Source organism: Planctomycetota bacterium, assembly GCA_039819165.1.
Classification (GTDB): domain Bacteria; phylum Planctomycetota; class Phycisphaerae; order Phycisphaerales; family UBA1924; genus JAHCJI01.
On record JBCBSM010000002.1, the window covers coordinates 343693 to 401363 of the forward strand.

Consider the following 57671-nt stretch of genomic DNA (forward strand, 5'->3'; position numbering starts at 1 on the left):
GTCGGGGAAGATGATGTGCGACACCTCGCGGTGCAGCCGCGCGTGGCGGATGGCCAGGCCCATCAACTCGCCGTGGTCGCTACCGGGCAGGCACAGGTGGCTGAAGCCGGCGACGGCGCTGAATGCGTCCTTCAGCGGCAGCTCCTGGAAGGCGCCGGGCCCGAAGACCTGCTGGCGGACCTGGCCCGTGAGCGCCAGCAGCGGGGCTCGATCGACCTTCGCGTCCCAGCAGCCGGTGAGCAGATTGGTGGCACCGGGACCCGCGATGGTCAGGCAGCCCGCCGGCCGGTTGGTGAGCTTGCCGAAGGCGCTGGCGGCGAAGGCGGCCGCCCCCTCGTGGCGGATGGCGACGTAGCCCATCTCGCCCGCTTCGCACCGCCGCCGCAGCGCGTCGGCCAGCCCGAGGTTGCTGTGCCCCACCATGCCGAAGACGTGCGTAACGCCCCAGCGGACCATGGTCTCGGCCATGACGTCGGTCACGGTGCGATCGTGCTCGGGCGGCGCCTCGAGGCCGACGTAGACGCCGTCGTCGCGCTCGTCGACCGGGTGGGTCGGGATGCCGTCGTCGAAGCCGCCGGGCGACTTGCCGGTCAGCGGATCGAAGTCCCACCCGTGCCAGGGGCAGCGGAGATAGCACTCGCCGTCCTCGCCGCACTCGATCGAGCCCTCGCCGAGCGGACCGCCCTGGTGCGGACATGCGTTGTCGAGTGCGGCGTAGCGCCCGTCGTGGTGCGTGATGCAGAGCTGCACCACGCGATCGCCCTGCGTGACGTAGGCCGCCTTGACCCGGCCCTCGGGCAGCTCGTCGGGCTCGGCCACCTTGTGCCACGAGAGCCGCGCGGCGGCGTCGGCTTCTGGCGTGCCGCCGGCGGCGCGATCCTCCGGCGTCATGGCTTCAGCATCTCGTTGCAGGCGACGAGCGAGTGCGCCAAGAACCCACGGATCGCCTCGCCACGATCGTTCGCGTTGCGGATGTCGGCGACCGAGAGCAACGCCATCGGCGGCGCATCCTTGCCACGGTCGTGCCAGCGACCGTCGGGCGGGTCGTCCGGCTTGGCGTTCTCGACGCCCGCCTTGGACCACGGGCTGACGTACCAGTAGCCCGAGTCGTCGAGGCCATCGGGCGGCGTCACGCCGACACCGATGGTCTTCGTCATATCGCCTCCCTCGTCGCGATCGAGCACGAAGAGGCCGGCGATGTCGAAGTGGTGCGGCCAGCACAGAACGCCGCCCTCGGCCGAGGCCTCGGTTGCGCGGGACACCGCCGCAATCGCTCGGGCCGCGTCGACGTAGATGCCGTCGAGCGCTGGCAGCACGTTGGCGTTGGCGTCGAAGGCCGCACCGTCGGCGACCGGGTGGTCCGGCAGATCGGGCGCGGGCGAGGGCTCGTTGCGGGGTCCCTCCCCCGTCAGCCGCCGGGCGGACTCGCGAACGAAGCGGTACGCGTCCTCGAGGGTGAGGCCCGCGAGGGGCGCGGCGGAGGCATCGGGGCCATCGGGCGAGCCGACGGTGATCTCCATGCCGCCGGCACCGAAGCCCAGACTCGCGTAGACGTCCTTGGCGCTGCTGCGCCACCAGTTGCCGCCGGACTCCCGCTCGCCGGGCTTCATGGCCATGGCGCTGTGGCTGTCGTCGGGCTGGGGATCGCCCCACCGCTTGCCGGCCTCGACGACGGCCTGGGCCGCGTGGTGGGCCTGACGCCACGCATCCGTGAGCGCGTCCTGCGCCACGTCGTAGGCCGCGGCATGCTCGATGATGCCCGCGGGGAGGTTCTGGAGCAGGTTGGTCGCCATGGCGGAGGCTACGCGGGCGAGCGGGCGTGGTCCGGCTGGTGGGGTCCGCCGCCCGTGATCGCCGCATCGTCCGCCACATGGCCGGCCCGAACGCGGCGCTTGCGCCGGCGTGCCGCGCCGCCGAGCTGGCCGCTCTCGCGGAGCCGCTCGATCACCCGCCGGCCGTCGAGCAGCTTGACCGAGCCATCGAAGTCCTCGACCAGCGCGGTGCAGCTCTCCACCCAGTCGCCGCAGTTGTAGTAGTTGAAGTCCTCGCGACGGATCTCGGCCTTGTGGATGTGGCCGCACACCACGCCGTCGAAGCCCTTGCGCTTCGCCTCGTCGACCAGGGCGTCCTCGAACTTGCTGATGTAGGTGCAGGCGCTCTTGACCTGCAGCTTGAGGAACTGGCTGAGCGACCAGTAGTTCAGGCCCAGCAGCTTGCGGACGCGGTTGTAGTGGCGGTTGACCTTGAGCAGGATTTCATAGGCCCACGAACCCAGCGCCGACAGCACCCGGGCATGCTTGACGACCATATCGAATTGGTCGCCATGGGTGATGTACAGCCGCTCGCCGCGGGTGGTCGTGTGCTCGGCATCCAGCATGAGCTCCACGCCGCCGAAGCTCAGGCCGGCGTACTGCCTGGCGTGCTCGTCGTGGTTGCCCGGCACGTAGATAACCCGCGTGCCCTTGCGAGCCATCTTGAGGATGCGGCTGATGACGCGGTTGTGCTTGCCGGGCCAGTACCACTTGCTCTTGAGCCGCCACATGTCGATGACGTCGCCCACGAGGAAGAGCGTGTCGCACTGCACGCACTTGAGGAAGGCGCTCAACTCCGCGGCCCGGCAGCCGCTGCTGCCCAGGTGCAGGTCGCTCAGGAAAACCGTCCGGTAGCGCAGGTCGATCCGCTCGCGGCCGGTCTGATCATCGCGGATGATCGGGGGCTCGGTCCACATAGGCAGCTCCCGCCCGGTGGCTGTGCGGCGCTCCGATCGCCACACCCAATAGGATAGTCGGCTCGGCCTCGGGCACGCCATGATTGGCCCCGTTAGCCCATAAAGATCGTGCTAAGAACGCACGCGGAGCAGCGTGCCGAGCCGCTCGATCATCGCCGTCCAGGCCTCGGGATCCTCGGGCCCGCGATGTTCGAGGATGGAGTCGCGTTCCTGCAACACCTTGTAGAACGCATTCTGCGGCGCCTCGAGCCGGGCGCGGTACGGCTCGCCACCCGCCAGCTCGACGAGGTCGGCCAGCGACGCCAGCACGCCCGGGTCGGCCGGCCGCTGCAGCATTGCCTCGCTCAGCCGCATGAGCGCCGCGCCCGCGACGAAGCCGATGGTGACCGTGTCCAGCTCGACGCCCGCGCGATCGGCCCGCTCCAGGATGCCGCGGGCGGCCTCGATGTCGGGCGGGTCGGCCGACAGCGCCCGCACCGCGTCGGCGTTCAGCACGAGCTCCACAGGGAAGTACAACGCACGCGGCGCCGGCACGTGCAGCGCGTGCAGGAAGTGCAGCAGCGGCGCCTGGTCGTCGTGCATCCGCCGGTACGCGGTCTCGGCCTGCTCGAGCGAGGCCTGCAGCACCTGCTCGGCCACGCGGCGCTGTTCGTCCTTGAACAGCGAGGCCAGCGAGAAGGTCGACGTGCCGAAGTCCCGCTCGATCAGCCGCAGCAGCTTGCCGTACTGGCCCCGATCGAAGGCGCCCTGCGCCTCGTCGAGGAAGGCCTGCAGGTCCACGCCCGACGATCCCAGCGAGGCACCGCCCGTGATGATGTGGTCGGCCAGGTGCAGCACGGCGAAGCAGACGCTCTCGGCGTTGAGCGTGAGCCGCGAGGACAGCGCCGCCCGGCCGACGCGAAGCCGGGTCTTGCCCGCCGTCAGCTCGCGGCAGGCCTCGCTCCGCACGTCGTAGCAGTACACCTCGGTCTGCTCGCCGGGATCCTCGAAGAGCGAGACGACCGCGTAATGCTCGGCGACCTTCACCAGATCGACCTTGGCGGGCCGCACCATGTGCTGGTACACACGGCGGCCGTCGCCGTGCTGGGCGAGGTTGCTGCGAGCCTTCTCCAGCCGCTGCAGGAAGGGCTCCTCGAACGGCTCGCCGAACAAGCCCTCGGCAAGCTGGATAACACGGCCGGCGTACTGCAGGATCTGCACCGTCTCGATGCCCGTCAGCTCGTCGAAGAACCAGCCGCAGCTGGTATACATGAGCATCGCGTTGCGCTGCAGCTCGAGCAGACGCAGGATGCGGGTGTAGTCCAGCGGCCCCTCGTGGGCGCCGGCGTGCCGTTCGATGAACTCGATCGAGTGCTCGCGGGACCGCCGCAGGATGGCGTCGATGTAGCCATCCCGCGCCGCCCAGGGGTCGACGAGGTGATCGCCCGCCCCACGCTCGTACCTCGATGCGAGCTCGTCGCGGAGCCAGTCGAGCGCTTCGCGGAGCGGTCTCCGCCAGCCCTGGTCCCAGTCGGGGTGCCCGCCGCTGTGGCAGCCGCAATCGCTACGCCACCGCTCGATGCCGTGCACGCAGCTCCACGACGAACCATCGATGACCTCGGCCTCCCACTCGGGCGGATGCATCTCGAGGTATTGACCGTAGTTGGTCAGCGTCGCCTCGTCGCCCAGCTGGATGCGGCGGACGGCGTAGGCCAGCGCCATGTCGCCGTGGGCGTGGTGGTGGCCGTAGCTCTCGCCGTCGGTGGCGATGTGCACGAGCTGCGGGCCGTGCTCGCCGGGATCGAATCCGCCGAGCAGCCGGTTGGCGAAGTGCTCGCCGTCGTGCAGCAGCCGCTCGAAGGCGACCGCCTGCGACAGCCCGCCGTCATAGAAGAACAGCGCAATGCTCCGCCCCTCGGGCAGCCGGCAGACGTAGGGCCGCCGCGGATCGATGCCGTGGTGCCGCGCGTCGATCCACTGCTCGGTGCCGATGCGGCGGTACCGCAGCGCCTGCCGAGGCGCCAGGATCGTGTAGGCGATCCGCTGCCGTGCCAGCTCGTCCAGCGTCGCGACGTCAACGGCGGTCTCGGGCAGCCACATGCCCTCGGGGTGGCGGCCGAAGCGATGCTCAAAATCGCGGATGCCCCAGGCGACCTGCGTGCGGCGGTCCCGCTCGTTGGCCAGTGGCATGATCAGGTGGTTGTACGCCTGGGCGATCGCCGAGCCGTGCCCGCCGAATTCGGCCATGCTCAGCCGGTCGGCGTCGAGCACGGCCTGATACGCATCGGGGGCGTAGGCCTGCATCCACGAGAGCAGCGTGGGCCCGAAGTTGAAGCTGATGTGCGCATAGTTGTTGTTGATCCGCTCGATCCAGCCCTGCTCGTCGAGGATCCGCGCGTGCGCGTTGGGCCCGTAGCACTCGGCGGTGATCCGCTCGTTCCAGTCGTGGTACGGGTAGGCCGAATCCTGCACCTCGACCCGCTCGAGCCAGGGGTTCTCGCGGGGCGGCTGGTAGAAGTGGCCGTGGATGCAGACGTAGCGGCTCATCGCGTGGCGATCCCCCCGCCGTTGCCGATTGCGGCCCGCGTACGGGCGGCCACCATGTCGCGCAGCGCCGAGGCTAGGCGTTCGTCGTGTGTGAGTTCATCGATCGATCGTGCGACGCGACGCCGCCAGCACGGATAGCCATCGGTCACGCCCGGGATGTTCTGCGGCTCGGTCTCGCCCAGGAGGTCGTCGAGCGCCGCGACGACCATCGGCGCGTCCGACCCGCACAGCCGCAGCATCAGCCGCCGGTACAGCCCCGCCGCGTCGTCGACGCCCAGTTCGATGCGGATCCGCTCGATCGCGGCCCGTCGCGATTCGTGCTCGCGCCGCGAGGCATCGCGATCGAGCAACCCCAGTTCCTCGCGCCATTCGATGTCCCGTCCCGAGAGATAGCCCGCGAAGGTCGGCATGTCGTGGGTGTTGGCCGCCGCGATGACCGCCGGCTTGCCTTCGTCGGGCTCGAGTGCCGAACGTCCCGCGTCGTACTGCGCGACCGCCATGCCCAGCAGCCCTCGCTCCCGCATGGCCGCGTCCACCTCCGGCGGCACCGTACCGAGGTTCTCGCCGATTAGCACCGCCTCGCGCTCGTGGCTGAGCACCGCGAGCGCGTCGAGTTGTGCATCCGCCGGGTATCGCACGTACACGCCCCGATCGGGCGGAAAGCCCTCGGGGATCCAGTACAGCCGCCAGAAGCCCATGACGTGATCGAGCCGCAGCGTCGCCGCGTACCGCAGATGCCGATCCGCCGCCGCGATCAATTCCGCGTGGCCGCGTCCGGTCGCCGCGTCCGGCAGGATCGGCGGGAAGCTCCAGTCCTGGCCCTCGGGGAAGTAGGCATCCGGCGGCGCGCCGACCGTGACGCCCCGGGCGTACAGCCCCGGATCGCGCGCCACGTCGAAGCCATCCGGCCGCACGCCCACCGGGAGGTCGAGGTACAGCCGATCGCGGCCGAACGCGGTTAGCTGCTCGTGCACCATCCACTGCGCGAACTGGTAGAGCCACTCGGCGTTCGGATCGCCGTCCTCCTGCGCCCGGAAGCGGGCGTACTCGGCGACGAGCGGGTCGCCCTCGACGAGCTGCCGAACGCGCACGACGTCGTCCGCCGAGGCGTGCTCGGCCAGCCGCGCGAGCACGCGCCGCTTCAGCGTCCACGCGGCGGCATAGTCGATGAGCTCGGCCCCGGCGAGGCGATCGGCCTCGATTCGCTCGCCGTCGCTCATGTCATCCGACAGATCGAGGAACAGCTCGCCGAAGACGCTGCGGCTGGTTGGCGCATAGGGGCAGCCATCGACGGGTGTCCGGTAGCGGCCCGCGACAAGGGGCAGCGTCGAGACGATCGGCGCGCCACAGCCATGGGCCCAATCGGCGAGGCGTCGCAGGCCGCCGAGATCGCCGACGCCCGCGTCGCCCGCGCGCCGCAGCGCGTACGCGGGTGCGAACACCGCCAGATCGCGTCGCGGCCCCCGCGGAGTCCAGAACGCCGCGGGAGCCCCGCCGGCGAGCCTCAGCGGGGCGGCCGGCGGCTCGATCGCCTCGGCGTCCCCGGCCCGCTCGATGTCGACGCCGAGCGCCCGCAGCACGGCGAGCAGCGCCGCCTCGCTGGGGAGGCGCCGCGCCCCCGTACCGTCCTCGTGCTCGGTGAGCATGCCGTGGGCGCGGGCCAGCCGCAGCAGCGCGGGGTGGCGATCGTCGTCCGGTCGAGGGCTCACGGCGCGGCGTCGGGCTTCAAGGCGAGGACCGCCAGCGGCGGCAGCGTGAGCGGCAGGCTGTGCGAGCGGCCGTGGCTCGGGACAGACTCGCTCTGGAGCCCGCCGAGGTTGCCCACGCCGCTGCCGCCGAAGGGCTCGGCGTCCGTGTTGAGGATCTCCCGCCAGAAGCCCGCCGCGGGCACGCCCACGCGGTAGCCCTCGCGGACGACGGGCGTGAAGTTGGCAACGACCAGCACGGCGTCGGCCTCGCACCGGCCTCGACGCAGGAACGCGAGCGTCGTGTTCTCGGCGTCGGAGCAGTCGACCCACTCGAAGCCCGCGGGCTCGCAGTCCTGTTCGTGGAGCGCCGATTCGTCCGCGTACAGGCGATTGAGCGAGGCGACCAGATCGCAGATGGCGGCGTGGCTGGGCACGTTCTCGAGGTGCCACTCGATGCTCGAGTCGTGGTCCCACTCGGGCACCTGGGCCAGCTCACCGCCCATGAACAGCAGCTTCTTGCCGGGCTGGAGCCACTGCATCGCGAACAGCAGCCGCAGGTTGGCGAAGCGTTGCCAGTCATCGCCCGGCATGCGGCCCAGCAGGCTGCCCTTGCCGTGCACGACCTCGTCGTGGCTCAGCGGCAGCACGTAGTTCTCGGTGAACTGGTACACGCCGCGGAAGCTGATCTCGTTGTGGTGGTGCTTGCGGTGCACGGGCTCGCGCTGCAAGAAGTGCAGCGTGTCGTGCATCCAGCCCATGTCCCACTTGTAGCCGAAGCCGAGCCCTCCCGCATGCACGGGCCGGGACACGCCAGACCAGGCCGTTGACTCTTCGGCGATCATGACCACGTCGGGGTGCTCGCGGTACACGGTCGCGTTGAGCTGCCGCAGGAAGTTGATCGCCTCGAGGTTCTCTCGGCCGCCGAATACGTTGGGCACCCACTCGCCCTCTTCGCGGGAGTAGTCGCGGTAGAGCATCGATGCCACCGCATCGACCCGCAGCCCGTCGGCGTGGAAGACGTCGAGCCAGAACATCGCGCTGCTCAGCAGGAAGCTGCGGACCTCGTGCCGCCCGTAGTTGAAGATCTGGCTCTTCCAGTCCGGGTGGAAGCCCTCCCGAGGATCGGCGTGCTCGAAGAGCGGCGTGCCGTCGAAGTACGCCAGGCCGTGGTCGTCGGCCGGGAAGTGGCTGGGCACCCAGTCCAGGATCACGCCGATGCCGGCCTGGTGCAGCGTATCGACGAGGAACATGAAGTCCTGCGGCGTGCCGTAGCGGCTCGTCGGCGCGAAGTAGCCGGTCGTCTGGTAGCCCCAGCTCTTGTAGAGTGGGTGCTCCATCACGGGCATCAGCTCGACGTGCGTGAAGTCCATCCGCCGGCAGTGCTCGGCCAGCTTCGGCGCCATCTCGCGGTAGTTCAGCGACCGGAAGCCGTCCTCGGGCACCCGCCGCCACGATCCGAGGTGCAGCTCGTAGATGCTCATCGGCCTGTCGACGCCGTGCCGCTCGTGCCGCGTACGCATCCACTCGGCGTCGCCCCACTGGTGCCACAGCGGCCGGACGATCGACGCGGTCTTGGGCGGCTGCTCGTGGAAGAAGCCGAACGGATCGGTCTTCTCGATGGGCTTGTCGGTGTAGTGCGAATCGATGGCGAACTTGTACCGGTGGCCCTCGGCGGCGTGTAGCGCGACCCCGGCCCACAGCCCCGAGCTGCCCACGGGGTGCAGGCCGTCGACGCCGCGGGACCAGTGGTTCCAATCGCCCACGACCGAGACCGCCCGGGCGTTGGGCGCCCAGACCGCGAAGTGCACGCCCGGGCCGGCGGGCACGGGGTGGGCGCCGAGCTTCTGGTATAGCCGCGCGTGCGTGCCCTCGTTGAACCAGTGCTGGTCGTCGGCGGTGATCCAGGGCGCGGGTTCGTGCGGGGCGGCGATGGCGTTCCCCTCGGCGGGCATCCGCGGATCGTTGGATGGGTCGAGTCCGCGGATCTGGCTGCTGGGCTGGTTGAGCGTGGGCACGCGATCGCTCCGGCTCGAATACACGGGCTCTGCGGATGCGCCCGCGCCGCATGCGGGCCGACGACCACCCGGATCCAGCATCGGCCACGCGGGGAGCGGCGTGCAGGGGTTTTCGGGCCCGAGCCCGCTCAGGAGGCGTCGGTGGCGTCCCGCTCGGCCCGCAGTTCGGCTTCGGCCTGCAGCCAGTCCCGCACGGGGTCGCCCGGGGCGTAGGCCTGGCGACCCCGGTAGATCTCGTAGGCCCGCCGGCGGATGGCGTCCTCGCTGATGGGCCGGCCGGGTCCAACCGACTGGGACCCAGAGCCGCCCGGCTCGGTCTCGGGCCGGTCCGGCCGCTGCTTGGGACGGGCGATTTCGCCCGCCAGGCGGCCCGGCAGCCCGATCGAATCGGTGACGCCCGGGGTGCCGGCCAGCCCCGCGCTCTTGGGCTCGGCCATGCTCGATCGCGGGGCAGACCACGGCGGCGCCAGGGCACCGATGGAGCTGGAGTGCGGGCGGGCGAGCACGGACGACGAACCCTCGCGACGCGACGCCGTGAACACCGAGTAGGCGTGCTGGCGGAGGGCGGTGCTGTTCGAGCCGTTCACGGCGATGCTCCCAACGTCCCCGGGGCGTGCGAATCGGTTCGCACGGGCTGCTCGCCGCCGGCGGCTCCGCGGAGCCGCGGGCACGGGGCCGCTGCCTTGTACATCGTCCGGCGTCGGCCGCGCAACCACACCAACGGCTATGAAGTTCTATCCGTTCGGACGCCCGGAGCAATCCCGAACATCTTGCGCACGGGCGTCACCGGCGTCTCGGCGGCCCGCCGGGCACACGATCCGCCGCCGAGCGACCGATACTGCCCTTGCGGCGGCCGCGGGACGCGAAGGATCCATGTCGATACGACCCACACGAGACGAGGAACCCGTGGCACGCTGGGATGTCGAGGATGAGCCCGCGGTTGGCACGCCGGTGCGAGGCCGGCCGGGCGTGCTGCTGGTGGAGCTCGGCTGGGAGGTGTGCAACCCCATCGGGGGCATCTACCAGGTGCTCAAGTCCAAGGCGGCCACGATGGTCGACCAATGGGACGACCGGTACCTGCTCGTGGGCCCCTACGTCCCGGACAACGCCGCTCTGGAGATGGAGCCCCGCCGGCCCACGGGCTGGCTGGCGCGGGCCGTCGCCGCCGCCAACGAGGCCGGCATCGAGGTCCACACGGGCCGCTGGCTCGTGCCGGGGCGGCCCCGCGTCGCGCTGGTCGATTGCCGGCTGCCGCCGGACCGCATCAACAGCGAGAAGTACTTCCTCTGGGAGCACGAGCGGGTGGGCTCGCCCACCGACGACGAGCTGGTCGACGGCGTCATCGGCTTCGCCGACGCGTCGCGGCACCTGCTCCAGGCCATCAACGCCGCGTGGCAGGACTACCGCCCGCAGCGCCGCCGCCCCCGCCGGGTGCTCGCCCACTTCCACGAGTGGATGGGCGGGCTGGCCATCCCGCTGCTGAAGCGCGAGAAGTCGCCGATCACTACGGTGTTCACGACGCACGCGACGCTGCTCGGCCGCTACCTCGCCTCGGGCGAGAACCCGCCCGAGACCCTCGAGGGCATCGACCACGCCGCCGAGGCCGACCGCTTCGGCATCCGCGCGCGGCACGACTACGAGCGGCTCGCGGCCCGCGACTGCGACGCGATGACGACCATCAGCCCGCTGACCGGCGTGGAGTGCGAGCACCTGCTGGGCCGCAAGCCCGACGCCATCCTGCCCAACGGCCTCGACATCGGGCGGCTGAGCGTGGGCCACGAATTCCAGACGCTGCACGCGGTCTTCAAGGAGAAGATCCACCACTTCACGATGGGCCACTTCTTCGCCACCCAGCCCATCGAGCTGCCGCAGACGCTCTACTTCTTCACGAGCGGCCGCTACGAGCCCCGCAACAAGGGCTTCGACCTGTTCGTCCGCGCGTGCGCGCGGCTGAATGAGCTCCTTCTGGACGCCCAGAACCCCCACACGGTCGTGGCGTTCATCGTGACGCGGCGGGACGTCCGCTCGATCGACCCCAACGTGCTGCAGGGCCGCGCCGTGCTCGACGAGCTCGAGGACGTGTGCGAGCACATCGCCACCGATCTGCGGGAACGGCTGTTCCGCGTGGCGGCGAGCGACCAGCGGGTCTCGCTGGACGCGCTGGCCGAGGAATACTGGATGCTGCGGCTGAAGCGCACGCAGGCGGCCTTCCGCACGCAGCGCTGGCCCAGCGTCATCACCCACCAGCTCGACGGCGATCCGCGGGACGAGGTGCTCAGCGAGATCAACATCGCGGGGCTCCGCAACGACCCGCGGGACCGCGTCAAGATCGTGTACCACCCGCAGTTCATCAGCCCCACCAATCCACTGTGGGGCATGGAGTACGACCAGTTCGTCCGCGGGTGCCACCTGGGCATCTTCCCGAGCTGCTACGAGCCCTGGGGCTACACGCCCCTCGAGTGCCTGGCGCTGGGCGTGCCGGCCATCACCACCGATATGTCGGGTTTCGGCGACTTCGTCCGCGAGCGGCACGCCCAGCCCGCCGGCTGGGCGCCCTGGGTGCTGGAGCGCAGGAACAAGCCGGCGGCGCAGGTCGTCGAGGAGATGGCCCGGCGGATGTTCGAGTTCTGCCAGCTCTCGCAGCGGGAGCGGGTCCGCGTCCGCAACGCCGCCGAGCAGCGCTCCTGGCTCTTCGACTGGACCGAGATGATCGATTCGTACGGCCGCGCCCACGACCTGGCGCTCCACCGGGGCCCCAGGCCGACCGAAGCAACGGACGGGCCCTCGCCCGGCCCGCACCCCGGGGCGTCCGCGACGCCATGAGCAGCGACGGAGGAATGGCATGACGACCGCACGCACGGACGCGGGCACGCTGGGCTTCCAGCCCCGGGTGGCCTACTTCACGATGGAGATCGGCCTGAGCGACGCCCTGCCGACGTACTCTGGCGGGCTGGGCGTGCTGGCGGGCGACACCCTCCGCAGCGCCGCCGACCTGCGGGTGCCGATGGTCGCCGTCACGCTGCTGCACCGCGGCGGCTACTTCACGCAGACCCTCGACGCCGACGGCACGCAGCACGACGCGCCCATCCAGTGGAACCCCGGCGACCTGCTGACCGAGCTGGCGCCGCGGACGAGCATCACCCTCGGCGGCGACGAGGTACATGTCCGGGCATGGATGTGCCGCGTGCGGGGCCGCGACGGCTTCGAGGCGCCGGTGCTGTTTCTCGATACCGACCTGCCCGAGAACGACGCCGCCCACCGCGGCATCACCAATCGCCTGTACGGCGGCGGCGACGAGCTGCGGCTGCAGCAAGAAGCCGTCTTGGGCATCGGCGGCGTGCGGATGCTCGCAGCGATGGGCTGCGATCGGCTGGCCCGCTACCACATGAACGAGGGGCACGCGAGCCTGCTGGTGCCCGAGCTGGCCCGCCGACTCGCCGCCGAGATGGACGCCGAGCCGACCGACGATCGCGTCCGCGAGGCCGTCCGCGACCTGTGCGTGTTCACGACCCACACACCCGTGCCGGCGGGGCACGACCGCTTCCCGATGCCGCTGGCCGAGACGATGCTCGAGCCCGCCATCGCGGCATTGCTGGCCCCCGAGCCCGAGGGCGGCACGCCCACGGCCCCGGTCGAGGCGACGCCCGCGGCCCGCCGTGGCGCGGCGGCCATGTCCACCTCCGCGGTGGCCGACGCCGCCCGCGCCGGCACGCTCAACATGACGCTCACGGGCTTCGAGCTGAGCGGGCACATCAACGCCGTCGCGCGGCGGCACGGTGCCGTCTCGCGGCGGATGTTCGGCCGCGCCGACATCAAGGCCATCACGAACGGGGTACATGCCGGGACGTGGGCGTGCCCCGCGATGGCCCGTGTGTTCGACGAGCACCTGCCGGCGTGGCGGGACGACAACAGCGAACTGCGGGCGGCCGTGGGGATCCCCGCCGACGCGCTGCTGGCCGCCCACGCCGAAGCCAAGCGGGCCCTGGTCGATCGCGTGAATGGCGAGACCAAGGCCGGCTTCGACGCCGACGCGTTCACCATCGGCTTCGGCCGCCGCGCAACGGCGTACAAGCGGCTGACGCTGCTGCTCAGCGACGTGGAGCGGCTGGAGTCGATCGCCGGGACGCACGGCACGATCCAGGTCGTGCTGGCGGGCAAGGCCCATCCCAAGGACGAGCCAGGCCGCGAGCTGATCGCCGAGGTGCACCGCATCGCGCGCGCCCTGGCCGGACCCGTCCGCGTGGTGTACCTCCCAGGCTACGACATGGAGCTGTGCGGGCGGATGGTCGCCGGCAGCGACATCTGGCTCAACACGCCCCGCCCGCCGCTGGAGGCCAGCGGCACCAGCGGCATGAAGGCGGCGCTCAACGGCGTCCCGAACCTGAGCACGCTCGACGGCTGGTGGCTCGAGGGCTGCGTCGAGGGTGTGACCGGCTGGGCCATCGGCGGCGACGACTTCGCCGACCCCGACGCCACCCCGCCGACGCCCAAGCGACAGGACGAGCGGCACGCCGCCGACCTGTACAGCGCCCTGGACGAGGCAGTGCTGCCGGCCTTCGCCGAGCCGGCGGCGCGCTGGGCCCCGATCATGGCGCACTCCATCGCGCTCAACGGGGCGCACTTCACGACGCAGCGGATGGTCCGCGAGTACGCCGGTGGGCTGTACTTCTGATCCGCGACGACCGTGGGCTCGCTCAACCCTCCGGCAGACCCGATGGATCGAACTCTCCGTCGAGCGCGAAGCCCACGTCGGGCCGGTACAGCCCCGCCTCGAACAGCGCCTCGACGAAGATGCCCGGCAGCGTGTAGCCCAGCTCGCCGCGGAGGCGGTACCGCATCGGGCCGCCGGCGAGGTCGGCCCGCTTGACGGGCACGGGCAGCACGATCCGCTGCTCGCCCTGACGCGACAGCGTCGCCTCGGCGCTGCGGCGGCCCTGGAAGACCCGCCGACCATCGAGTTCGAGGGAGTAGTCCACCGACCGCAGGGGCAGTTCGGTCTCGCCCGTGTTCGTGGCGATCAGCGCGAACCGCAGCACGACGGCCTCGGGCGAGGCTTCGGCGGTCTGCAGCGGCTCGACGCGGGTCTGTGGCCGGGCGGCGCAGCCGGCGAGCCAGCACCCCAGCAGCACGACGCCAGCGAGCGCCAAGATCCCGGGACGGCTCATCGCGACAGGTCCGCCAGGATCGGCAGCACCCAGATGATGCCGACGTACGCCGCCACGCCCAGGCCGATCATGCCACCCACCACCAGCACCGACATCACGCCCACGTGCCGCGGAAGCGTGCGCAGATCGTGAACGCGGACGGCCTTCCACGCCAGGCTGACCAGCAGCGCGATGGGCAGCAGAAGCAGGAACCACACCGAGTGCGCGTCGATGGGATCGATGAACGGCCGCCATGCGAGCACCGCGCTCATGCCGACGCACCCCCGGCCGTCGCCCGCCGCAGCGCCTCGCGGACCTCGCGCTCGGGCCGCCGGCGGTTGAAGAGCGCATCGAGGATGGCCACGAGATTCATCATGCCCGCCAGCGTGGTGGCGAGCAGCGCGATCTCGTTGATCTTGCCGACCGACTTGGTCGCTCCCCGCGGGCCGTCGTACCGGTCGGCCTCGCCCCACTGCGGCCGCTGGGCCACGGAGGGGTAGGGCATCGCGCCGCCCGGCGGCGGCTCGGACACGCGCACCTCGCCCTCGTAGGCCGACCGCAGCACGGGCTCCCTGCGTCCGCCCTGCGCGGGAGCCTCGATGGCCCAGGCCTTGAACCTGTTCTGGTGCACCCAGTTGACGCCGAAGGCCAGCGGACCCGTGAGCGACTGGCCGATGAACCACAGCCGGTCCTCGCGGCTGTCGACCGCATCGATGCCGCCCAGCAGCAGCCCGCCGAAGAAGAGCCCGAGCACGCCGCACGCGATGGCCAGGCCCCGGCGGGGCTGGCCGAGCACGACGTGGCCCAGCCCGGGGAAGACGAAGGCGGCGATGCCCGCGACGGCCTCGAAACGCTCCGGGCCCGGGCCGAAGACCGCCTTGGCGGCGTCGTTCGGCGCGTCGGGCGATGTCGGCGTGCCGGCCATGGCTCCGATGGTAGCCGGCGCGGCGTGCGCGGTTGCACGCCAAACCCGGGGGCGGCCGCGGGCCGGGGTTGACACCCGCCCGAGCCGGTGTAGCCTTGCGGCGCTCGGTCGGCCCGACGCTCGGTGATCGGTGGAGGAGAGCCTCCCCGGCGGCGGATCGATCCTGGCGTATCGACCCAGACGATGCTTGCCCCTGGCACCCAGCCCCCGGCGGGCCGACCCGGACCACACGCATGCCCACGCTTTCGCCCACGATCCCGTCGTCCGTGCCCGCCCCGTGGTCCGCTCCCGGAACCACCACCGACCCCGCGAATGGCCCCGCCGTCGTGCGGGAGCTTGGGACGCCGCGGTGGGCGCACGCCGACGCGCCCTGGGGTCCGGGCGTCCGAGAGCTTCTGGCCTACGACGACGAGGAAGAGGACGACGACTTCGCGGACCTCGACTACGACGACGACGAGGACGAAGATGAGGACTATGACGCCGACTTCCTCGACGATGACGAGGACGAGGACGACACCGTCGAGGACGACGACGCCGCGGAGGACGATGAAGACCTCTGAGCCGGCGACCAGCCGGGGGGCCTGATCCCCCAACCGCACCCCGCCGGCGTATCGGGATGGAGCCGGCGCCATGCACGACGACCTCGAGTACGACCGGGACGGCGACCACCTCGACGACGGCGAGCGGCCGATCGAGGACGCCTTCGAGGATGCCGATCTCGACGGCGACCTGGACGACAACGAGTCCGCCGCGCTCGAGGAGGCCATCGCCTCGGTGCCGGCCGACGACGACGATGATCAGCCGGCGCCCCGCTCGGGCGTCGTTGACCGCCGCCTCGGCCTGGATCGTCGAGCGCTCGCCGACGGCACGCCCACGGGCCTGGAACGCCGGCGGGGACGGGGACGCCGGCTGAGCGACTTCCATCGCTCGGCCGAAGAGGGCGAGATGACCAAGGAGCAGTTCATGTTCCTGGTGGCCATCGACGCCTTCAAGAAGGGCAACGACGTGGCCTTTCCCGCCTGGAGCGACGTGCTCGAGGTCATCCGGCTGCTGGGCTACCGCAAGGTACAGAAGTCGGCCGTCGACCTCGGCCGCGCCGAGGATTGGACCGAGCCCGTTGCGGCGCCCCACGGCGTGCGGACGGACCGCCAGTTGCAGCGGCACGCCGCCGCCAAGGCCGCCTTCAAGAAGGGCAAGGCCGCGTAGGACCTAGCCCCGCTCGATCGATCGCCGGGCACGCTTCGCGATGCGCGTCGTCGCCGGGTTGCCCGGCTCGGCGCGGAGCCACGCGTCGGTCGTCTCTACCACCCAATCCGGCCTCGTTTTCGACGCGTCGTTGAGCCAGTTGGCGACGCTGTCCTGCACGTACTTGCTCGCATCCGCCCTCAGCGGCTCGAGGAGCGGCAGCCCGATCTCGGGCTCGCCCTTCAGTTCGGGCAGGTGGACGCACCACACCCCGCGCGGCCGGGTCGCCTCGCTGGCAAAGCGGCGGATGTTCGCACTCGAATCGCCCGCCCAGGGCGCGAGCAGGGCGATCGCGGCGCCCACGGATCGTGCGATCTCGTCGCGGACGGCGAGCCAGGCCCACTCGCGGACGCCGAAGTGGTGGTCGTCGGCGAGGGGCTGAAGCCGGCCCAGGATCCCGGCCAGATCTCCACGGGCGTGCGCCGCGATCGCATAGCACGCCCAGCTCCGGACGGTGTCGGATGGGTGCCCCGCGAAGCGATCCAGCGACGATGCGCCGGCATGGTCGAGCAGAAGCTCGCCGGCCAACCGGACCCGCCTGGTCACGCCCTCGCCCGAGGCGTCGCGCAATGCGCTCCCGATGGCCGCGGGCAAGCCGGCCGCGTCGGCGAGGGCCGCGAAGTCGACCGCGAGCGCCTCGGCGAGATTCGCGGTCTCGCGTGTGCCCGCGTCGAGCTCGGCGCGAACAGCGGTCGGTACTTCGCTCGGTCGCCGGGCCATCGCGGTCGGCTATTGGTCCTTGTAGAAGTCCAGGTTGATCTGCACGTACTTGGACCACTGCTCGGGCAGGTCCTCCTCGGGGAAGATCGCCTGCACGGGGCACTCGTCCACGCATAGGCCGCAGTCGATGCAGGTATCGGGGTCGATGTAGAGCTGCGTGGCGGCCTCGAAGTCGCCCTCGTCCTTGCCGGGGTGGATGCAATCCACCGGGCAGACTTCCACGCAGGACGTGTCCTTGGTGCCGATGCACGGCTCGGCGATGATGTGGGGCATGGCGAACTCCGAGAAACGGGCGACGCGACGAGTGATGCGAACATCGCCCGACTAGGGATTGAACAGGCCGGATTCTAGAACGCCCTCGCTAGACTCTGGCCGTGGTTAGGCCCTTCCAGATCCAGAGCCCCTTCCGGCCCATGGGCGACCAGCCGGCCGCCATCGAGGCCCTCGTGCGGCGGCTGGCCACCGGCACCGATTCGGCCACCCTGCTGGGCGCCACGGGCACGGGCAAGACCTTCACGATGGCCAACGTCATCGAGCGGCTCGGTAAGCCCGCGCTGATCATCAGCCACAACAAGACGCTGGCCGCCCAGCTGTACGAGGAGCTCCGCGAGTTCTTCCCGGACAACAGCGTCAACTACTTCGTCAGCTACTACGACTACTACCAGCCCGAGGCCTACATCCCCCAGCGGGACATCTACATCGAAAAGGACGCCAGCCGCAACGACGACCTCGACCAGCTCCGCCTGGCAGCCACGAGCAACATCCTCAGCCGCCGCGACACCGTGGTGGTCGCCAGCGTGTCGTGCATCTTCGGCCTGGGATCGCCCGAGGCCTACGGCGACAAGGTGCTCACCCTCGCCAAGGGCCAGCGGGTCGATCGCCGGCAGCTGTTCGCCAGCATGACGGCGATGCAGTACCAGCGCAGCGACTACGAGTTCAGCCGAGGCCGCTTCCGCGCGCGGGGCGACGTCATCGAGGTGTGGCCCGCGTACGAGCGCTTCGCCGTGCGGCTCGACCTCTTCGGCGACGAGCTGGACCGCTTGGAGCTCATCAACCCGACCAGCGGCGAGGTGCTGGCCGACGAGGGCATCTTCCACCTCTTCCCGGCGGTGCACTACGTGCTGCCCGAGGAGCAGCTCGAGGCCATCTGCGACGACATCCGCCGCGAGCTGGACAGCCGCGTCACCGACCTGCGAAGCCAGGGCAAGCTGCTGGAGGCCCAGCGGCTGCTGGCCCGCACGAAGTACGACCTGGATCTGCTGCAGGAGACCGGCAGCTGCCCTGGCGTCGAGAACTACAGCCGCTTCTTCGACGGCCGGATGCCCGGCGAGCGGCCCTTCACGCTGCTGGACTACTTCGACTATGCGCCCCGGCCAGAGGACAACGGCAAGGGCGATGACGAGGCCACGATGCTGCCGCGCCCGCCGACGGACGACCAGCTCGTAGCCCGCGACGACGAACGCCGGATCAAGCGGCCCAACATCGACGACTGGCTAGTCATCATCGACGAGAGCCACGTGACCATCCCGCAGGTGCGGGCGATGTACAACGGCGACCGCATGCGGAAGGAGACGCTCGTCGAGCACGGCTTCCGCCTCACCAGCGCCCTCGACAACCGGCCGCTGCGCTTCGAGGAGTTCGAGCGGGTCGTCCCGCAGCTGCTGTTCGTCAGCGCCACGCCCGGCGACTACGAGCTGACCCGCACGGAGGGCGAGATCGCCGAGCAGGTCATCCGCCCCACGGGTCTGCTGGACCCCGAGGTGGAGGTCAAGCCCGCCGACGGCCAGGTGCCCGACCTGCTCGAGGAGTGCAGGGCCGTCGTGGCGCGCGGCGAGAGGGTGCTCGTCACCGCGCTGACCAAGCGGCTGTGCGAGGATCTGGCGGCCTACCTCGACCAGCAGGGCATCAAGTCGAGGTACCTGCACAGCGACATCGAGACGCTCGACCGCCTCGAGCTGCTGACCGAGCTGCGGGAGGGCGGCTTCGACGTGCTCGTGGGCGTCAACCTGCTGCGCGAGGGCCTGGACCTGCCCGAGGTATCGCTCGTCGCCATCCTCGACGCCGACAAGGAGGGCTTCCTCCGCAGCGAGACGAGCCTGATCCAGCTCATGGGCCGGGCGGCGCGGAACGTGAACGGCCGCGTGGTGATGTACGCCGACGAGGTCACGCCGGGCATGAAGGACGCGATGGACGAGACCGAGCGCCGCCGCGCCAAGCAGCTGGCGTACAACGAGGCCCACGGCATTACCCCCGAGACCGTGCAGAAGGAGATCCGCCGGGGCATCGAAGTCCAGCTCCGCGCGCGGCGGACCGCCCGCGAGGCCGCGGGATCGGCGGAGGAGGCCTTCGACATCGCCGAGTTGATGCGGGAGCTGGAGGCCGAGATGCTCGAGGCGGCGCAGTCGCTCGAGTTCGAGAAGGCCGCCCGGCTGCGCGATCAGGTGAAGCAACTTAAGGAGCGGGTGGCGCAGGGCGACACCGCCAAGGTCCGCAAGAGCGAGCTGGAGCCCGGCAAGAAGTCCCGCCGCAAGCGGGCCAAGGCGGGCACGCCCGGCACCAAGCCCAAGCGGCGGAAGCGGTCGGGCTAGGCCATGCGGACCAAGGAGAAGCTGCGGACGTACTTCATCGGCTTCGGCATCGGGCTGGTGCTGAGCGGGCTGATGCTGTACGCCCGCTGGCGGTGGCAGCAGGCCAATCCCCAGCCGCAGCCCGCGCCGTCTCCGGCGGGGCTCACTTCGCCGCCCGCTCCATAGCCTCGATCGACTGCGACACGTGCTCCTCGAAGCCCTCCCGCGGCATCAGCACGACCTGCCAGTTGCCCAGCACGCATGGCACGACTGGGATCGTGCCCGACGGCGTCGGATACTCGGCGCCGAGATCGAGCGGTGCGTGGAATAGGACCTGCAGCCGCTCCCTGGGAATGTCGCCCACCGCGACATCGCCGCGGCCGAGGTAGGCGTACGAGCCGTTGCGCCGCACCCAGTCGGCATCGGGCAGCGCATGGATTCGGGCCGGCGTCTCCTTCGATCGCGTCAGGAACACGCGCGCTGGCTCGTCCTGGTACATGCCCCAGAATCCGTCGAGGTAGGCCGCAACGTCGCCGGCCGTCGCGGGGAGCCGCTGCCCGTTGTCGCGTGCGTACGAGCGTGCCGCTCGTGCGAGCAGGGCGAGATCGTGCATCGCGTCGTCGACGACCGGCAACGGGCCGCCCGCGCGGATGGCGTCGAGCGTCTGCCGCGAGCCCTCTACGCGGCTGCGCACGTACGCGCGCTCGCCGGCGTCGACCTGGCCGTTGGCCCGTGCAAACGCGAGCATCCGGACCATCTCCCAGGTCCCGGTCTTGGGTGCCTCGACGAAGGCCTCCGGCGATGCGTGCACCAGGAGCGTCAGCTGCGCGGCGGGGATGCGGTCAAGCTGCACGCCGGCACCCTCGTAGCGCCACATCGACTGCGCGAGGATCCACTCGGCATCGGCATCCTCGGGGATGAACGTCGTGTCGCGGGCCCTGGGCGCCAGGAACATCTTCGCACGGTCACGCGGCGTCTCGCCTCGCCCCTCGCGGAGCGGCAGGTAGCGGTCATGGATGATGGCCCCGAGATCGGGCGGCAGCGTGCCGCCGTTCTCGTTGGCGTACGCGATGACTGCCTGGATGATCCGCTGTAGGTCGAGCTTGACCTGCCGGTGCGCCGGCAGCGGACCCCCATCGCGGATTGCGAGCATGGTCTTGCGCGAGTCCTCGGCGATCCGGGCCGCATCCTCCGGCGCGAGCATCTCGACGTGCCCATCGAGGAACGCGACGGGCACGACCGCGCCGCCGGCCAGATCGGGGAGCGCGTCCTCGAGATTGAGATGGGCGATGGCGATCTGCGGCCAGTCGGGCACGTCATCCAGATTGAGGCCCTCGAGCCCGAGGTAGGCGTAGGGCATGTGCTCGCGGAGGTCCTCGTCGTCGAAGGACTCGGGCAGGGGCTCGTCCTCGGGCGGGGGGATGAGCCCCTCGCGGACCATCGTGCTCAGGTCGGCGGGCATGCCGCCGTGCGTCTGGGCGTACACGTGCACGCCCATGGCGACGACGCGCGCCCGGGTCGACGCCTTCATCTGCTGGGCCTGCAGTCGAATGGCGGCGAGCTCTTCGAGGTCGGGGTCCACGTCCTGGGCGTGGGTGGTGCAGCACAGCACCGTGAGCGCAACAACGAGCATCGATCGCATCGGGATCTCCTCAGCGCGACGAATCGCCGGCGTCGTCCTGTTCGCCCAGTCGCGCCGCGCGGATGCCCAGATGGCTGCCGACCACGCGCTCGGTGCCGCCGCTGGGGCTGTTGACCAACTGGGGTGCCTCGTCCTCGGTCTGGATGACCATGGTGGTCGAGCCGCCGCCGTCGACGTTGATCGCCGTCACGCAGCCGAGGCGCCGCATGATCTCGGCGAGTTCCCGCAGGCTGGCGCCGAGGCTGAACCCCGGCTGGCGACCGTCGACGGCGACCAGGACGATCTCCTGCTCGCTCGTCAATCCGATGGCAGTCCGGGGATGGCGATCCGTCGAGAACGCCTCGTTGGCGGTCGCGATACCGGCCGGCTCGCCGTCCCACAGCACCAGCCGACCACCGATGCCAATGGCCACCTCGCCGCCCGTGGCCGCGAGCGGACCCGCGCCGGCGGCGTCGGGCGCGACGAAGATCGACGCGTGCTCCTCGCCATCGCGAGCATGCACCAGGAACGCGTCCTGCTGGCGATCCGGTTCGTGCGGACTCACCAGCTCCCCTTGGGCCACCGACAGCGAGATCAGGTCCTTCGGCTCGCCCGGCCGAGAGGCGCAGCACGGCCCGAAGAAGTGGGTGTTGATGGCGGCCTGGAGATCGAACTCACGGAGAAAGGCGCTCGCCATCCGGCCGTCGGTTTCCTGCGGCGCGTCGCCGTTGCCCGGCGTGGCGAACAGCGACAGCCCCGGGGCGTGCAGATCGACGCGCAGGACCTGGACGATGAGCGGCCGCGGTCGGTCGGTCGCCAGCTCGGCGTGCTCGACGCCCACGAAGACGGGTCGCCAGCGCGGCTCGGGCAGGCCGAGATCGGCCTCGGGCGGCGGCTCCGTAGAGCCTTGCTGCGCCCACGCCGCACAAGCCAAGAGGCACGCGAGCACGCACAGGACTGTCCGCATGGATCGACCTCCCCGGCAAGGGTACCGGGAGCGCGGGGAGGGGATGCGTTGTCCGAGCCAGAGGTATCGCTAGAGTCGCCGAAGGAGGTGCGCCATCGCCATGCAGACCCTGATCCCGCCCGCGAGCAGGCGGGATCGCCCTAGTCGTTGCTCAGGCCCCGGACGCCGGATCGCTGCGGCCACGGCCCGACGGGGCCTGGCGCTCGGACTGCTCCCCTGCCCGATGCTCGTGTTGGTCGGCTGCGCCGCGATGCCGGACCCCGACCATGCATCGGGCGCCTCGGCACGCCACGACGACGAACAAGAGTTAAGGGCGGCCCTTGCGCAGTGGATCGACGGTTGGAGCCCGGGGACGGACACCTGGACGGGCGAGCAACTCCGGCCGCTGTACGCCGCGGGACCCCGCGCCATCCGCGTCTTCGACAACGTCGAGGGCGACGTCGTCGATCTCCGCAGCTTTGCCGCATATCAGGCCGAATGGACGGCGATGATGGCACCGATGCGGGACTGGGAGATCGCGCTCGTCGAGCCCGCCGAGGTACGCGTGGCGGGTGACATGGCCTACGCCACGTTTATTTTCGAGGGCGGAGAGGATCCGTCGCACGGCGACGCGGTGCGGATACGCCAGTACGGCACGCTCGTCTGGGAGCGGCAGGGCTCGGACTGGGTGATCACGCACGAGCACCTGACCGCCGGCACGGTGCGGTAGCCGCGGCACTTCGGGGCGGGATCGGGTATCCGGCACCCGGATCCGGCGGATGCACGATGGCCGGATCATTCGTGTTTCGTTTGGGTCGTCGTCGCGCTACTGTGATCGTCCACGATGACACCGCCGCCCCGCACGGAAGCCCCGCCCATGCCCGCACGCCGCACCGCCGAGAGCGGCGCCATCGAGCCCAAGCCCGCGAAGCGCACGAAGCGGTCTAAGGTCGGTTCGTCTCCGGTGGCCGAGGATGGCAGACTCATCCGCGTCAAGGGCGCCCGCGAGCACAACCTCAAGTCGATCGACGTCGACCTGCCGCGCGACAAGCTGGTGGTGATCACCGGCATGAGCGGCAGCGGCAAGAGCAGCCTGGCCTTCGACACGCTCTTCGCCGAGGGCCAGCGGAAGTACATGGAGAGCCTGTCGGCGTATGCGCGGCAGTTCCTCGACCAGCTCAAGAAGCCCGACATCGACGAGATCGAGGGCATCCCCCCCACGATCGCCATCGAGCAGCGGACGGCGGCGCACAACCCGCGGTCGACGGTCGCCACGACCACCGAGATCTACGATTATCTCCGCCTCCTGTTTGCGCGCACGGGCACGCCGTACTCGTGGCGGCCGACCAAGACCAAACGCGACGGCACGGTTAGTGCGCGCAGCGGCAAGCCCATCAGCGCCACGAGCGCCACGCAGATCGTCGACGCCGTGCTCCGCTTCGGCGAGGACACCCGCCTGATGGTGCTGGCGCCGGTGCTCCGCGGCAAGAAGGGCTTCCACCGTGACGTGCTCGAACGGCTGCAGGGCCAGGGCTGGCAGCGGGCGCGGGTCGACGGCACCGTCGTCGATCTCCGGGACGTCCTGAAGGAGCCCGGCGAGAACCCCCTCGAGCTGGGCCGCTACGTCAAGCACGACATCGACGCCGTGGTCGATCGCATCGTGATCCGCGACGACGTGCGGCAGCGGCTGGCCGAGTCGATCGAGGCGGCGCTGCAGCTGGGTAGCGGCTCGGTGGTCGTCAGCGTCGACGAGAACGGCGCCTGGGCCGACCACGGCTTCAGCGCCCGGCTGGCCGACCCGGACGATCCGACGTTCGCGCTCGACGAGCTGGAGCCCCGGCTGTTCAGCTTCAACTCCCCCTTCGGTGCCTGCCCGACGTGCCACGGGCTGGGCAGCATCCTGGAGTTCGACGAGGAGCTGGTGGTGCCCGACCCCGAGCGGGGGCTGCTCAGCGGCGGCATCGCGCCGTGGAAGAAGAACGGCCCGGGCGGCATGGTGTACCCGCGGCGGCTGCGGTGGTTCTGCCGCAAGTTCGGCGTGCAGGGCTCGACGCCGATGGGCGCCCTCGACGACGACCTCTACGCCATCCTGATGTACGGCACCAACGAGGAACAGGAGCAGGATTACGGCGCCCACTGGGCGGGCGTCATGACGATGCTCGACGCCTGGTTCGAGAAGACCGAGAGCGCCTGGGCCAAGGACCACCTGCACCTGTTCCAGAGCGAGCGGCAGTGCCCGGCGTGCCAGGGCAACCGCCTGCGGATCGAAGCGCTGCACGTGTGCATCGAGAGTTCGCACGCCGCCGATGCCGCACGGCTGACCTCCGACCTGGTGATCGGCCGGCCCAAGAACGACGGCACGATGCTGAACATCAGCGAGCTGAGCCGGCTGACGATCGGCGACGCCCTCGCCTTCGTCGAGGGGCTGCGGCTCAGCGAGGAGGGCCGCGCGATCGCCGAGCCCATCGTCCGCGAGGTGGGCAACCGGCTGCGGTTCCTGCAGAGCGTCGGGCTGGACTACCTCTCGCTGGATCGCCGAACGGCGACGCTGTCGGGCGGCGAGGCCCAGCGCATCCGCCTGGCGACGCAGGTGGGCAGCGGGCTGGTGGGCGCGTGCTACGTGCTCGATGAGCCGACCATCGGCCTGCACCAGCGCGACAACGACCGGCTGATCCGCACGCTCCGGCACCTGACGGACATCGGCAACACGGTGCTCGTCGTCGAGCACGACGAGGACATGATCCGCGCCGCCGACCACGTGCTGGACATCGGCCCCGGCCCGGGCGTGCACGGCGGCCGCGTGGTGGCGCAGGGCAGCGTCGAAGACGTATGCACGACCAAGGGCTCGATCACCGGCGACTACCTGGCGGGGCGCAAGAAGATCGAGGTGCCGGCCGAACGCCGCGCGATGGACCCCAAGAAGGCCATCGTGGTGAAGGGCGCCCGCCAGAACAACCTCAAGAAGATCGACGTGGCCTTCCCGCTCGGGGGCATCGTCTGCGTCACGGGCGTCTCGGGTTCGGGCAAGAGCACGCTGGTCAACGACATCCTGATGAAGTCGGCCCGCCGCGAGATCACCGGCTCGCGGGTCAAGCCCGGCGCCCACACGCGGGTGAACGGACTCTCCAAGATCGATCGCGTGATCGAGGTCGACCAGTCGCCCATAGGCCGGACCCCGCGATCGAACCCGGCCACGTACACCGGCGTGTTCGACGACATCCGCAAGGTCTTCGCGCAGACGCGGGAGAGCAAGCTGCGGGGCTACCAGCCGGGGCGGTTCAGCTTCAACGTGTCGGCCGAGCGCACGGGCAAGGCCGGCGCGGGCGGACGCTGCGAGGCCTGCCAGGGGCAGGGCGTCAAGAAGATCGAGATGCACTTCCTGCCCGACGTGTTCGTCGAGTGCGAGGTCTGCCGCGGCAAGCGGTACAACCGCGAAACGCTCGAGGTGCTCTACAAGGGCAAGAGCATCGCCGACGTGCTCGCGATGACCATCGAGGACGCGTGCGGCTTCTTCGACGCGCAGGGGAAGATACTCAGGTTCGTCGAATGCCTGCGGGACGTCGGCCTGGGCTACCTCACGCTGGGCCAGCCCAGCACGACGCTCTCGGGCGGCGAGGCGCAGCGGGTAAAGCTAGCGACCGAGCTGGGCAAGGGCATCCGCTACGACGGCACGCCCAGCACCGAGCACACGCTCTACATCCTCGACGAGCCCACCACCGGCCTGCACTTCGAGGACATCAACCGCCTGGTGGGCGTGTTCGATCGGCTGGCCGACACGGGCAACACCCTCGTGGTGATCGAGCACAACCTCGACGTCATCAAGCGGGCCGACTGGATCATCGACCTCGGCCCCGAGGGCGGCGACGGTGGCGGCACGGTGGTGGCGGAGGGCGCGCCCGAGGACGTCGTGAAGATCAGGGCGAGCCACACCGGGCGGTACCTGAAGGGGATGCTCGGGTAGCCACCCTCACACCCCCGGCAGCATCGCCCCGCCCCGCGCCGAGGCGTGCCGCAGCAGGTCGTCGAGGCCGGGCAGCCAGCGGCGGGCCGTGGTGCAGTCGAAGGCGGTCGGGAGGGTGCCCGGCGCGTCGGCGTCGCCCAGGTGATCGAGCACCAGGGCCAGCAGCCGCTCGACCAGCCGCGAGGGCGGCCAGGCGCCGCCGCACCAGAAGTCGTGGTCCTGGTGGCAGAGCGTGACGGTGTGGTCGCTGGCCTCGCCGTCCCGCGTGACGACGACGCCGTACCGCCAGCCCCGGCCCGTGGCCGTCTCGGTCTGGACGTCGATGCTCGGGGTGGCCTGGGTCGGCATGGTCGTCTCGCGGCGTGGTCCATCGTCCGGGGGCAACGCCCGCGGCCGCCGCCCGTACCATACAGCAACGGGGCACGCCGCGGGGCTATTCGGACCCGCGTGACGCACGGCTCCGCGGCCTTGTATCGGGTGATTCCCAGTGGCATTCCTGCTCGAGACCATCCAGCTGGGCCTGGCCAACCTGCGGCTGCACAAGCTCCGCAGCTTCCTGACGGCGCTGGGCATCATCCTGGGCGTGGCGGCCGTCATCTGCATGGTGTCCATCGGCGAGGGCAGCAAGCAGGAGGCCCTCCGCCAGATCGAGCAACTGGGCGCCCGCAACATCATCGTGCGGAGCGAGCGGCCGCCCGAGGCCCAGCAGCAGGGCGAACAGCGGTCGGGCGTGGTCCGCTACGGCCTGAGCTGGACCGACCTGCGGAACATCCAGGACAACTTCTCGGACGAAGCCTCGATCATCGCCCTCAAGGAGATCGGCGCCGAGATCATCCGCGGGGCCGAGAAGCGGGGCAGCCAAGCCTTCGGCGTCGACCCGCAGCTGGCCGAGGTCGCCAACCTCCGCATCGCCCGCGGGCGGTACCTGACCGACGAGGACGACGACGAGCGGGCGATGGTGTGCGTCATCGGCTCGGACATCGCACGCCGATTCTTCCCCTTCGACGACCCGCTGCGGAACACCATCCGCGTCGACGACAAGGCGCTCATCGTCGTGGGCATCCTCCAGCCCGTGGGCCTCGCGGGCGGCGCGGGCACGGCGCTGGTCGGTCGCGACCTGAACCAGGACATCCACGTGCCGCTCGAGACGGCGCGGTACGTGTTCGGCGACACCGTCGTCCGCCGCTCCAGCGGATCCTTCAACGCTTCGGAGGTGCACGTCTCGGAGCTGTACATCACCACGCGATCGCGGCAGGAAGTCGTGGGCGTGGCCCAGCGGCTGGAGCGGCTGCTCGAGACCCGGCGGGACGGCCTGAGCGACGTGGCGATGATCGTGCCCTTCGAGCTGCTCGAGAACGCCGAGCGGGCGGCCCTCCGCGGCACGCTGATGCTCATGGCCATCGCCGGCATCAGCCTGCTGGTGGGCGGCATCGGCATCATGAACATCATGCTGGCGACCGTCACCGAGCGGACCCGCGAGATCGGCATCCGCCGGGCGCTGGGCGCCACCCGAAAGCACATCGTCAGCCAGTTCCTCGTCGAGACGAGCGTGCTGAGCCTCATCGGCGGGCTCATCGGCGTGGCGCTAGGCGTGGGACTCAGCCTGCTGCTGGGCTGGCTGGTGCCCCGGCTGCCCGACGTGCCGGTGCTGGGCCGGTTCGTGCCCGCCGACGCGAGCCTACCGACGCAGCTGGCGTGGTGGTCTGTCGTCGTGGCAATGGTCGTGGCGGTGCTGACCGGGCTGGTCTTCGGGCTCTACCCCGCCCGCAAGGCGGCGCGGCAGGACCCGATCGTGGCGCTGCGGCACGACTAGTTTCGAAGATCTTCGCCGCACTCGGGGCAGACGGGGTCGCGCAGCCCGCGGAGGTCGTAGCCGCATCGGGGGCAGATCTCTTTCTCGAGCCGCGTGCGTGCCCGATCGCGCGCCATCTGCAGCGCCATGGACCGCAGCACGAGGACGGCAATCCAGGCCGGGGCACCGACGATGACGAGGTCGAGCGGGAGTTCGCGTCCCCCGCCCGTGCGTTCCCATCGCACGTACGCGACGCGCGCCGGATGTCCCGATGGAGCACCAAGCGTCGACCACGAACGAGCGCGGGGCGTGAAGCCGGTCGCACGCTCGATTGCCCGCGTGATCGATTCAATATCTGCGACGTCGTCCGACGCGATGCGGAGATGGGCGTGGCCGTGCCGCGCAGCGACGCCGACCGGAAACGACGCGTCGCCATAGCCCTCGCGCAGGACGATGCGGCCGTAGGCGACGACGCCGGCACGATCCCGCAGCTCGGCGGCCGCATCTCGCAAGGTCGCGTTGCGCAGCCGACGAGCGCGGAACCCCCCGAACGGCGAACGCTCGACGAGCACGCGCATGTCCTGACGCGTCCTGGATGCCTCCAAGACGCGATAGGACAACGCCATGGCCAGCAGGATGCCGAGCAGCACCACCAACGCGGCCCGTTGGTGGTCACCACGGCGGTGCTGGGCGTGCCGGCGCCGGTGGGCATCGGTCATTCACCCAGCAATGCGCTGATCTCGTCCTCCACGGGGTTGGAGACCTTCCGCGTGGGCTTCTTGTCCTTGTCGGAGGCGTCGGCCGCCTGGGTCTCCGTGGCCTCGACGTCCTCGTCGTCGTCGGCCTCGCTGGCGTCGGCCTCGTCGAGCTTGGCGATCTGGGCGTCCAGCTCGGCGTCGGCCTTGGCCTCCGCGTCGGCCTCCTGCTGCTTCTTGCGCTTGGCCAGCTCGACCTTGTTCTTGTCGGGCGCGAGCACGATGCTGGCCTGCCGCATCACCCAGCGGGGCGCCATCTCGACCTTGGAGATGTCGCCGAGCTGCTCGACGATCTCGCTGAGCCGCTCGAGGCCCAGCTCCTTGTGGATCATCTCGCGGCCGCGGAAGCGCTGGGTGATCTGGACCTTGTGGCCCTGCATCAGGAAGCGGCGGGCCTGGTTGACGCGGATCTGCACGTCGTGGGGGTCGATCTTCACCGACCGGCCCAGGCGGACCTCCTTGATCTCCTGCTGGTTGGCCGACTTGTTGTCCTTGCGTTTGGACTGATCGTACTTGAACTTGCCATAGTCCATGATCTTGCACACGGGCGGGCGGGTGTCGGCCACGACCTCGACGAGATCGAGTCCGGCCTCCTGGGCCATGCGCATGGCGTCGCGCGTCTCGACGACGCCGACCTGCTCGCCCTCGGGCCCGATGAGCCGGATGGGCGTGATGCGGATCATGTGGTTGACCCGCGTCCTGTTCACCGGGCCGGCGTCGCGATAGAACCTTCGTCCTCGGATGGTCAGTCTCCTTGCCTGTCGCCGGCCCCTCGCCGGCGGGTGTATCTCGAAGTGCCCTGGCTTCCTTCGTTCCGCGTCGGCAGGCCCGGCTCGGGCCAGCTAGTGCCGACAAACATAACCCCGCGTACCCCGTCGGCGGCCGACGGCGATGCACCTGCGGGCCGGTCGGCCGCACGCACGCGATCCCGCGGCCCGGTCACGAGCCGCAACTCTGCATCGGTTGGGTGTGGTGGCCGCTCAAGCTAGCGGTCCGCTCTGGCCTTCACGGCCAAAGAGTAACGTCCCCGGGGGGCGGGTGCAAGCCAATTCTGTCTCATTCGTGGCGGCCACTCGATAGACCAACCACCTTTGACGGCGGGTTGTTCGGTGCCGATCGGAAGACCGCCGGCCGTTGGCGGCTCACGCCAGCAGCTGCAGCACGTTGAAGACCACGCTAAGCACCAGCGCGGCGACCAGGGCGAAGAGCAGCGGCATGCGGACGTCGCCGCCCGAGTCCGCGTCGGACCGGGCCGGGTCGTCGACCGCCGGCGGGATGGCGCTGGTCTGGCTCAGGGTGGCGAGGTCGGCCTCGTCCAGCCCGCGGTGGGCCAGCGGCGGCGGCTTGCCGGCCTTGACGACCTCGAGGTCGCTCAGCAGGTCCTGCACGGTGCGGTAGCGATTCTCCCGCTTCTTGGCGAGCATCATCTCGATGATCTCGCTGATCCCGCCGCTGAGCCTGGGATTGACCTGGTCGGGGGCGAGCACCTCGCTCTTGAGGTGCTTGTGCATGACGCTGGTGGGGTTCTTGCCGTCGAAGGGCACCGTGCCGGTGACCATGTGGTAGAGCGTGGCGCCCAGGGAGTAGATGTCGGCCTCGGGTCCGATGCTGGTCTCGCCGCGGATCTGCTCGGGGCTGATGTAGAAGGGCGTGCCGAAGGCCTTGCCGGCCTCGGCCTCGGCGGCCTCCTTGTCGCTCATGGCGCGGGCGAGGCCCATGTCGGCCAGCTTCACGACGCCGGCCCGCGTGATCATGATGTTCTTGGGCTTCACGTCGCGGTGGATGATGCCCCGCTCGTGGGCGTGCCCCAGCGCCCGGGCCACCTGCGAGACGATCTCGATCGCCTCGGCCTCTTCGTACCGCTTGTTCTTGACGATCTCGTCGTAGACGGTGCGGCCGTCGACGTACTCCATCACGAAGTAGTGGTACTCGCCGGCCTTGCCGACGTCGTAGGCCTGCACGATGTGCGGGTGGTTGAGCTGCGCCGCCGCGCGGCCCTCGGCGTAGAACCGCTCGATGAATTGCGGGTTGGCGCTCATCTTCCGCGGCAGCACCTTGATCGCCACCAGCCGGTCGAGGTTGAGCTGGCGGGCCTTGTAGACCGTGGCCATCGCGCCCGCACCGAGCTTGCCCAGCAGGCGGTAGCCGGGGATCTTCTGGCCGCTGCGCTCGGCGTCGATGATCTGCTTGAGGCGGGCGATCTGCCGCTTGGTGACGAAGTCGTGGTCGACCAGCTCGAAGGCGAGCGAACGCTGGCCGGCTTCCTCGTCCGGGGCCTTCTCGCGTGCGTCCTTGATCTTGTCGACGCACAGGTCGACCTCTTCGCGGGTCGCCAGGCCGTAGTCGACAACGAGGCGTCCGAGCGCGGTATCGACGTTGCTGCCGCCCTCGGCGACCTCCTTGAGGACGCGGTCGGGGTCGTCGGGCGTCGAGACGTTGCTCAGCGGCGTGACGCCGGTGCGGTCCATGGAGGGCAGGGCGGCGGTCTTCGCGGGCGCGCTGGTTTCCCCGGTGGCCGGCGCGTCGCGGCGGGGCGCGGGATCGGTGGCCGGACTGGGGCTGCCGTCGCTCATGGCTGCTTCGGACCTGGCATCTGGTCGGCTGGTGCTCCGACGGCCGCGCGGCATCGCGCCGCCGGCCGGGCGGGACGGAACATAGCGGCCCGCCGGTGTCTGGACAAATGCTCCGCGGGCCGGTGCGCCCGGCACCCCGCCGGGGGCATATCGACGCCAGCCGCGTGTGGCGATACCCGAAGGTCTCCCGCCGAGGGACGATTCGCATGCGGCCGCTGGCAGTTCGCGCCTTTCCCGGTCGCCACCCGAACGGACGCCCGCCGATAAGCCCGCTAGACTCGCGGCTCGGACCGACGCCGGCTCGACGCCGGAGGAGAGGGCGGACGGCCGATGGTGATCAGCGAATCCAGGCCGCGGAACCTGGGCTGGCTGCACGCCGGCCCGCTGCTCTACGGCGACTGGGGCACCAGCCGGCTGTACGTGCTGGGCCTGGCCTTCCTGTACACCGGGCACGCCAGCGTCATCTACCTCGCCGCCATCGGCGCGCTGATGATCGCCGTCAGCTGGGCCTACACGCACATCTGCCGGTGCTTCCCCGATGGCGGCGGTGTGTACTCGGCAGCACGGCAGCTCAGCCCGACGCTCTCGGTCGTGGGCGCCACGCTGCTGCTGAGCGGCTACATCATGACGGCCGCCATCAGCGTCATCGAGGCCTTCCACTACTTCGGGGTGCCCCACGGCCTCACGCTGCCGCTGGGCGTGATCACGATCGTGGGCATCGGGGTAGTGAACTGGCTGGGCTCGCGTCGCGCCGGCCAGTTCGCCCTGGTCATCGCCGTGATGGCCATGGTGGTGTCGGCGGTCCTGGCGGTGCTGGCGATCCCGCTGGTGGTGGACGGCCTGGGCACCATCTCGCTGGACTACTTCACCGAGGTCGGCCCCTTCGACGCCTGGGTGAGCTTCGCCAAGATCTGCCTGGCGCTCGCGGGCCTCGAAGCCGTCGCCAACATGACGGGCATCATGAAGAAGCCCGTCGCCAAGACCTCCCGGAAGACGATCTGGCCGGTGAGCCTCGAGGTCGTGGTGCTCAACATGGTTTTCGGCATCGCGCTGGCGGGGCTGAGCACCAACATCGCGACGACCTCCCCGGATGACCTGACCTACGGCCAGCAGCTCGCGATGTCGCAGCGGGCCATCGAGGTCGCCGTCGACGAGGGCTCGATCGAGCCGGCCGACGCCCAACGCATCGAGGAGGTCCGCGCCTACCGCGATACCGCCATGAAGGTGGTCGCGGCCGAGAGCGGCGAGCGATGGACGGGCAGCGAGACGGTCTCGCTGGTCTTCAGCAAGGTCGCGGGCATCACCTTCGGGCTGCTGCTGCTCAGCGCCACCAACACGGCCGTCATGGCGATGGTGTCGGTCCTGTTCGCGATGGCCCAGGATCGCGAGCTGCCCCGATCGCTGACGCGGCTGAACTACTCGGGCGTGCCCTGGATCGGGCTGATCGTGTCGGTCATCGTGCCCATCGGCGTCATCCTGGTCGAGCAGGACGTGCAGGTGCTCGCCAAGCTCTACGTGCTGGGCGTGTGCGGCGCCATCACGACCAACATCCTGTGCTGCGCCGTCAACCGCAAGCTGGAGCTGGGCCGCGGCGTGCGGATCGGCATGTGGATCATGGGCTCGGTGCTGGGCGCGGTCTCGCTGACCATCGCCGCTACGCAGCTCGAGTCGCTGGCGTTCAGCGGCGGGCTGGTGGCGCTGGTGCTCGGGCTGCGGCAGATCATGCAGTGGCAGCGCAAGGGCGGGCCCGAGCCCATCCCCGAACCGATCCGCGGCTGGCTGAGCGAGGTGAAGCGCGAGCCCATCGCGCTCGACGCCAACCGTCCGAGGATCATGCTCGCCGCCCGCGGCCGCTACCAGGCCGAATTCGCCTGCGACCTGGCCAAGAGCCGCGATGCGGTGCTGTTCGTGCTGTTCGTCCGCGTCTTCCGGGTGGGCGAATTTGGCCCGCTGCGGACGCCCAACATCGAGGAGGATTACGAGGCCCAGCAGGCCCTGGGCTCGACCATCGTGCTGGCGCGCGAACTGGGCGTTACGTGCATGCCCATCTACGTCACCAGCACCGAGATCGCCCCCGAGATCCTGGACTACACCGTGACCTACGGCTGCGACACGCTCATCATGGGCAAGAGCCGTCGATCGGTCTTCAGCCGCAAGATCGAGGGCGACGTCATCACCCGCGTGGCCGAGCACCTGCCCGACAACGTCTCGCTCATCACGCGGTCGGCCGACACGCCGCACGTCGCCCGGAGGCCCAAGCCCGAACCCGAGCCCGGTGCCGCGTCCGAGGCCGGAGCCGCGGACGACACGGGCGCGCCCCCCGCTCCTGGCAGGGACGCGGACGACACGCCGGCCTAGCGGCAATACGCTGCTGCATGACCGCGATGGACGCCACGGACGGCCGCCATGCTCCCGATTCGATGGCCCCGGACCCCGCCGACCCGCTGCTGAAGGACCTCACCGACGCCCAGCGGGAGGCGGTGCTGGCGACCGAGGGGCCCGTGCTGGTGCTGGCGGCCGCGGGCAGCGGCAAGACGCGGGTCATCACCCGCCGCATCGGCCAGCTCATCCGCCTGGGCGTACCTTCCTGGGCCATCCTGGCGCTGACCTTCACCAACAAGGCCGCCGCCGAGATGCGTGAGCGCGTCGGCCTGCTGCTGGGCGAGGACCCCCGGGCGACACGGGGCCTGACCGTCGGCACCTTCCACAGCCTGTGCGCGCGGCTGCTTCGGCGGTACGCCGACGACCCCGCGCTGCCGGACGTCCGCCCCGACTTCACCATCTACGACACGAGCGACCAAACGGCGCTGATGAAGCGGACCATCAAGGACCTGGAGCTGAATACCAGCAACTGGGCGCCCCGGTCGGTGCTCGGCACGATCAGCAACGCCAAGAACGAGCTGCTGGACGCCGACGCATACGCCGCGCGGGCCAGCGACTTCTACGAGAAGCAGGTGGCCCGCATCTACTCGGCCTACCACGCCGCGATGCGAGACGCGGGCGCCGTCGACTTCGACGACCTGCTGCTGCTGACTGCTCAGCTCCTCCGCCGCAGCGAGCGGGCGCGCACGGAGCTCCGCGACCGCTGGCAGTACCTGCTGATCGACGAGTACCAGGACACCAACCGGGCGCAGTTCGAGATCGCGGCGCTGCTGGCGGGCGAGGCGGGCAAGGACGGCCGGGGCGAGAACGGCCCCAACTTCTGCGTCGTGGGCGACCCGGACCAGTCTATCTATGGCTGGCGGGGCGCCGACATCAGCAACATCCTCGAATTCGAGAAGCAGTACCCGGCCTGCCGCGTCATCCCGCTCGGCGAGAACTTCCGCTCGACGGGCGCGATCCTGCGCACCGCCGACACGCTGATCCGCCAGAACCAGGTCCGCAAGCACAAGGACCTGTTCACCAGCGGCGACGCGGGCGAAGCCGTCGAGGTCACGCTGTGCCAGGACGAGCGGCACGAAGCCGAACTGGTAGCCGACTGGCTGGAGGCCCGCGGTGAGGACGGCCTGCCCTGGCGGGACATGGCGGTGTTCTACCGCACCAACGCGCTCAGCCGCGTGATGGAGGACGCGCTGCGGAGCCACGGCTTGCCCTACCGCATTGCGCGGGGTACGGCCTTCTACGACCGCGAGGAGGTCAAGAACGCCATTGCCTACCTCCGCGTGGTCGCCAACCCGGCCGACGGCGTCTCGCTGGCGCGGATCGTCAACACGCCCAGCCGCGGCATCGGCAAGACGAGCCTCGACCGCCTCGACGCCGCCGCCACCCACGCCGGCATCCCGATGTTCGATGCCCTCCGCGATCCGCAGCAGCACGCCGAGGTCACGCCCCGGTCGGCCAACGCCTGCAGGGAGTTCGTGGCGATGATCGAAGGCTGGACGGGCCACGGCACGTTCATGGGGGCGGAAGTGAGCACCTCGCTGGCCGACCTGGTGGCCCGGGTGATCGACGACAGCGGACTCCGCCCGATGTACGCCAAGCGAGCGGCCGGCTCCCGGGGGGCGGGCGGCGAGGAGGACGAGTCCCGCCTGGACAACCTCGACCAGGTCATTAGCGGGGCCGCGGAGTTCGAGCAGGAGTACGACCCCGCGGGCGATCCACTGGCGTTCACCGACGCCGAGCGGGCACAGGCGGGCGACGACGCCGAGACGCCCCCGCTTCTGGCGATGCTCCGCGCGTGGCTCGAGACCGTCGCGCTCGTGAGCGACCAGGACGCGGTCGACGCGGCGGGCGGCGCGGTCACCCTCATGACCCTGCACGCCAGCAAGGGGCTGGAGTTTCCCGCCGTGGCGATGATCGGGCTCGAGGAGGGCACGCTGCCCCACAGCCGCGCCCGCGAGAGCGACGCCGAGCTCGAGGAAGAGCGGCGGCTGTGCTTCGTGGGCATCACCCGCGCCATGACGCGGCTGCTCATGACCTCTGCCCGCATCCGCAGCGTGCGGGGCGTGCCCGAGCGAACCATCCCCAGCCGCTTCCTGGGCGAACTCGGCGCAGAGGGCGACGAGCACCTGCGAGTCAGCGACCAGGGCGACCCCACCGCCATCGACCATGCCGATCCCTGGGGCGATCGACCCGCACGGCGCTCGGGCGTCCACAACGCCGACGCGCCGCGGCCCGGCCAGACCTACGCCGTGGGCAGCAAGGTGCGGCATCCGCAGTTCGGCGTGGGCACCGTGGTCTCCTGCGGCACGGGCCGGGGCGCCCGGGCCCGCGTGGACTTCGTCGGGCTGGGTGTCAAGACGCTGATCCTCGAGTACGCGCGGCTGACGCCGGCCGACTGATCTTGGAACGCTCCGTAGCGGCCCTCCGGCCGCACACTCGCTTGTATACGGCCTCGCCGGAGTGAATCCGGCGGGCCTCTGCGCACGCATGGGGACCATTGGAAGCCAGAGCGCTCTAGCCGCCGGTCCGACGCGCGGCGTCGTCCTCCCGCCCGACGAACCACCACGCGGCGAGCTCGCGGCGGCCCGCGTTGGCCGCCGTCCGCCGGCTTGGGGTGTTGCGGCCGGCGATGGTGCCGAACAGCGGCAGCGCCGCGTTGGCGGCGTCGCGATCAACGAGCCGCCGCGCGAGTGCGCGCTGGGCGGCCGCCGCGGTGCCCCGCCCCGCCGCCCAGCCCGCAACGCACTCCTCGACGACCAGCCAGCCGTCGAGGCCTTGCCAGTCGATCCGCTGGACGGCGAGGAGGCCGGCGGGCGGCGAGGGCTGTCCCGGGAGCCGCCAGAACAGCACGGCGCCGTCCCTCGCGCAGTCCTCGAACTCCGCGCGGTCCGACGGCCGCACGTCCGCGCACAGCGACGGATCGCGGTCACCGAAGGCGTCGTAGCAATCGGCCTGGAATTCCAACGCGTCGTCGATGGACGCCTCGGCGAGTTCCACGGCCGCGGCCTCCGATGCAACATCGCCCAGCGGGGCCGCGATCAGCACCTGGTCGATCTCGGCGTGCCACCCCCGTGCCAGCTCGGGAGCATCCAGGCCGGCGCGGAGCATGCGGACCCGCCGTGGATCGAAGCGGGCGAAGGCGTGCATGCCGCACTCGGCCGCGGCGGCCAAGGCCGGACCAGTCTCCAGCAACGCGTCGTCCCACGCGATCATCTCGACGAAGGGCAGCCTCGGGTCCATGCCCTCGTGGCGGATGCCGCAGAGCAGCACCCCGTCGCCGATTTGGACGAGGCGGTTCTGGAAGTCGCACGGCAGGCCGGCGCGGTGGTGCGACGCGCGCTCGACGGCCACGATGCGGTTCGTGCACCAGTCGAGCTGCTCATCGAGCACCGCGGCCCGTGCGGTCTCGATCTCGATGGCGGTCCGCCAGGCGTGCATCTCGGGCGGCAATCGCGAAACATCGGCCGCCAGCAGCCGTCGACGCAGCTTGGAGGAATCGGACGTCACGTCGTTCATGCCGCACGCAGGATAGTGATGGCCCGCGGTAGATGCCGGGATTCCCGGCGTTCCATGCCGCAGAACCCCGACGCGCCGGCGCCGCAACCGGCGGTTTGCCTTGCAAGCGACGGGCGGCTCGAGTGCCATACGTAACATTCCGTGCCGTAAGAGCCGTGTGCCAATTTCGAGCACGCTCGTGCGTCGTTCGAGGCGGCACGGGCCGCCCGGCTCACCACGAACCGAGCATCATCAGGAAGGAAGCAACCCGTGACCACCGAGACGCCCTGGCGCCCGCAGGACATGATCGAGGACAACCCGATCCACCTCGCGGAGGATGCCGTCCGCGCCATCGCCCCCGAACTCGACAAGCACCTCGCGGCCACCTTCGTGCTCTTCCATCAGTACCAGAAGCACCATTGGTTGGTCGAAGGGCCGCAATTCCGCGACATCCACATCTTCCTTGAGGACGGCTACAACGAGCTGCACAAGTACGCCGACATGATCGCCGAGCGGATGACCGCGATCGGCGGCATCCCGACCAGTTCGCCGTCCAACATGGCCGAGCTCTCCTATATCGAGCACGAGCCAGAGGGCGTGTTCCGCATCCGCGACATGCTGTCGCGCGACCGCGAGGCGGAGGGCGAGATGGCGAGGCGGCTGCGGGAGACCATCCGCCTGTGCACCGAGCACGGCGACTTCGGCACCGAGACGCTGCTCAAGAAGACGCTGCTGAAGGTCGAGGACAGGGCCCACCACCTCGACCACTTCCTGGGCGAGGATTCGCTCGGACTTGCGCTCTAGGCATCGGCGTCCCGAGTCACCGGGCGATCGCAGCCCGGCGACTCCCGGCCGATCACGATGACCCGCCTCGACGTTGCCGCTTGATCTGGCAGGATGCGCTCCGCCAGCCATTGCGCGCCGCACTCGGAGCAACGCACGCGATCGAGCGGCTCGCACGCCGGCGGGCGGTGCATCGCGTAGCCGCACGAGCCGCAGCGCCCCTTGCGGAGCAGACCCGAGACCACGCGACTGGCGTAGCGCTGCCGCGCCCGCGCGGCGATAACGCCTCCACCGATCACGCCGCCCAACGCCGCCATCACGAATGGCGTATGGGCCGCGAAGCCGAGCGTCCGCCAGCCCTCGTTGAGAAACAGCACCGCCAGCAGCATCGCACCAACGACCAGACCCGCGGTCACTACGGCGTGGGCCGTGCACGCCGCCCGAAGAACGGTGGCGACGGCCCGACCGCGGTGAGGCTCGCCGCCCGCAATCGCCGACTCGGCCAAGGCGAACGCGTAGCAGGGCTCGCCCGCGTCGTCGCCGGTCTCGATCCGCGGCAGCACGATCCTACCCGATCTCGAAGCGGCACCGCAGGCCGAACGCCTGGGTGAACAGCTCGCTCTTCCGCTGCGCCCCCCAGATGTCGGTCGCCACGTCCGTCGGCGCGTCGACGACGAATACGACGGAATTCCCGTCGATGCGGACCACGACGCGTTCGACGATCTGCGTGTGGGTGCGATCGAGGCCGTCGGCGACGCGGAGGATGGCCGCAAGCCGGCGGACGACCTTCCGCTCGTGCGCGTCCAACGCGGCGTAGGCATCGTGGCTTGGCTTGGGATGGCTGCGGCGATGGTACCTCGCGATGTTGGCGATCAGCTCCCGCTCCCGCGGGCCATAACCGTCCAGTTCGCTGTTGGCGATGATGTAGTAGCTGTGCTTGTGGTGCTTGGAGTGGTTGACGAGGTAGCCGATGTCGTGCAGCACGCCGGCGGCCTCGAGCAGCGTCCGCGCCTCGGCGTCCAGCCCGGTGTGCCCGTCGAGCACGATCGGGTGCGCCGGCGCCTGCGGCGCGAGCTCGCCGGCGAGTGCCGGCACCCGCTCGGCCAGCTGGTCGAAGATCTGCAGCGCCAGCCCGGTCACGTGCTCGCTGTGGGCCTCGTGGTACCGGCAGGTGCGGGCAAAGCGGCGGAGCGAGGCCGAGCGGCCGGCCTGCGCCGGCGGCCGGCGACGCGTCCGCTCGTGGATCATCTCGAGCATCAACCCATCGCGGATGCCGCGGTCGTGCACGACCAGCTCGGGCGCGGCGAGCACGTCCATGAGCGCCTCCACGATCGCGGCGCCGGGCACGATGATGTCGTAGCGATCCTTGGAAAGGCCCGGCACGTCCTTGCCGCGGCGGATGAGCTCGCGGACGGCGTCGAGCGTCTTGCCGACCTCGGCCCGGCTGAGCCGCTGGCCCTGCACGCTCTCGATGGGCCGGCCGATGGAGGCCTGGTGGATCGCCGCGAGGGCCGCGTAGGTCCCGCCCGTGCCGTAGAGGACCGTGGGCCGCAGCGGGAGCCGGCCGACGGCCGCCTCGATGGAGCCTCGCAGGAACTGCCGCATCTCCTCGAAGTGCTCGCCGCGGCTGCCGTCGGCTCCGCCGAAGCGCTCGGTCATCCGCACGGCACCAATCTTGAGGCCCACGATCTTCTCGATGGCGCCCGCACGGCTGAAGACGAGTTCGGTCGAGCCACCGCCGATGTCCGCGACGGCGAACTGCCGACCGGCGACGTCGAAGGCGCCCACGACGCTCTTGTGCGCCAGGCGGCCCTCCTCGTCCGGGCCGATCACCTGCATCGCGAGGTTGCTGACGCGGCGGACGCCCTCGATCAGCTCCTGGCCGTTGCGGGCTTCCCGGGCCGCGGACGTGCCGATGACCCGGATCTCGGCGACGCCGTAGCCGATGGCGATCTGCTTCATCCGCTCGATGGCGTCGATGGCCTGCTCGATGCGGTCGGGCGCGATCATCCCCGTCTCGCCCAGCCCGTGGCCCAGCCTGGGGGTGACCTTCTCGTCGTCGAGGATGCGATAGCCGCCCTCGCCGTCGTGCTCGGCCACGATCAGGCGGATGGAGTTGGTGCCGACATCGATGGCGGCGAGCCGCAGCGGGCCGGTGGTCGCGGGATGGGGCGCGGCGGAGGCGGCCCGGCGGGCGTCGGCATCGGCGTTGGCATCCAGCGTGCTCATCGGCCATGGAAGGTTAGCACGGCTGGCTCGCTCTATGATGGACGGCGGCGGCGGTGGTCCGCCCGATAGCCATCCCCGCCATCGCAAAGGAACGCTGCCCGGCATGCTCGAACGACTCTCCGAAGGCTTCCAGAACGCCCTCCGCTCGCTCAGTGGCAAGGGCGAGATCTCCGAGAAGAACGTCCGCGAGGCGATGGCCGACGTCCGCGAGAGCCTGCTCGAGGCCGACGTGGCGCTCGAGGTCGTCGAGAACTTCTGCGCCGAGGTCATCGAGGAAGCCAAGGGCACTCGCGTCACCCAGTCGGTCAAGCCCGGCGAGGAGATGATCAAGATCGTGCACGATCGCCTCGTCGAGGTGCTCGGCGGCACGCCCGGCGAGGCCAGCGACCCCGGCGTGCAGGCCTACGGCCCTGGGCCCACGGTCATCATGATGTGCGGGCTGCAGGGCAGCGGCAAGACGACCACCTGCGGCAAGCTGGCCGCGTGGCTCAAGAAGAAGGACCAGTCCACGACGCTCGTCGCGGCCGACCTGCAGCGGCCGGCGGCCGTCGAGCAGCTCGAGACCGTCAGCGCCCAGATCGCCGAACTGCCGGGCAGCGCCCCGGTGCGCTTCCACGGCGAGCTGGATCAGGTCGGCGCGTACGGCGAGCGTGTTGGCGTCGCCGTCGATGTGTGCAAGCGGGGCCTCAAGCGGGCCAAGGCCGACGGCAGCGATTGGGCGATCCTCGATACCGCCGGGCGGCTGCACGTCGACGACGACCTGATGGGCGAGCTGGCCCGCATCAAGCGGGCGGTCAATCCCCACTACATCTTCCTCGTCGTCGACAGCATGACCGGCCAGGACGCCGTCCGCAGCGCCAAGGCCTTCCACGACCAGCTGGGCATCGACGGCGTCATCCTGACCAAGTTCGACAGCGACACGCGGGGCGGGGCGGCGCTCAGCGTCCGCCGCGTCACGGGCGCCACCGTCCGTTTCGTGGGCACGGGCGAGGGGCCGACGGCGCTCGAGCCCTTCCACCCCGAGCGCTTCGCGGGCCGCATCCTGGGCATGGGCGACGTCGTGTCGCTCGTCGAGCGCGCCCAGGAGGAGGTCTCCGAGGAGGAGGCCGAGAAGCTCCAGAACAAGATGATGCGCGGCGAGATGGGGATGGACGACTTCCTCAAGCAGCTCAAGACCATCCGCCGGCTGGGGCCCATGAAGCAAGTGCTCGGCATGCTGCCGGGCGTGGGCAGCATGCTCAAGGACGTGAACATCGAGGACCGCGAGCTCGACCGCATCGAGGCGCAGATCCAGTCGATGACCGAGGACGAGCGGGCCAAGCCCAGGCTCATCGACCACTCGCGCCGCAAGCGGATCGCCCGGGGCGCGGGCGTGGATCAGCCCACCGTGGCCAAGCTCGTCAAGCAGTTCAACATGATCAACCAGCTCACCCGCAGCATGGGCGACATGAGCGCTAAGGGCAAGATGAGCGCGATGAGCAGCATGGCCGCCTCCGCGGGCGGGGCCGAGACCGCCTTCGGCGGCGCGGGCGGCATGCCGGCGCTCACCCGCCGCAAGGGCACCAAGTCGGGCGGCAAGAGCTTCAAGCAGCGCAAGAAGCGGAAGTAGGCCGATCGGGCTTGCACTCGCCCCCCCGCGTGCGGTCTAATGCCCCGGGAGGGCGACGAGATGCAACGAATGGCGGGAGCTGTGGCGGTCCTCCTCGGGTCGGGCACCCTGGCCCAATCCGCGGTGCTCATCGAGATCGACGACCCGGTGCTCGAACCCGGCGTGTCGACCGGCGTGCTGCTGTCTGCCGCCTTCCCGGCAACCGACTACGCGATGTGCTGCATCCTGACGGACCTGCTGGCCTCGAGCGACGCCGGCACGTGGAGCGACCTGGAGGTCGTTGCGCCCATGGACGGCCCGGGCGCCAGCGCCGGCGCCGTCACGCCCGCGGGCATCGAGGGCATCCTGGGCGGGCAGCTCAACTTCCCGCCTGCGGGCAGCGGTCCCTCGCCCGACAACCCCATCGCCTTCTGGCGGGGCACGTACACGGCGCCCGATGACGTGGCCGCCCCCCTTGATCTCGATCTGATCACACAGACGACGCGGTTCGAGGTCTACATCGCCGACGGCGACCCCACGCCGGTATCCCGGCTCGACGGCCTGGTCGAGGCCTCGGCCACCATTCGTGTGGTGCCGGCGCCGGGCGCGGGACTGCTGCTCGCCGGGCTGCTGCTCGGGGGTGGTCGCCGGCGTCGGGCCTAGTCGCGCAGCGAATCCAGGTGCACCAGCGCGACGATGCCGCAGACGCAGCTGACGACGTTGCCGAAGATGATCGAGATCACCTGCACGATGGCGACGGTGCGGACGAGGCCCTCATGCTGCGCCCACGGCCCGGGCTTGGTAAGCCTGGAGTGGACCTTCAGCTCATAGATCGCCAGGATGATCGCGGGCACCGGGATTACCAGGCAACCGCAGCCGATGCCGAGCGTGGCAACGCCGAGCACCACGGCACTCACGACGGCGCTCGCGGCCCAGATGAGATTGAAGATCGCGGAGATGAGCATCGCGATGCTGATGGTCGTCGGCTGCTGGGTCGACACGGGCACCTCCCGGAAGTAGGGATCCGCAAGCCTACCGCCTGATCGGCAGGAAATCCCGCGCGTCTCCACGCAGCCAGGCGTGGAAGCGGGGCCAGAACAGCTCCCGCAGCAGGATCTTGGCGCAGGCCGCCACGGGGATGGCCAGCAGCAACCCGTAGATGCCAGCCAGGATGCCGCCCGCGATCGACGCGAACAGGATCGTCGGAGTGTCCATGTTGGTGGTCTTGCCCTGGATGGCCGGCGTCAGCACGTAATCATCGAGCAGCTGGCCCAGCTGGTACACCACGACGGGCGCGAACAGCGTCCACCACCACGTCTGCTGGAAGGCCAGCCAGCCCGAGTTGTCGATCGCCATCGCGATCACCGTCAGCGGGATGCCGATGAGCGCCACGTACGGCACGACGCTCAGCACGCCGACGATTGGCCCGAGGATCAGCGGCGCGGGCACGCCGATGAGCCAGTAGGCGATGATGAAGTAGACCGACTGGATGAGCGCGATGGTGAACCGACCGCGGACGAAGCCCGCGATCACGCGGTCCATCTGGCCCACCAGGTCCAGGGTGGTCTCGCGGTGCTTCTCGGGGATCATATCGACGCCGAAGCCGCGGACCTTGGCCCAGCCCGTGCTGAAGAAGAAGAAGAAGAACCCCGTTAGGAAGAGGCTGAAGAGCAGCAGCCCGACCGAGGCGAGCGTGCCCAGGGCCGTCGCGAGCGTGAAGCGGCCGCCCTCGACCGCGGCGCCCGCCACGCCGCCGGCGTTGCCCCGCAGCGTGTTGACCAGCCAGTCGATGGCCTCGGCCACCACGCCGCCCTGCGCCGTGGTGCCCTCGCCGTCCTCGGTGGGCTCGATGTCGGTGATGTACCAGTAGACCAGCGTCTGGAGCAGCGGCGGCAGGTCGTCGAAGGCCGCGCTCGCGCCGCGGGCCCGCTCGGTGACCACCCGCGGCGTCGTGGGCCGGGGGTCGGCGAGGGGCTCGACTGCTTCGTCTGCCGGGGTTGCGTCGGCAGAAGTTGCGTCGGCGTCGGCCGGTTGCTCGGGGGCGGGCTCTGCATCTTGCCCGGCTTCTTGCTCGGGCTCTTGCTCGGGCTGCGGCTCGGCTTCCGGGATCACGTCCGGCTCGGGCGGCGGCCTCTCGAAGAACAGCAGCGTGGCGGGCTCGACCTCGTCGGTCTCGGGGTCGTCGCCCTGCCGCCAGGGCCGCACCGTTGCGCCCTCCTCGGTGACGTACCGCGTGACCGCGGAGATCTGCCGCACCCGCTGATTGGTGACCTCCCAGATATCCCGCCCCTGCACGACGGCGAACGCCGTGCCGAGCACCGTGGGCACCGAAACCAGCGCCACGATCGCCACGATGATGCCCGCCACGGCACCCTGCCGGCTGATGAACTTGCTCTGCTCCAGCCGCTGCACCAGCGGCTCGAACAGGTAGGCCAGCAGCAGCGCCGCGAGCATCGGCACCGTGACCGTGCGGAGCACGTAGCCCAGGTACAGCAGCCCGACGATCGACAGCACCACGAGCACGTCGCGGACGGGCTGGATCTGCCAGAGATGCCGGGTGTGCCAGGCCTTGCGGCCGCGCGACGAGCCGCGACCCTCCGACCGTGCATCGCCTTCCGCGGCGGCGGGATCGGGCGTGGTCTCGTCCTCGTTAGCCATCGGTGGCCGCATCGAGTGCGCCGCCGCGGCCCAGGCCACCGGGGCGGGCTTGTGCGTCAACGCCGCCCTCGAAGGCCTCGCCGAAGTCGTAGACGCCGCGGAAGTCGTCGAGCGAATCCTGGTCGCTGGTGCGCATCAGGCCAGCGTCGACCATGGCGTACACGATCTTGCCGAAGTCCTCGGTCGTCGTCACCCCCCACTTGCGGAGCACCGTGCGGGCCAGCAGGCCGTACCGCTCGACCGCATAGGACCGCAGACCCACGCACAGCTCCTGGCCCGTCACGTGCCGGGTGCCGTCGTCGGCGGGCACCGGCCCGTCGCGGCTGGCATCGAAGCCCGCGACGGTGTGCGCCAGCCCCTCCCGGACGAACTGGAACGCCTCGAGCGCGAAGGGCGCCCGCGAACGCAGCTCGTGCCAGTCGATCAGTTCGTCCATGCCTCGTCGCCCGGTATGGGTGCGTACTCCGGAGATTCCGTCACAGCATAATGGTCGCAACTCTATTCGGGCGCATCGAACTCCGGGCTCCACCGGGCGGACAAGCCCGCACCCGTTATCGGTCGACCCCGCACCCCGGCCTCCAGCGTCATCCGCCGGCCGGCTTGCTCAGGCCGCGATGGCCCGCCTCGGCGAACCGCAGCGATGCGCCGACCCACGGTTCGCCGGTACCGGCGATGCCGATCCGTGGGCCGGCCACGATCGTGCTGGGATTTCGCGCGCCGGCCTTCGGGCCCTCGAGCCATAACCGCTGGGAAGACAACAGGTTCTCGCCGTCGAATTCCCGATCGATGGCCAGCGCCCGGCACAGCCGCGCCGGCCCGGCGCACAGCAGCCGCTCGGCGATCTCGGCCGGCGCCTTGGGGCCCGTCCGCCGCAGTTCGAGCATCCGTCCGGCACCGTCGAGAGGCTCGAGGGCCCGGATCAGGACGGCCTGCGGATCGTCCGCGGCCCGGCACGACACGTTGAAGCACCAGTGCATGCCATAGGTGAAGTAGACGTAGGCCGTGCCCGGGGCGGCGTACATCGAGGCGTTCCGCTCGGTGCGCCGCCCGCCGAAGGCGTGGCTCGCGGCATCCTCGACGCCGCAGTAGGCCTCGGTCTCGATGATCCGGCCGGCGAGCATCGCGCCGTCGTCGAGCCGACGGTGCAGCGTCCAGCCGATGAGGGCGGGCGCAACGGTCTTCGCATCGCGTGCCAGGACACGCCGGAGATCGGCCATCACCCCAGCGTAATCCACCGGCGACGGCCCGGATCTAGCGACGACGGCCTAGCGACGCCGACGCACGGCGAGCACGGCGGCCCCGATCACCACGAGCGGTGTCGGCGCGGGCACCACGCGGATAGTGGCCGACGCCTCTTCCAGGAGATCGAGGCGGGAGGCGCCCACCGGATCGCTGCGGTCCAGATAGACGTCGAAGCGGGTCGTCGCGGTCCGCAGGTCGACGTCGAAGGCCGCCGGCACGTCGTCCGGGGCCGTGTAGGTCCAGGACAGGTACGCGCCCGGTGCGGGCGGCGGCGTCCAGCCCGCCGGTGGGAAGTTGAGCTGGCCAACGAGATAGCCCTCGATGCCGGCATCGGTGGGGTCGCCCGCCAGCGTGCCCGGCCCGTCGTAGGGCGGCACTATGGAGAGATCGGTGAGGCCGTCGAGGCCCGTCGAGACCTCCACGTCGCCGCCGACGTAGGCGAGGGCGTAGTCGGTCCAGGTGGCCCACAGCGTCACCGCCGTGCTCTCGCCGGGCCGCAGCGTGGGGTCATCGATCTCGAAGTACAACCGGTAGTCGTCCTGCGCCGCGAGCGGCGCGGCTACCGCCAGCGTGCTCGCGATCGTGATGGTGCGCGTCATGCCCGCGACCTCCTCCGGCTCGCGGCAACGACGCCAACGCCCAGCAGCGCCAGCGACGCCGGCGCGGGCAGGACGCGGATGCTGGCCGAGCCCTCGACGACCTCGTCGATCAGCGATTCCGTGGTAGCGCTGCCGAACTCGGTGTACACCTCGAAGACATCGGTCTCCGTTGCCAGCACGACATCGAAGGGCGCGGACGCACCGAACGGCGCGGTGTACGTCGCGCGCCAGAAGGGGATCGGGTTCGGATCGGGCGGCAACCCACCCACCGGGAAGTTGAGCTTGCCCGCGATGATCCCGTCGATGCCCGTCGCAGCGGCCTCCCCCGCGGACGTGCCGGGGCCGTCCATCGGCGCGATGAGTCGCGGATCGCTGAGACCCTCGGCCCCCTCGGAGCTGATCAGGTCCGTCCAGATGGCCGCCATGGCGAAGTACCGGTCGCCCCACGCGGCGCTCATCGTCACCGTCGTGCTCTCACCCGGCCGCAGCTCGGCGTCCGTGACGTCGACCACCACACCGACGCTGGGCACGACCTGGCCCAGCGCGGGCGCCGCGACGAGACCCGCAAGAACCACGCACGCGCGCATCGCACGCTCCTCTCTCCCCAGGACGCGTGCAGCATACCGCACACGGGCGGGCGGCACAAGAACGTTCTAGGCGTACGCGTGCAGGCCCGGCAAGAGCAGATTGACGCCGAAGTAGCACCACAGCATCATGAGGAAGCCCACGATGCTCAGCCAGGCGGTCATGAGGGCCTTGTTGCGGCCCATCACCAGCCGCAGATGGATCACGATGAGGTAGATGATCCAGGTGATGAGCGCCCAGGTCTCCTTGGGGTCGAAGGCCCACCAGCGGCCCCAGGAGTGGTCGGCCCACCACGCGCCGAGCAGGATGCCGACGCCCAGCGTCCAGAAGGCGAGCTGGAGCACCGTCATGTGGGCGCTATCGAGGTCGGCCAAGGTGCGCGCCAGGGTGCGGGGCTGTGCGCCCTCGTCCCCGTGCAGCGCGACCATGGCGGCGGTGCCGGCGCTGCCCAGGTCGTCGCTGGTCTTGGCTCCACGCAGCCGGGCGACGAGCGACACGACCAAGTAGAACACCGCGCACAGGAAACCCAGGCTTATGAGCCCGTAGCTGACCAGCACGGTCGTAACGTGGTACTTGAGCAGCACGCTGGTGTTGAGGATGGCCGCCTCGCGCGAGATCGATTCGCCCGGGATGCCCGTCTGCGTGGCGGCGATGAGCACCAGGAAGCCCACGCCCGCGGCCGCCGCCCCGAAGAGCCACTGCCGCTTCCATATCGTCATGCCCAGCCCCGCTAGCGCCGCGAACAGGCTCAGCCCGGTCATCGACTCGAACTGGTTCTGGATCGCGAAGCGCTCGGCGATGATGCACCTAAGCGTGAAGCCCGTGGCGTGCAGCGCCACCGCGACCGCCAGCATCGCGACGCCGGTGATGATGAGCCACCGGCGGCCCGTGCCGAACGCCAGGATCAGCCCGAGGAAGCCGGCGAGGTAGGCCCACATGCCCCAGTCGAAGAACCGGCCACGATTGTAGAGCAGCTCGAGGCGTGCGCGCTCGACGGGCTGGGTCTCGGGGTGGATGGCCGCGAGCTCGCGCACCAGCTCGTCGATGGCGCGGTTCGTGGCGGCCGCGTCGAGCGATCGCCACGCCGCGCCCAGCCGCTCGGCCGCCCCCCGCGCCGGATGGCTCGCGGGCAGGTCCTCGACGTGCCGCCAGGGCAGGTCGAGCGACTCGGGGGCGACCAGCACCATGTTGCCCGCCGTGCCCGCCGCCAGCCCGAGCGCCCGCTCGACGCGGCCGATCGACTGCCGCATCTGCGGCTCGTCGCCGTAGCGCTCGAAGATGGCGCTCGAGTGGGTCTCGATCGCCCTGGGCGACACACGGGTCATCAGCCGCCAGAGCTCCTGCTTCTCCTCGTTGTCGGGGAACGCCGCCTGCAGGTAGCGGTCGCGGAGCGTGAGGTATTCGACGCCCACGAGCGGACGATCGACGTAGTGGCCCGGATCGATCGCCAGATCGAGCAGCGTGAAGAGCGGATCGAGCTTGGCCTTGTCGAGCGCATCGGGCCGGGGCCTGGCGTACCGCCACTCCCAATCGGGGCCCTCGGCATCGATCGCGACGCCCTGGGCAACCACCAATTCCTCGTATCGCGCGCGGCCCGTGACCGCTCGCACCGTCTCCCGTGCGAGCGTGTCGAGGATCTTGACGCGGCCCGCGTGGAAGACCGGCACGCCCCGCAGCGGCGCGAGATCGACCCCGGCGGCGAAGGCGAGCTTCTGCTCGGGCGTTGCCGCGGGACGGTGCGGCGCGCCGAAGGGCGCGTTGTACGCCGGGCTGCCCACGAGGTCGGCCTCGGGGTGCTGGTTGCCCGCCGGCCCGGCCTGGGCGCCGGCGAGCGACGCGCACCACAGCACGACCACTATCGCGACAAGCCTCCGCATCATGCCGCCACCTCCCGCTGCTGTTGCTGCTGCGCGACCCGCTCGGCCAGCGCCCGCTTCTGCCGGCGGACCATCCACGGCTTGACGTAGAACGCCCAGGGCGTGCCCACCGCCATCAGCACGCCTCCCAACGCGATCACGTGGATGCCCGGGTTGTTGCCCACGTGCAGGATCGTGAACTGCGCGTAAGGCCTGGGGATCTCGCCCGCGTCGGCGAGCGCCTGCGTCCGCTCCCAGCCCTGGGCATCCCAGCCCGCCTGGGCAAACTTGAATTGCGAGGGATCCAGCCGCGAACCGAAGAAGCCGGCGATGTTGGCCGGCAGCGATCGCTCCTCGCTCCACACGAAGGGCGCCCGCAGCGGCGCGTTGAGCTGCGTCTTGCGGGTGTAGGGCTCGAACCATTCGTCGGGACCGCTGGGCTCGACCAGCACCGTCGAGCGATAGTCCCGTGGCGCGCCGCGGTGGTCGTAGCTGACCATCTCGAAGTCCGCCAGGCGGACCTGGAAGCCGGGCAGGCGGCGCATCGCCCGGCCGAAGGCGAGCTGCACGTGGCGGCCGTCGGGCAGGTCGATGGCGGCCTTGTTCTCCTGCCCCGCGTCGAGATACTTGGAGAAGGGGATCCACACGATCCGCGAGAACGCGGGCCGGCCCTCGGCGGCGGGCAGCGACACCTCGACGGCGACCATCGCCCGGTCGTGCGTGCCGACGAACTCCATGTCCTGCTCGACCTCTGGCACGATCGCCGGCCGCTCGAATGCGCGGGCGTGCGGCCAGGCCCCGGAGATCTCCAGGGCGACGCCCGGCACGATCGGCACGCGATCGCCGATGCCGACGCCCTCGACGATGGTGACCTCGTTGCCCGGGCCGCGGATCGCCATGCGGGTGCGGTCATCGTCCTCGACATAGGCGACGTGCAGCGCGCTCAGGTCGAGGTATCGCACGCGGACGATCGACTCGTCGGCCCGCTGCCGCGCCGGTCGGCCGCCGTCGCCGGCCACGCCCGACTCGTCGAGGTCCTGGCTGATCTCTGGGAATCGGCTGTAGATCCATCGCGTAAAGGGCCCGCCCTCGGGTGGCGTGATCTTCACGATCGCCACGCTGCTGGTCGAGCCCTCGTAGCCCTCGGTGATGATCGGGAAGGGCGGCTGGGGCATCACCCGCTCGACCTCGAACTCGATGCCGGCGTGCTCGAAGGCCGAGCCCGGCTCGGCGGGTGCGATGAACGGCTCGGTGGCGCCCGGCGGCGTGATCGCCAGCGCGTGCCGTAGCCCCGCCGGCACCGGCGCCGTGAGCTCTCGCCACGCCTGCTCGTCGCCGCCGCGGACGTACTCGATGCCGAAGGTGCCCGGGATCTGCGCGATCCGCAGCACGGGCTCGTCGGGCACGAAGTAGAAGCGGAAGATCGGGAGGGCGGCGTCGGCCGTCGCGTCGGCCACGCGGCCGTCGGCATCCAGCCCGCTGTACATCTCGATGAACCGCACGGGCCGCGGGTCCTCGACGGCCGCGGGCTCGGCCCGCAGCCAATCGGTGCGGGCCTCGGCGTAGGGCGCGTATCCCACGATGCGGTACTCGATGTCGGCGTCGCTCACGCCGCCGCGGGGCGGGGGCACCAGCAGGTCGAGGTCGCGGTCGGGCTCGGTCGCTTCGGGCAAAAGGCCCGCGAGCTCGAGTGCGCTCTCCCCGGCGCCTGCGTCGAGGTCGTACACGTTGTAGCGGGGCACGCCGGCGACGCGGCGCTCGTCCCACCCGCGACCGTTGCTCACCCACAGCGCCACCGCCGTCCGCTCGTAGAAGCCGGCGGCGGGCGGGCCCATCATCGGGATGCCGTCCGGCCCGTTGCGGCCCGCGAACAGCAGGACGTCGCCCTCGAGCTTCAGTGAGCTGTAATACAGGCTGCCCCAGCCCAGCATGATGATGCCCGTGTGCACCGACAGCACGCCGAGATTCGGCAGCGTAAACGCGACGCGGCGCACCGTGCTGACGACCATCGTGGCGATGAACAGGATGAGCGCCACCCGCAGCGGCCACCAGGCGTAGAACTCCAGCTCGGTCATCTCGAAGAAGGGCAGCCGCCGGATGGTGACCGAGTCGTAGTGGTCGACGAAATCGGCGAACAGCCGCAGCCCCTCGCCCGTCACGGGGTCGTACCGCAGCCCGGGCCAGAGCGCCTGCGACCACAGCCACGCGCCCGCGGCCGTGCCGGCGACCGACGACGCGAAGAGCCAGAAGAAGCGCCACGGCTTGTCGGCCCGCCGCGACGCATACGCCGCGACGCCGACGGGGACGGCCGCGCCGACGATGCAGGTGGCGAGCAACGTTGCGCCGTAGATCAGCCAGGTCAGCCCGCCGACGAGCAGGCCCACGGGCACGCTCGCGAGCACGCCGTACAGGCACACGAACACGAGCAGCGCGACGCCGAACAGCACCGAGCTGAGCAGCCGCAGCCCCCACTTCAGGGGCAGCAACGGCCCCCGTAAGTGCTGGTCATCCCACTGCTTGGCGTGCTGCCACTTGCGGCTCATGCAGGCTCCGTTCCAACCTCTTTACTATAGAAGGGCACCCGCCGGGGCCTTCCTGCGACATAGGAACAATTCCGATATCACAGGAACTCGATCGGGCTCCGCGAGGCTACGAACGCGTTCGCCGCTCCACGGCCGGCATCGGCCGCTACGGCGATCAATCCGGGTACCGCCGCCCCATCCCGGAGCGAGAACAGGGCGGGGTCCAGGCCGATCGCCGCCGGCGTGTGGTGGTAGAGCATCTCGAGGAGAACCGCCGGCGGGCAGCCGTCGCGTTCGAACAGCCGGCGGGCTTCGTCCAGCACGCAGATGCCCCGCACGGCGACGTCCTCGGGCGGCAGCCCGAGAACCGAGTCGGTCCCCAGGCCGACGGGGATGCCCGCGGCGAGCAGATCCCGGTAGCGATGCGGGCCGAAGCGGTCGGCCGCCCCGAAGTAGTCCGACGAGCGGGGGCAGTACGCCGCCCGCACGCCCCGGGCTGCCAACGCCTCGATGTCGCGGTCGTCGACGTCGTTGAGGTGCACGGCCAGCGCCGGCGGTGAATCGGGCAGCACCCCGATGGCCTGGGCCACCGGCGACCGGGCCCGGCCGAACTCCGCCGCCACGGCTTCGTCCCAGAGGCCCATGTCCGTGAGGAATGCACGCATGTCCCCCTCGCCGTCGACGATCAGGTCTCGCTCAGCGGGCGACTCGGCCAGGTGGGTGCACAGCGGGCGTCCGCCGGCGACCTCGGCGGCCCGCTCGTAGCCCCGCACCGAGACCGTGTAGGGCGCGTGCGGCTGGATGCCCAGCTCGATGGCGCCGCCAGCCACTTCGGCGTCGAGAGCCGCCCGCACGTGGTCGATGGCGGCGTCGGCCCGCTCGGCCAGGCCGAAGAATTCCAGGTAGGACACCCCCAGCATGCCGGCGGCCCGCAGCTCGGCGGCGGGCACGAGCAGGTCGGCCTCGCCGACGCCGCCGGCGATGTCGCCCACCGCGGCCGTCCCGCCGCGTTGCAACAGGCCCACGCCCTGACGCACGCTCTCGGCGATGCCCGCGGCGTCCCGCCGCCGCACGTCCAGGATGCCGCGGAGCCAGGCCACGAATCCGTCCGCGGGATCGTGGGGCACGGGCCCGGCGTGGGTGAGGTCGAGGTGTGCGTGCGCGTTGGCCAGGGCGGGCGCGACAACGGCACCCGGGAGCTCCAGCCGGTGCGCATCGCTCCAGGCCGGGTGCCGGCGGAGTTCGTCCGTGCTCCCTAGCGCCAGCAAGCGACAACCGACAGGGCCGTCGCCGCCTTCGGGCGAGAACAGCATCGCGTTGGCGCCGGCGATCTCGCCGGTGGCATCGACGAATCCGCGGCACGTGAGCGCAACAACGCGCGTCCCGGGCGGTGTCCGCCGGGGCCAGTGCGCATAGCCTGCGTGCGGGACGGACCCCATCGCGTCGCTCGAGCGCGGCATGTGATGGGGTGCTTGCACGGACCCCGATAATAGATGTTGCACCAGTGCCCGGAGGACTCGGGCCCCGCACGGAGGATTTCACGATGCCAAGGACGATCCGACGCCTGAGGCCCGCGCTGCTCGCAACCGCCGCCGGAGTGGCGGCCGCGAGCCTGGGCGGCTGCGCCTCGCAGTCCACGCTCGACGCGGCCGAAGCCGACAACAAGAACCTGCGCGAGCAGCTTGTCCAGCGGGACCAGGAGATCCGCTCGCTGCGGGACAGCCTGGATAGCGAGCAGCGGCTGCGCCGCCAGGCCGAGGCCGCCACGGGCGACGCCGGCCAGGCGCTCACGCAGGCGCAGCGGGAGCTGCTGGCCGCCCAGCAGGACCTGGAGCAGTTCGGCGAGGCCCTGGACGACATCGACCTGGCGATCGACCCGCGCACGGACGTCGCGCTGCGGCGGCTGGCGCAGCGATTCGCCGGTCGCATCCTCTACGACGGCAACGGCATGCTCCGCTTCGCCAGCGACCTGACCTTCGCCTCGGGGTCGGATTCGGTGACCGACAGCGGCCGCGAGAGCCTGGCCGCACTGGCCGAGGTGCTCAACGCCCCCGAGGCGACCGGCTACGCCATCGAGGTCGTGGGCCACACCGATAGCCAGCAGCCCAGCGCCGGCACCCGCCAGCGGCACGCGACCAACATGCACCTCTCGGTGCACCGCTCGATCGCGGTCCGCCGCGAGCTGGTGTCGATGGGACTTCCCGCCGGCCGCATCAAGGCCGCCGGCTGGGGCGAGCAGCGGCCGCTGGTGCCCAACACCACCACCGGCAACACGCCGCAGAATCGACGCGTCGAGATCTTCATCCGGCCGGACAGCCAGGGCGCGACCGCGTCCTTTGGCGGCGGCTTCGAGGCGATCGAGGCCGACATCGACGACGCCCGCGGCAGCGGCGGGCGGATCATCGACAAGTAGCGAATAGACCCTCGCACTGGCGAGCCGATGTGCATCGCTTAGGACGCGGCGTCGAACGACGCCGCGTTCTTGTTGGCGTCGTCGAGCGCGGCATCATCCGCGACCGGCCGCGCCGGCGCGAACGCCCAGGCCAGCGAGAACAGCCCGACGAGCGCGAGCACCGTTGCGGCCAGCAGCGTCCAGCCCAGCGCGTCCATCGCGCCGCGGCCGAACTGGGGCGCCGGCGCGCCGCTCTTGGGCATGACGTTGAGCGCGGCATCGAACTGCCAGGTGCCGAACTTGAGCTCGTCGCCCCGCCGCTCCGGGACGGGATCGCCCGCACGGCGGGCCCGCTGCACGCGGCGATTGAAGGACCGCTCGCTCTCTGGGAATCGGAGCGTCTCCTCCTCGATGGCGCCGTCGGGCATGAGCTCGAGGAGGCGGAAGCGCCAGTCGCCCCGCATGACCTCGCCGAAGCTCTCGGGATCGACGCCGGGGCGTTGCTGGCGAACGACGATGGCCAGCCGCTCGTCAGTCGCGCCGGTGCTGATGGCCTGCTGCAGCTCACCGATAGACTCGCCGCGCCGGGGCACGAAGCGGAGCACGCGGAGCCAGGCCTCGTGGCGGCGGAGGCCCGGCACGCTCTCGGGCAGCGAGCTCAGGCCCGAGCGGAGCCGCTCGGTCGCGTCGCCGAATCGCAGCACGGCCACGTCCGCGCCATCGGGATCCATGTCATCGGTGATCTCGACGGGGATGCCGGCCCAGGTGAACTCGCGATCGATCACGGGCTGGAAGACGTAGAGCTCGCGGCCGAACTCGTCGTGGTAGTCGTTGAGGCGGCTGGCCATCTCGGCCGCGACGCCGACGAGCCCGAGCGCACAGAACAGGGCGAGGCCGAGCAGGGCCCAGCGGCCCCGGGTCCATCGGCGCGGCGGCTGCGTCGTGCTAGGAATCGTCATCTCCATCGTCGGCGTGCTCCTCGCCCGTCTCGTCGTCATCGCCGCCGTGGTCATCCGGGTCGTGGGCCAGGAAGAGGCCCGGCGTGAGCCCGTGCCGCACGCGGCTGCGATCGGCGGAGCTGCCATGATCGTCGTGGTGGCCGTGGCCGGCGTGCTTCTCGGCGAGCTTCTTCTCGTAGGCCTTCTCGCCGATCTCCTGGATCTTCTTGTCCTTGGCATACTGGTAGATCGGGCCGGCGATGTTCTCGTCCTCGCCGCGGGTCAAGCCGCCCGTGCCGCCGGGCGTTATCTGGGCGGACTTCCATTCGTAGAAGGTATCGCGGTTGCCGAGATCGAGCGCGGTGAAGCCGATGAACAGCCCCACGCCCATGAGCGTGAAGAGCAGCGTGATCAGGTTGAGACGGTTGTCCCACTGCAGGTGCATGAACACCGCGACGACGAGCATGGCCTTGATGGTGGCGATGCTCATGGCGATGAAGACATTGACCAGCGTGGGGATCTCGAGCTCGAAGGTCTCGGCGATCCAGATCTCGGCCCGGGACGAAGCAACCGTCAGGATGGTGAAGAAGACCAGCGCCGCGAGCACACCGCGGAGCATCCACTTGCCGATCACGTGGTGCTCGTGCTCCTCGCCCGCGTGCTCCCCGTGGTGCTCGGGGTGGAAGGCGTGCGGATCGGCCATGTAGTCCTGGTATTCGGCCTCCGTCATCGTGGACGGATCGGGCCGGTGCGCCTCGCTGGATTGGTCGTGCGACATCGCGTGTCTCCTCGTGGGCGCGTCAGTGGATGAGGTAGAGCAGCGGGAACAGGAAGATCCAGATCAGATCGACGATGTGCCAATAGAGGCCGACGTTCTCCACCGCGAGGTAGTTCTTGGGGCCGTAGCGATTCATCTCGTTGCGGACGATGAGCCAGCCGATCAGGCCCATGCCGATGATGACGTGCGAGGCGTGGATGCCGGTGGCCACGTAGTAGAGGCTCCACCACATGGGCTCCATGGGGTCCTGGGCGTAGGCGTAGTCGAAGAGCACGCCGGGACGCTTGCCCTCGCCCCACTTGGGGATGTATTCGAGGAACAGCTTGACCACGAGGAAGGCCAGGGCGCAGAACCACGTGATGATGAGGTTGATGCGAGCGGCGGCCTTGTTGCCCAGCTGGGTGTGGCGGATGGCGGCCGCGATGGTGTAGCTGGAGTAGAGCAGCACCAGCGTGTTCAGCCCGCCCCACCGCCAATCGAGGTAGTGCGACCCGTTGGCAAAGGCCTCGGGGTACTTCATCCGCATGATGGCGTAGCCGCAGAAGAGGCCGGCAAAGAGCAGCACCTCGGTGGCCAGGAACAGCCACATGCCGAACTTGCCGCCGTCGAACTCGTCGTCGCCCGTTCGCCAGTGGTGGCCCTTCTCCACGGTTTCGTGGTAGGGCCGATCCTCGGCGGGCAGGCTGTCGGTGGGATCGATGGTGGTCATGCGGGCCTCGCGTCCACTCGCGGCATCGGCGTCGAGCTAGTGCCGGTACGGCTCATCGGGCAGGGGGAACTCGTCGGGCTCGGTGTGCGGGGGCACGACCGAGTCGTAATCGTACGGGCCGTGCTTGACGATCGGCTCGCTGGCGAAGTTGTGCTCATCGGGTGGCGAGTCGGTGTGCCACTCGAGCGTCAGGCCGCCCCACGGGTTCGCCGACGCGGGCCGCCCCGCCATCAGCGAGTACACCAGCGTGAATAGGTGCGCCAGGAAGCCGGCCAGCAGCATCCACGAACCAACCGTCGAGATGACGTGCATCCACTGGTACTCGTCCGGGTAGCTCGCGTAGCGGCGGGGCATGCCGTGGGCGCCCATGATGAACTGGATGAAGAACGTGACGTTGAAGCCCAGGAACACCAGCCAGAAGCCCATCTGGGCGCCGGGCTCCCAGTACATCTTGCCGAACATCTTGGGCCACCAGTGGTGCAGCGCGGCCAGCAGCACGATCACGGTGCCGCCGAACATGACGTAGTGGAAGTGCGCCACGACGTAGTACGAATCGTGCAGGTGCATGTCGGTCGAGAGCGTCGCCAGCGGCAGGCCCGTGAGCCCACCGATGGTGAACAGGAAGAGGAAGCCCATGGTGTAGAGCATGGGCGTGTTGAAGACGATCGAGCCCTTGTAGAGCGTGGCGATCCAGTTGAAGACCTTGATGGCCGTCGGCACCGCAACGAGGAATGTCAGGAAGCTGAAGATGGCCGCCGTCAGCTCGCCCTGGCTGGTGAACATGTGGTGGGCCCACACCAGGAAGCTGACCGCCGCGATGCCCAGCGAGCTGAAGGCCACGGCGCGGTAGCCGAAGATCTTCTTGCGGGCGTGGCAGGTGATCGTCTCGCTGATCACGCCCATGGCCGGCAGGATCATGATGTAGACCACCGGGTGGCTGTAGAACCAGAAGAAGTGCTGGAAGAGCACGGGGTCGCCGCCCATCCGGGGATCGAACAGGCCGTAGTTGAACAGCCGCTCGAAGATGAGCAGCAGCGTGGTGATGCCGATGACCGGCGTGGCGAGCACCTGGATGATCGCCGTCGCGTAGATGGCCCACACGAACAGCGGCATGTCGAACCACCCCATGCCCGGGGCGCGGAGCTTGTGCACCGTAACCACGAAGTTCAGGCCGGTCAGGATCGAGCTGAAGCCCATGATGAACACGCCCAGGATCATCGCCACCAGCCGCCAGTGGTCGGCGTCGGTCATGGTCGAGTAGGGCGTGTAGAAGGTCCAGCCGGTATCGACGCCGCCCACGAGGGCCGACGCGAGCGCGAACAGCGAACCGGCGACGTAGATGTACCAGCTCGCGAGGTTCAGCCGCGGAAAGGCGACGTCCTTGGCGCCGATCATGATGGGCATGAAGAAGTTGCCCATGCTCGCCGGGATGCCCGGCACGATGAACATGAACACCATGATCGCGCCGTGCAGCGTCATGGCGCGGTTGTAGATGTTGTTGGCCGGCGCGCCCTCGGCCCCGAATAGCGGGCCAAGCCGCTGGCCGGTGACCTCTGCGCCGCCGTCGGGGGTGGTGATGGTCCGCACGGGCTCGAGCAGTTCGAGCCGAAGCGCCAGGGCCATCACGCCGCCCAGGAAGAACATGAAGAGGACCGCGAACAGGTACATCACGCCGATCTTCTTGTGGTCGACCGTCGTGGCCCAGTTGC

General features: G+C 70.3%; 49 protein-coding genes (2 of these 49 only partly in view). 15 read left to right on the plus strand and 34 right to left on the minus strand.

Annotated features, from left to right (window positions below):
• The 7 genes from AAFX79_12920 to AAFX79_12950 form a co-directional block, all read right to left on the minus strand.
• On the minus strand, positions 1–891 hold the start of the coding sequence (locus tag AAFX79_12920) for a thiamine pyrophosphate-dependent enzyme (protein ID MEO1009457.1). The gene continues 1200 nt to the left of window position 1, outside the view; the window shows 891 of its 2091 coding nt (coding positions 1–891); it begins with the start codon at positions 889–891; its stop codon lies off the left edge, out of view.
• Positions 888–1793 (minus strand): hypothetical protein, encoded by a 906-nt coding sequence (locus AAFX79_12925; GenBank protein MEO1009458.1) that lies wholly within the window; start codon positions 1791–1793, stop codon positions 888–890. The genes AAFX79_12920 and AAFX79_12925 overlap by 4 nt, the downstream gene beginning before the upstream one ends.
• 8 nt (positions 1794–1801) lie before the next feature.
• Entirely contained in the window at positions 1802–2728 is a 927-nt protein-coding gene (locus AAFX79_12930; GenBank protein MEO1009459.1) for a UDP-2,3-diacylglucosamine diphosphatase, read from the minus strand.
• A 111-nt stretch (positions 2729–2839) separates the two neighbouring features.
• Complete coding sequence (locus tag AAFX79_12935; protein MEO1009460.1) at positions 2840–5254, minus strand: DUF3536 domain-containing protein; 2415 nt, start codon at positions 5252–5254, stop codon at positions 2840–2842.
• Positions 5251–6963: a 4-alpha-glucanotransferase gene (locus AAFX79_12940; protein MEO1009461.1), complete on the minus strand. Its 1713-nt coding sequence runs from the start codon at positions 6961–6963 to the stop codon at positions 5251–5253. Before AAFX79_12940 ends, AAFX79_12935 begins: the two co-directional genes overlap by 4 nt.
• A complete protein-coding gene (gene glgB / locus AAFX79_12945) occupies positions 6960–8894 on the minus strand; it encodes a 1,4-alpha-glucan branching protein GlgB (protein MEO1009462.1) in 1935 nt (644 codons plus the stop codon). Before glgB ends, AAFX79_12940 begins: the two co-directional genes overlap by 4 nt.
• Positions 8895–9085: 191 nt before the next feature.
• Positions 9086–9544: a DUF2934 domain-containing protein gene (locus AAFX79_12950; protein ID MEO1009463.1), complete on the minus strand. Its 459-nt coding sequence runs from the start codon at positions 9542–9544 to the stop codon at positions 9086–9088.
• A gap of 319 nt (positions 9545–9863) precedes the next feature.
• Here AAFX79_12950 and AAFX79_12955 point away from each other — a divergent pair, with 319 nt between their 5' ends.
• The gene (locus tag AAFX79_12955; protein ID MEO1009464.1) at positions 9864–11780 is read left to right on the plus strand and encodes a glycosyltransferase; all 1917 of its coding nucleotides are present in this window, start codon (positions 9864–9866) and stop codon (positions 11778–11780) included.
• 19 nt (positions 11781–11799) lie between these two features.
• Positions 11800–13629: an alpha-glucan family phosphorylase gene (gene glgP / locus AAFX79_12960; protein ID MEO1009465.1), complete on the plus strand. Its 1830-nt coding sequence runs from the start codon at positions 11800–11802 to the stop codon at positions 13627–13629.
• Positions 13630–13651: 22 nt separating this feature from the next.
• Here glgP and AAFX79_12965 read toward each other — a convergent pair whose 3' ends face one another.
• The 3 genes from AAFX79_12965 to AAFX79_12975 are packed head-to-tail and all read right to left on the minus strand — an operon-like array spanning position 13652 to position 15026.
• The gene (locus AAFX79_12965; protein MEO1009466.1) at positions 13652–14122 is read right to left on the minus strand and encodes an LEA type 2 family protein; all 471 of its coding nucleotides are present in this window, start codon (positions 14120–14122) and stop codon (positions 13652–13654) included.
• The gene (locus AAFX79_12970; protein ID MEO1009467.1) at positions 14119–14373 is read right to left on the minus strand and encodes a hypothetical protein; all 255 of its coding nucleotides are present in this window, start codon (positions 14371–14373) and stop codon (positions 14119–14121) included. Before AAFX79_12970 ends, AAFX79_12965 begins: the two co-directional genes overlap by 4 nt.
• On the minus strand, positions 14370–15026 hold the full coding sequence (locus tag AAFX79_12975; GenBank protein ID MEO1009468.1) for a DUF6677 family protein: 657 nt from the start codon (positions 15024–15026) through the stop codon (positions 14370–14372). The genes AAFX79_12970 and AAFX79_12975 overlap by 4 nt, the downstream gene beginning before the upstream one ends.
• A gap of 233 nt (positions 15027–15259) precedes the next feature.
• Between AAFX79_12975 and AAFX79_12980 the strand changes: the two genes are divergently transcribed.
• On the plus strand, positions 15260–15586 hold the full coding sequence (locus AAFX79_12980; protein MEO1009469.1) for a hypothetical protein: 327 nt from the start codon (positions 15260–15262) through the stop codon (positions 15584–15586).
• Positions 15587–15656: 70 nt separating this feature from the next.
• Positions 15657–16232, plus strand: a complete 576-nt coding sequence (locus tag AAFX79_12985; GenBank protein ID MEO1009470.1) for a hypothetical protein — start codon at positions 15657–15659, stop codon at positions 16230–16232.
• A gap of 3 nt (positions 16233–16235) precedes the next feature.
• Here the strand turns inward: AAFX79_12985 and AAFX79_12990 are convergent, their stop codons facing one another.
• Positions 16236–16991: a DNA alkylation repair protein gene (locus AAFX79_12990; protein MEO1009471.1), complete on the minus strand. Its 756-nt coding sequence runs from the start codon at positions 16989–16991 to the stop codon at positions 16236–16238.
• 9 nt (positions 16992–17000) lie between these two features.
• Complete coding sequence (locus AAFX79_12995) at positions 17001–17264, minus strand: ferredoxin family protein (protein ID MEO1009472.1); 264 nt, start codon at positions 17262–17264, stop codon at positions 17001–17003.
• Between the two features lie 101 nt (positions 17265–17365).
• Here AAFX79_12995 and AAFX79_13000 point away from each other — a divergent pair, with 101 nt between their 5' ends.
• Complete coding sequence (locus AAFX79_13000; GenBank protein MEO1009473.1) at positions 17366–19579, plus strand: excinuclease ABC subunit UvrB; 2214 nt, start codon at positions 17366–17368, stop codon at positions 19577–19579.
• A gap of 3 nt (positions 19580–19582) precedes the next feature.
• Positions 19583–19744, plus strand: a complete 162-nt coding sequence (locus AAFX79_13005) for a hypothetical protein (GenBank protein MEO1009474.1) — start codon at positions 19583–19585, stop codon at positions 19742–19744.
• On the opposite strand, the gene AAFX79_13010 is transcribed toward AAFX79_13005, so the two are convergent.
• Positions 19722–21200 carry a hypothetical protein gene (locus AAFX79_13010; GenBank protein ID MEO1009475.1) on the minus strand — a complete coding sequence of 493 codons (1479 nt, stop codon included), beginning with the start codon at positions 21198–21200 and terminating at the stop codon, positions 19722–19724. The two genes, AAFX79_13005 and AAFX79_13010, sit on opposite strands and share 23 nt — an antisense overlap.
• A 10-nt stretch (positions 21201–21210) precedes the next feature.
• Positions 21211–22146: a phosphodiester glycosidase family protein gene (locus AAFX79_13015; GenBank protein ID MEO1009476.1), complete on the minus strand. Its 936-nt coding sequence runs from the start codon at positions 22144–22146 to the stop codon at positions 21211–21213.
• 223 nt (positions 22147–22369) lie between these two features.
• On the opposite strand from AAFX79_13015, the gene AAFX79_13020 reads away from it, so the two are divergent.
• Together AAFX79_13020 and uvrA are read left to right on the plus strand one after the other, a co-directional pair.
• A complete protein-coding gene (locus AAFX79_13020) occupies positions 22370–22855 on the plus strand; it encodes a nuclear transport factor 2 family protein (GenBank protein MEO1009477.1) in 486 nt (161 codons plus the stop codon).
• A 147-nt stretch (positions 22856–23002) separates the two neighbouring features.
• Positions 23003–26086, plus strand: coding sequence for an excinuclease ABC subunit UvrA (uvrA, locus tag AAFX79_13025; GenBank protein MEO1009478.1), 3084 nt, complete (start codon positions 23003–23005; stop codon positions 26084–26086).
• Between the two features lie 6 nt (positions 26087–26092).
• Here the strand turns inward: uvrA and AAFX79_13030 are convergent, their stop codons facing one another.
• Positions 26093–26434 carry a hypothetical protein gene (locus AAFX79_13030; GenBank protein MEO1009479.1) on the minus strand — a complete coding sequence of 114 codons (342 nt, stop codon included), beginning with the start codon at positions 26432–26434 and terminating at the stop codon, positions 26093–26095.
• 139 nt (positions 26435–26573) lie between these two features.
• Here AAFX79_13030 and AAFX79_13035 point away from each other — a divergent pair, with 139 nt between their 5' ends.
• Positions 26574–27899: an ABC transporter permease gene (locus AAFX79_13035; GenBank protein MEO1009480.1), complete on the plus strand. Its 1326-nt coding sequence runs from the start codon at positions 26574–26576 to the stop codon at positions 27897–27899.
• On the opposite strand, the gene AAFX79_13040 is transcribed toward AAFX79_13035, so the two are convergent.
• The 3 genes from AAFX79_13040 to AAFX79_13050 form a co-directional block, all read right to left on the minus strand.
• Positions 27896–28597, minus strand: coding sequence for a hypothetical protein (locus AAFX79_13040; GenBank protein ID MEO1009481.1), 702 nt, complete (start codon positions 28595–28597; stop codon positions 27896–27898). The two genes, AAFX79_13035 and AAFX79_13040, sit on opposite strands and share 4 nt — an antisense overlap.
• Positions 28594–29340, minus strand: a complete 747-nt coding sequence (infC, locus tag AAFX79_13045) for a translation initiation factor IF-3 (protein ID MEO1009482.1) — start codon at positions 29338–29340, stop codon at positions 28594–28596. The genes AAFX79_13040 and infC overlap by 4 nt, the downstream gene beginning before the upstream one ends.
• A gap of 435 nt (positions 29341–29775) precedes the next feature.
• The gene (locus tag AAFX79_13050) at positions 29776–31206 is read right to left on the minus strand and encodes a serine/threonine-protein kinase (GenBank protein ID MEO1009483.1); all 1431 of its coding nucleotides are present in this window, start codon (positions 31204–31206) and stop codon (positions 29776–29778) included.
• Between the two features lie 330 nt (positions 31207–31536).
• On the opposite strand from AAFX79_13050, the gene AAFX79_13055 reads away from it, so the two are divergent.
• Entirely contained in the window at positions 31537–33564 is a 2028-nt protein-coding gene (locus AAFX79_13055) for an amino acid permease (GenBank protein MEO1009484.1), read from the plus strand.
• 17 nt (positions 33565–33581) lie between these two features.
• Positions 33582–35987, plus strand: coding sequence for a UvrD-helicase domain-containing protein (locus AAFX79_13060; protein MEO1009485.1), 2406 nt, complete (start codon positions 33582–33584; stop codon positions 35985–35987).
• A gap of 115 nt (positions 35988–36102) precedes the next feature.
• Here the strand turns inward: AAFX79_13060 and AAFX79_13065 are convergent, their stop codons facing one another.
• The gene (locus AAFX79_13065) at positions 36103–37104 is read right to left on the minus strand and encodes a hypothetical protein (protein ID MEO1009486.1); all 1002 of its coding nucleotides are present in this window, start codon (positions 37102–37104) and stop codon (positions 36103–36105) included.
• 249 nt (positions 37105–37353) lie between these two features.
• On the opposite strand from AAFX79_13065, the gene dpsA reads away from it, so the two are divergent.
• Positions 37354–37887 (plus strand): DNA starvation/stationary phase protection protein DpsA, encoded by a 534-nt coding sequence (gene dpsA, locus AAFX79_13070; GenBank protein ID MEO1009487.1) that lies wholly within the window; start codon positions 37354–37356, stop codon positions 37885–37887.
• On the opposite strand, the gene AAFX79_13075 is transcribed toward dpsA, so the two are convergent.
• Together AAFX79_13075 and AAFX79_13080 are read right to left on the minus strand one after the other, a co-directional pair.
• Positions 37884–38429: a hypothetical protein gene (locus tag AAFX79_13075; GenBank protein MEO1009488.1), complete on the minus strand. Its 546-nt coding sequence runs from the start codon at positions 38427–38429 to the stop codon at positions 37884–37886. The two genes, dpsA and AAFX79_13075, sit on opposite strands and share 4 nt — an antisense overlap.
• A gap of 4 nt (positions 38430–38433) precedes the next feature.
• Positions 38434–40095, minus strand: coding sequence for a Ppx/GppA phosphatase family protein (locus tag AAFX79_13080; GenBank protein ID MEO1009489.1), 1662 nt, complete (start codon positions 40093–40095; stop codon positions 38434–38436).
• A 103-nt stretch (positions 40096–40198) separates the two neighbouring features.
• Here AAFX79_13080 and ffh point away from each other — a divergent pair, with 103 nt between their 5' ends.
• The gene (gene ffh / locus AAFX79_13085) at positions 40199–41704 is read left to right on the plus strand and encodes a signal recognition particle protein (GenBank protein MEO1009490.1); all 1506 of its coding nucleotides are present in this window, start codon (positions 40199–40201) and stop codon (positions 41702–41704) included.
• A 60-nt stretch (positions 41705–41764) separates the two neighbouring features.
• A complete protein-coding gene (locus tag AAFX79_13090) occupies positions 41765–42346 on the plus strand; it encodes a hypothetical protein (GenBank protein MEO1009491.1) in 582 nt (193 codons plus the stop codon).
• Here AAFX79_13090 and AAFX79_13095 read toward each other — a convergent pair.
• From AAFX79_13095 to AAFX79_13135, 9 genes are all read right to left on the minus strand, one after another.
• On the minus strand, positions 42343–42684 hold the full coding sequence (locus AAFX79_13095; protein MEO1009492.1) for a hypothetical protein: 342 nt from the start codon (positions 42682–42684) through the stop codon (positions 42343–42345). The genes AAFX79_13090 and AAFX79_13095 overlap by 4 nt on opposite strands.
• A 31-nt stretch (positions 42685–42715) precedes the next feature.
• A complete protein-coding gene (locus AAFX79_13100; protein MEO1009493.1) occupies positions 42716–44341 on the minus strand; it encodes an AI-2E family transporter in 1626 nt (541 codons plus the stop codon).
• The gene (locus AAFX79_13105; protein MEO1009494.1) at positions 44334–44777 is read right to left on the minus strand and encodes a Minf_1886 family protein; all 444 of its coding nucleotides are present in this window, start codon (positions 44775–44777) and stop codon (positions 44334–44336) included. Before AAFX79_13105 ends, AAFX79_13100 begins: the two co-directional genes overlap by 8 nt.
• Positions 44778–44925: 148 nt before the next feature.
• Positions 44926–45558, minus strand: a complete 633-nt coding sequence (locus AAFX79_13110; protein ID MEO1009495.1) for a DNA-3-methyladenine glycosylase — start codon at positions 45556–45558, stop codon at positions 44926–44928.
• 48 nt (positions 45559–45606) lie between these two features.
• On the minus strand, positions 45607–46182 hold the full coding sequence (locus AAFX79_13115; protein MEO1009496.1) for a hypothetical protein: 576 nt from the start codon (positions 46180–46182) through the stop codon (positions 45607–45609).
• Complete coding sequence (locus AAFX79_13120; GenBank protein MEO1009497.1) at positions 46179–46769, minus strand: hypothetical protein; 591 nt, start codon at positions 46767–46769, stop codon at positions 46179–46181. Before AAFX79_13120 ends, AAFX79_13115 begins: the two co-directional genes overlap by 4 nt.
• 66 nt (positions 46770–46835) lie before the next feature.
• Entirely contained in the window at positions 46836–48647 is a 1812-nt protein-coding gene (gene ccsA / locus AAFX79_13125) for a cytochrome c biogenesis protein CcsA (GenBank protein ID MEO1009498.1), read from the minus strand.
• Positions 48644–51166 carry a hypothetical protein gene (locus AAFX79_13130; GenBank protein MEO1009499.1) on the minus strand — a complete coding sequence of 841 codons (2523 nt, stop codon included), beginning with the start codon at positions 51164–51166 and terminating at the stop codon, positions 48644–48646. The genes ccsA and AAFX79_13130 overlap by 4 nt, the downstream gene beginning before the upstream one ends.
• A gap of 77 nt (positions 51167–51243) precedes the next feature.
• The gene (locus AAFX79_13135) at positions 51244–52623 is read right to left on the minus strand and encodes an amidohydrolase family protein (GenBank protein MEO1009500.1); all 1380 of its coding nucleotides are present in this window, start codon (positions 52621–52623) and stop codon (positions 51244–51246) included.
• 65 nt (positions 52624–52688) lie between these two features.
• Between AAFX79_13135 and AAFX79_13140 the strand changes: the two genes are divergently transcribed.
• A complete protein-coding gene (locus AAFX79_13140; GenBank protein ID MEO1009501.1) occupies positions 52689–53558 on the plus strand; it encodes an OmpA family protein in 870 nt (289 codons plus the stop codon).
• 38 nt (positions 53559–53596) lie between these two features.
• Here AAFX79_13140 and AAFX79_13145 read toward each other — a convergent pair whose 3' ends face one another.
• The 4 genes in view from AAFX79_13145 to AAFX79_13160 are tightly spaced (at most 36 nt apart) and all read right to left on the minus strand, a layout consistent with a single transcriptional unit that may run on beyond the window.
• Positions 53597–54496 carry a hypothetical protein gene (locus AAFX79_13145; GenBank protein ID MEO1009502.1) on the minus strand — a complete coding sequence of 300 codons (900 nt, stop codon included), beginning with the start codon at positions 54494–54496 and terminating at the stop codon, positions 53597–53599.
• A complete protein-coding gene (locus AAFX79_13150) occupies positions 54483–55253 on the minus strand; it encodes a cytochrome C oxidase subunit IV family protein (GenBank protein MEO1009503.1) in 771 nt (256 codons plus the stop codon). The genes AAFX79_13145 and AAFX79_13150 overlap by 14 nt, the downstream gene beginning before the upstream one ends.
• 22 nt (positions 55254–55275) lie before the next feature.
• Positions 55276–55962 (minus strand): cytochrome c oxidase subunit 3 family protein, encoded by a 687-nt coding sequence (locus tag AAFX79_13155; protein MEO1009504.1) that lies wholly within the window; start codon positions 55960–55962, stop codon positions 55276–55278.
• Positions 55963–55998: 36 nt separating this feature from the next.
• Positions 55999–57671, minus strand: the 3' portion of a protein-coding gene (locus tag AAFX79_13160) for a cbb3-type cytochrome c oxidase subunit I (GenBank protein ID MEO1009505.1). Its footprint extends 97 nt past the window's final position; 1673 of the gene's 1770 nt are visible here — the last part of the coding sequence; its start codon lies beyond the right edge, outside the window; the stop codon is at positions 55999–56001.

What these genes read in the sequence shown, in the direction of transcription:
- AAFX79_12925 (MEO1009458.1), bottom strand. Translation starts at nt 1,793, where the DNA reads ATGGCGACCAACCTGCTCCAGAACCTCCCCGCGGGCATCATCGAGCAT.
- AAFX79_12930 (MEO1009459.1), bottom strand. Translation starts at nt 2,728, where the DNA reads ATGTGGACCGAGCCCCCGATCATCCGCGATGATCAGACCGGCCGCGAG.
- AAFX79_12935 (MEO1009460.1), bottom strand. Translation starts at nt 5,254, where the DNA reads ATGAGCCGCTACGTCTGCATCCACGGCCACTTCTACCAGCCGCCCCGC.
- glgB (MEO1009462.1), bottom strand. Translation starts at nt 8,894, where the DNA reads ATGCCCGCCGAGGGGAACGCCATCGCCGCCCCGCACGAACCCGCGCCC.
- glgP (MEO1009465.1), top strand. Translation starts at nt 11,800, where the DNA reads ATGACGACCGCACGCACGGACGCGGGCACGCTGGGCTTCCAGCCCCGG.
- AAFX79_12965 (MEO1009466.1), bottom strand. Translation starts at nt 14,122, where the DNA reads ATGAGCCGTCCCGGGATCTTGGCGCTCGCTGGCGTCGTGCTGCTGGGG.
- AAFX79_12970 (MEO1009467.1), bottom strand. Translation starts at nt 14,373, where the DNA reads ATGAGCGCGGTGCTCGCATGGCGGCCGTTCATCGATCCCATCGACGCG.
- AAFX79_12975 (MEO1009468.1), bottom strand. Translation starts at nt 15,026, where the DNA reads ATGGCCGGCACGCCGACATCGCCCGACGCGCCGAACGACGCCGCCAAG.
- AAFX79_12980 (MEO1009469.1), top strand. Translation starts at nt 15,260, where the DNA reads ATGCCCACGCTTTCGCCCACGATCCCGTCGTCCGTGCCCGCCCCGTGG.
- AAFX79_12985 (MEO1009470.1), top strand. Translation starts at nt 15,657, where the DNA reads ATGCACGACGACCTCGAGTACGACCGGGACGGCGACCACCTCGACGAC.
- AAFX79_12990 (MEO1009471.1), bottom strand. Translation starts at nt 16,991, where the DNA reads ATGGCCCGGCGACCGAGCGAAGTACCGACCGCTGTTCGCGCCGAGCTC.
- AAFX79_12995 (MEO1009472.1), bottom strand. Translation starts at nt 17,264, where the DNA reads ATGCCCCACATCATCGCCGAGCCGTGCATCGGCACCAAGGACACGTCC.
- AAFX79_13005 (MEO1009474.1), top strand. Translation starts at nt 19,583, where the DNA reads ATGCGGACCAAGGAGAAGCTGCGGACGTACTTCATCGGCTTCGGCATC.
- AAFX79_13010 (MEO1009475.1), bottom strand. Translation starts at nt 21,200, where the DNA reads ATGCGATCGATGCTCGTTGTTGCGCTCACGGTGCTGTGCTGCACCACC.
- AAFX79_13015 (MEO1009476.1), bottom strand. Translation starts at nt 22,146, where the DNA reads ATGCGGACAGTCCTGTGCGTGCTCGCGTGCCTCTTGGCTTGTGCGGCG.
- AAFX79_13020 (MEO1009477.1), top strand. Translation starts at nt 22,370, where the DNA reads ATGCTCGTGTTGGTCGGCTGCGCCGCGATGCCGGACCCCGACCATGCA.
- uvrA (MEO1009478.1), top strand. Translation starts at nt 23,003, where the DNA reads ATGCCCGCACGCCGCACCGCCGAGAGCGGCGCCATCGAGCCCAAGCCC.
- AAFX79_13030 (MEO1009479.1), bottom strand. Translation starts at nt 26,434, where the DNA reads ATGCCGACCCAGGCCACCCCGAGCATCGACGTCCAGACCGAGACGGCC.
- AAFX79_13040 (MEO1009481.1), bottom strand. Translation starts at nt 28,597, where the DNA reads ATGACCGATGCCCACCGGCGCCGGCACGCCCAGCACCGCCGTGGTGAC.
- AAFX79_13050 (MEO1009483.1), bottom strand. Translation starts at nt 31,206, where the DNA reads ATGAGCGACGGCAGCCCCAGTCCGGCCACCGATCCCGCGCCCCGCCGC.
- AAFX79_13055 (MEO1009484.1), top strand. Translation starts at nt 31,537, where the DNA reads ATGGTGATCAGCGAATCCAGGCCGCGGAACCTGGGCTGGCTGCACGCC.
- AAFX79_13060 (MEO1009485.1), top strand. Translation starts at nt 33,582, where the DNA reads ATGACCGCGATGGACGCCACGGACGGCCGCCATGCTCCCGATTCGATG.
- AAFX79_13065 (MEO1009486.1), bottom strand. Translation starts at nt 37,104, where the DNA reads ATGAACGACGTGACGTCCGATTCCTCCAAGCTGCGTCGACGGCTGCTG.
- AAFX79_13080 (MEO1009489.1), bottom strand. Translation starts at nt 40,095, where the DNA reads ATGAGCACGCTGGATGCCAACGCCGATGCCGACGCCCGCCGGGCCGCC.
- ffh (MEO1009490.1), top strand. Translation starts at nt 40,199, where the DNA reads ATGCTCGAACGACTCTCCGAAGGCTTCCAGAACGCCCTCCGCTCGCTC.
- AAFX79_13090 (MEO1009491.1), top strand. Translation starts at nt 41,765, where the DNA reads ATGCAACGAATGGCGGGAGCTGTGGCGGTCCTCCTCGGGTCGGGCACC.
- AAFX79_13100 (MEO1009493.1), bottom strand. Translation starts at nt 44,341, where the DNA reads ATGGCTAACGAGGACGAGACCACGCCCGATCCCGCCGCCGCGGAAGGC.
- AAFX79_13105 (MEO1009494.1), bottom strand. Translation starts at nt 44,777, where the DNA reads ATGGACGAACTGATCGACTGGCACGAGCTGCGTTCGCGGGCGCCCTTC.
- AAFX79_13110 (MEO1009495.1), bottom strand. Translation starts at nt 45,558, where the DNA reads ATGGCCGATCTCCGGCGTGTCCTGGCACGCGATGCGAAGACCGTTGCG.
- AAFX79_13115 (MEO1009496.1), bottom strand. Translation starts at nt 46,182, where the DNA reads ATGACGCGCACCATCACGATCGCGAGCACGCTGGCGGTAGCCGCGCCG.
- AAFX79_13120 (MEO1009497.1), bottom strand. Translation starts at nt 46,769, where the DNA reads ATGCGCGCGTGCGTGGTTCTTGCGGGTCTCGTCGCGGCGCCCGCGCTG.
- ccsA (MEO1009498.1), bottom strand. Translation starts at nt 48,647, where the DNA reads ATGATGCGGAGGCTTGTCGCGATAGTGGTCGTGCTGTGGTGCGCGTCG.
- AAFX79_13130 (MEO1009499.1), bottom strand. Translation starts at nt 51,166, where the DNA reads ATGAGCCGCAAGTGGCAGCACGCCAAGCAGTGGGATGACCAGCACTTA.
- AAFX79_13140 (MEO1009501.1), top strand. Translation starts at nt 52,689, where the DNA reads ATGCCAAGGACGATCCGACGCCTGAGGCCCGCGCTGCTCGCAACCGCC.
- AAFX79_13145 (MEO1009502.1), bottom strand. Translation starts at nt 54,496, where the DNA reads ATGACGATTCCTAGCACGACGCAGCCGCCGCGCCGATGGACCCGGGGC.
- AAFX79_13150 (MEO1009503.1), bottom strand. Translation starts at nt 55,253, where the DNA reads ATGTCGCACGACCAATCCAGCGAGGCGCACCGGCCCGATCCGTCCACG.
- AAFX79_13155 (MEO1009504.1), bottom strand. Translation starts at nt 55,962, where the DNA reads ATGACCACCATCGATCCCACCGACAGCCTGCCCGCCGAGGATCGGCCC.